49 protein-coding genes and 1 tRNA gene (1 of these 50 only partly in view) are annotated in these 56286 nt (G+C 62.3%); 31 read left to right on the top strand and 19 right to left on the bottom strand.

What is annotated here, in order from left to right; translation table 11 throughout:
* Positions 1-168 precede the first annotated feature (168 nt).
* Positions 169-245, bottom strand: a tRNA-Arg gene (locus HX830_RS29910).
* Between the two features lie 434 nt (positions 246-679).
* Here HX830_RS29910 and gabD point away from each other — a divergent pair.
* From gabD to HX830_RS29925, 3 genes are all read left to right on the top strand, one after another.
* Entirely contained in the window at positions 680-2122 is a 1443-nt protein-coding gene (gene gabD, locus HX830_RS29915; protein WP_100942648.1) for an NADP-dependent succinate-semialdehyde dehydrogenase, read from the top strand.
* A gap of 174 nt (positions 2123-2296) precedes the next feature.
* Positions 2297-3577, top strand: a complete 1281-nt coding sequence (gabT, locus tag HX830_RS29920; protein ID WP_100942647.1) for a 4-aminobutyrate--2-oxoglutarate transaminase — start codon at positions 2297-2299, stop codon at positions 3575-3577.
* Positions 3578-3709: 132 nt separating this feature from the next.
* On the top strand, positions 3710-4921 hold the full coding sequence (locus HX830_RS29925) for an HDOD domain-containing protein (RefSeq protein WP_103496018.1): 1212 nt from the start codon (positions 3710-3712) through the stop codon (positions 4919-4921).
* A gap of 21 nt (positions 4922-4942) precedes the next feature.
* Here HX830_RS29925 and vapC read toward each other — a convergent pair whose 3' ends face one another.
* The 4 genes from vapC to desA all read right to left on the bottom strand — a co-directional run bounded on the left by vapC (position 4943) and on the right by desA (position 7994).
* A complete protein-coding gene (vapC, locus tag HX830_RS29930) occupies positions 4943-5353 on the bottom strand; it encodes a type II toxin-antitoxin system tRNA(fMet)-specific endonuclease VapC (protein WP_152741801.1) in 411 nt (136 codons plus the stop codon).
* A complete protein-coding gene (locus HX830_RS29935) occupies positions 5353-5583 on the bottom strand; it encodes an antitoxin (RefSeq protein ID WP_177104280.1) in 231 nt (76 codons plus the stop codon). The genes vapC and HX830_RS29935 overlap by 1 nt, the downstream gene beginning before the upstream one ends.
* Before the next feature lie 88 nt (positions 5584-5671).
* The gene (locus HX830_RS29940) at positions 5672-6661 is read right to left on the bottom strand and encodes a GGDEF domain-containing protein (protein ID WP_177104282.1); all 990 of its coding nucleotides are present in this window, start codon (positions 6659-6661) and stop codon (positions 5672-5674) included.
* A 148-nt stretch (positions 6662-6809) separates the two neighbouring features.
* Positions 6810-7994 carry a delta-9 fatty acid desaturase DesA gene (desA, locus tag HX830_RS29945; protein WP_177104284.1) on the bottom strand — a complete coding sequence of 395 codons (1185 nt, stop codon included), beginning with the start codon at positions 7992-7994 and terminating at the stop codon, positions 6810-6812.
* Positions 7995-8161: 167 nt separating this feature from the next.
* Between desA and dibA the strand changes: the two genes are divergently transcribed.
* The 6 genes from dibA to HX830_RS29975 all read left to right on the top strand — a co-directional run bounded on the left by dibA (position 8162) and on the right by HX830_RS29975 (position 14567).
* Positions 8162-10081 (top strand): phosphodiesterase DibA, encoded by a 1920-nt coding sequence (gene dibA, locus HX830_RS29950; RefSeq protein WP_177104286.1) that lies wholly within the window; start codon positions 8162-8164, stop codon positions 10079-10081.
* 362 nt (positions 10082-10443) lie between these two features.
* On the top strand, positions 10444-10626 hold the full coding sequence (gene oscA, locus HX830_RS29955; RefSeq protein WP_094469701.1) for a sulfur starvation response protein OscA: 183 nt from the start codon (positions 10444-10446) through the stop codon (positions 10624-10626).
* A gap of 153 nt (positions 10627-10779) precedes the next feature.
* Positions 10780-11790, top strand: a complete 1011-nt coding sequence (locus HX830_RS29960; protein ID WP_177104289.1) for a sulfate ABC transporter substrate-binding protein — start codon at positions 10780-10782, stop codon at positions 11788-11790.
* Positions 11791-11869: 79 nt separating this feature from the next.
* Positions 11870-12688 carry a sulfate ABC transporter permease subunit CysT gene (gene cysT / locus HX830_RS29965; RefSeq protein WP_152741797.1) on the top strand — a complete coding sequence of 273 codons (819 nt, stop codon included), beginning with the start codon at positions 11870-11872 and terminating at the stop codon, positions 12686-12688.
* Between the two features lie 13 nt (positions 12689-12701).
* A complete protein-coding gene (cysW, locus tag HX830_RS29970; protein ID WP_103496012.1) occupies positions 12702-13574 on the top strand; it encodes a sulfate ABC transporter permease subunit CysW in 873 nt (290 codons plus the stop codon).
* A gap of 3 nt (positions 13575-13577) precedes the next feature.
* Positions 13578-14567: a sulfate/molybdate ABC transporter ATP-binding protein gene (locus tag HX830_RS29975; RefSeq protein WP_177104291.1), complete on the top strand. Its 990-nt coding sequence runs from the start codon at positions 13578-13580 to the stop codon at positions 14565-14567.
* Positions 14568-14746: 179 nt separating this feature from the next.
* On the opposite strand, the gene HX830_RS29980 is transcribed toward HX830_RS29975, so the two are convergent.
* Positions 14747-15271, bottom strand: a complete 525-nt coding sequence (locus HX830_RS29980) for an Mpo1 family 2-hydroxy fatty acid dioxygenase (RefSeq protein ID WP_177104293.1) — start codon at positions 15269-15271, stop codon at positions 14747-14749.
* An 86-nt stretch (positions 15272-15357) separates the two neighbouring features.
* Here HX830_RS29980 and HX830_RS29985 point away from each other — a divergent pair, with 86 nt between their 5' ends.
* Positions 15358-16044 carry a Crp/Fnr family transcriptional regulator gene (locus HX830_RS29985; RefSeq protein ID WP_103499032.1) on the top strand — a complete coding sequence of 229 codons (687 nt, stop codon included), beginning with the start codon at positions 15358-15360 and terminating at the stop codon, positions 16042-16044.
* Between the two features lie 7 nt (positions 16045-16051).
* Here HX830_RS29985 and HX830_RS29990 read toward each other — a convergent pair whose 3' ends face one another.
* Positions 16052-17056 (bottom strand): AraC family transcriptional regulator, encoded by a 1005-nt coding sequence (locus HX830_RS29990; protein ID WP_152741794.1) that lies wholly within the window; start codon positions 17054-17056, stop codon positions 16052-16054.
* Between the two features lie 96 nt (positions 17057-17152).
* Here HX830_RS29990 and HX830_RS29995 point away from each other — a divergent pair, with 96 nt between their 5' ends.
* Complete coding sequence (locus tag HX830_RS29995) at positions 17153-18226, top strand: fatty acid desaturase (RefSeq protein WP_177104295.1); 1074 nt, start codon at positions 17153-17155, stop codon at positions 18224-18226.
* A gap of 10 nt (positions 18227-18236) precedes the next feature.
* On the opposite strand, the gene HX830_RS30000 is transcribed toward HX830_RS29995, so the two are convergent.
* Both HX830_RS30000 and HX830_RS30005 read right to left on the bottom strand, forming a co-directional pair.
* Positions 18237-19052, bottom strand: a complete 816-nt coding sequence (locus HX830_RS30000; protein ID WP_152741792.1) for an ABC transporter ATP-binding protein — start codon at positions 19050-19052, stop codon at positions 18237-18239.
* Entirely contained in the window at positions 19049-20647 is a 1599-nt protein-coding gene (locus HX830_RS30005; RefSeq protein ID WP_177104297.1) for an ABC transporter permease, read from the bottom strand. The genes HX830_RS30000 and HX830_RS30005 overlap by 4 nt, the downstream gene beginning before the upstream one ends.
* Before the next feature lie 306 nt (positions 20648-20953).
* Between HX830_RS30005 and HX830_RS30010 the strand changes: the two genes are divergently transcribed.
* Positions 20954-21979: an ABC transporter substrate-binding protein gene (locus HX830_RS30010; protein WP_177104299.1), complete on the top strand. Its 1026-nt coding sequence runs from the start codon at positions 20954-20956 to the stop codon at positions 21977-21979.
* On the opposite strand, the gene HX830_RS30015 is transcribed toward HX830_RS30010, so the two are convergent.
* Positions 21976-22896 (bottom strand): LysR family transcriptional regulator, encoded by a 921-nt coding sequence (locus tag HX830_RS30015; RefSeq protein WP_152741789.1) that lies wholly within the window; start codon positions 22894-22896, stop codon positions 21976-21978. The genes HX830_RS30010 and HX830_RS30015 overlap by 4 nt on opposite strands.
* Before the next feature lie 183 nt (positions 22897-23079).
* Here HX830_RS30015 and HX830_RS30020 point away from each other — a divergent pair, with 183 nt between their 5' ends.
* Complete coding sequence (locus tag HX830_RS30020; protein ID WP_152741788.1) at positions 23080-23985, top strand: TauD/TfdA dioxygenase family protein; 906 nt, start codon at positions 23080-23082, stop codon at positions 23983-23985.
* An 87-nt stretch (positions 23986-24072) separates the two neighbouring features.
* Here the strand turns inward: HX830_RS30020 and HX830_RS30025 are convergent, their stop codons facing one another.
* On the bottom strand, positions 24073-25677 hold the full coding sequence (locus HX830_RS30025) for an alkaline phosphatase family protein (protein WP_152741787.1): 1605 nt from the start codon (positions 25675-25677) through the stop codon (positions 24073-24075).
* Between the two features lie 112 nt (positions 25678-25789).
* Complete coding sequence (locus tag HX830_RS30030) at positions 25790-26737, bottom strand: LysR family transcriptional regulator (protein ID WP_100942629.1); 948 nt, start codon at positions 26735-26737, stop codon at positions 25790-25792.
* Between the two features lie 153 nt (positions 26738-26890).
* On the opposite strand from HX830_RS30030, the gene HX830_RS30035 reads away from it, so the two are divergent.
* The 9 genes from HX830_RS30035 (at position 26891) to HX830_RS30075 (ending at position 35063) form a co-directional block, all read left to right on the top strand.
* On the top strand, positions 26891-29263 hold the full coding sequence (locus HX830_RS30035; protein ID WP_152741786.1) for a TonB-dependent receptor: 2373 nt from the start codon (positions 26891-26893) through the stop codon (positions 29261-29263).
* Positions 29264-29471: 208 nt separating this feature from the next.
* Entirely contained in the window at positions 29472-29795 is a 324-nt protein-coding gene (locus HX830_RS30040; protein ID WP_103499036.1) for a hypothetical protein, read from the top strand.
* Positions 29796-29843: 48 nt separating this feature from the next.
* Positions 29844-30200, top strand: a complete 357-nt coding sequence (locus HX830_RS30045; protein ID WP_177104301.1) for a hypothetical protein — start codon at positions 29844-29846, stop codon at positions 30198-30200.
* A gap of 82 nt (positions 30201-30282) precedes the next feature.
* Positions 30283-31101 (top strand): energy transducer TonB, encoded by an 819-nt coding sequence (locus HX830_RS30050; protein WP_177104303.1) that lies wholly within the window; start codon positions 30283-30285, stop codon positions 31099-31101.
* Between the two features lie 43 nt (positions 31102-31144).
* Positions 31145-31870, top strand: a complete 726-nt coding sequence (locus HX830_RS30055) for a MotA/TolQ/ExbB proton channel family protein (protein WP_152741783.1) — start codon at positions 31145-31147, stop codon at positions 31868-31870.
* Between the two features lies 1 nt (position 31871).
* A complete protein-coding gene (locus HX830_RS30060; RefSeq protein ID WP_100942624.1) occupies positions 31872-32273 on the top strand; it encodes an ExbD/TolR family protein in 402 nt (133 codons plus the stop codon).
* A gap of 312 nt (positions 32274-32585) precedes the next feature.
* Positions 32586-33167 (top strand): alpha/beta hydrolase, encoded by a 582-nt coding sequence (locus tag HX830_RS30065; RefSeq protein ID WP_103499039.1) that lies wholly within the window; start codon positions 32586-32588, stop codon positions 33165-33167.
* Between the two features lie 57 nt (positions 33168-33224).
* A complete protein-coding gene (locus HX830_RS30070) occupies positions 33225-34130 on the top strand; it encodes a sigma 54-interacting transcriptional regulator (RefSeq protein ID WP_177104306.1) in 906 nt (301 codons plus the stop codon).
* 150 nt (positions 34131-34280) lie between these two features.
* Positions 34281-35063, top strand: coding sequence for a MetQ/NlpA family ABC transporter substrate-binding protein (locus HX830_RS30075; protein WP_177104308.1), 783 nt, complete (start codon positions 34281-34283; stop codon positions 35061-35063).
* A 313-nt stretch (positions 35064-35376) separates the two neighbouring features.
* Here HX830_RS30075 and HX830_RS30080 read toward each other — a convergent pair whose 3' ends face one another.
* Positions 35377-36537 (bottom strand): AAA family ATPase, encoded by a 1161-nt coding sequence (locus tag HX830_RS30080; RefSeq protein ID WP_177104310.1) that lies wholly within the window; start codon positions 36535-36537, stop codon positions 35377-35379.
* A gap of 111 nt (positions 36538-36648) precedes the next feature.
* Here HX830_RS30080 and HX830_RS30085 point away from each other — a divergent pair, with 111 nt between their 5' ends.
* Genes HX830_RS30085 through HX830_RS30095 form a run of 3 tightly spaced genes read left to right on the top strand, consistent with a single transcriptional unit; the run spans position 36649 to position 41857 of the window.
* Complete coding sequence (locus HX830_RS30085) at positions 36649-37740, top strand: efflux RND transporter periplasmic adaptor subunit (protein WP_177104312.1); 1092 nt, start codon at positions 36649-36651, stop codon at positions 37738-37740.
* Positions 37737-38807, top strand: a complete 1071-nt coding sequence (locus tag HX830_RS30090) for an efflux RND transporter periplasmic adaptor subunit (protein ID WP_177104313.1) — start codon at positions 37737-37739, stop codon at positions 38805-38807. The genes HX830_RS30085 and HX830_RS30090 overlap by 4 nt, the downstream gene beginning before the upstream one ends.
* The gene (locus tag HX830_RS30095) at positions 38804-41857 is read left to right on the top strand and encodes an efflux RND transporter permease subunit (protein WP_177104315.1); all 3054 of its coding nucleotides are present in this window, start codon (positions 38804-38806) and stop codon (positions 41855-41857) included. Before HX830_RS30090 ends, HX830_RS30095 begins: the two co-directional genes overlap by 4 nt.
* A 192-nt stretch (positions 41858-42049) precedes the next feature.
* Here HX830_RS30095 and mgrA read toward each other — a convergent pair whose 3' ends face one another.
* The 3 genes from mgrA to HX830_RS30110 are packed head-to-tail and all read right to left on the bottom strand — an operon-like array spanning position 42050 to position 46749.
* On the bottom strand, positions 42050-43087 hold the full coding sequence (mgrA, locus tag HX830_RS30100) for an L-glyceraldehyde 3-phosphate reductase (RefSeq protein WP_152741700.1): 1038 nt from the start codon (positions 43085-43087) through the stop codon (positions 42050-42052).
* A gap of 38 nt (positions 43088-43125) precedes the next feature.
* Positions 43126-44454, bottom strand: a complete 1329-nt coding sequence (locus tag HX830_RS30105; RefSeq protein WP_177104318.1) for an LLM class flavin-dependent oxidoreductase — start codon at positions 44452-44454, stop codon at positions 43126-43128.
* A gap of 45 nt (positions 44455-44499) precedes the next feature.
* A complete protein-coding gene (locus tag HX830_RS30110) occupies positions 44500-46749 on the bottom strand; it encodes a TonB-dependent receptor (protein WP_177104320.1) in 2250 nt (749 codons plus the stop codon).
* Between the two features lie 207 nt (positions 46750-46956).
* Between HX830_RS30110 and HX830_RS30115 the strand changes: the two genes are divergently transcribed.
* Entirely contained in the window at positions 46957-48000 is a 1044-nt protein-coding gene (locus HX830_RS30115; RefSeq protein WP_177104322.1) for a LacI family DNA-binding transcriptional regulator, read from the top strand.
* Positions 48001-48002: 2 nt separating this feature from the next.
* Here the strand turns inward: HX830_RS30115 and HX830_RS30120 are convergent, their stop codons facing one another.
* Complete coding sequence (locus tag HX830_RS30120; RefSeq protein ID WP_177104324.1) at positions 48003-48893, bottom strand: LysR family transcriptional regulator; 891 nt, start codon at positions 48891-48893, stop codon at positions 48003-48005.
* Between the two features lie 125 nt (positions 48894-49018).
* Here HX830_RS30120 and HX830_RS30125 point away from each other — a divergent pair, with 125 nt between their 5' ends.
* The 3 genes from HX830_RS30125 to HX830_RS30135 all read left to right on the top strand — a co-directional run bounded on the left by HX830_RS30125 (position 49019) and on the right by HX830_RS30135 (position 51232).
* Positions 49019-49759, top strand: a complete 741-nt coding sequence (locus HX830_RS30125) for an SDR family oxidoreductase (RefSeq protein WP_177104329.1) — start codon at positions 49019-49021, stop codon at positions 49757-49759.
* 75 nt (positions 49760-49834) lie between these two features.
* Positions 49835-50731, top strand: coding sequence for an SDR family oxidoreductase (locus tag HX830_RS30130; protein ID WP_177104331.1), 897 nt, complete (start codon positions 49835-49837; stop codon positions 50729-50731).
* 243 nt (positions 50732-50974) lie between these two features.
* Positions 50975-51232, top strand: a complete 258-nt coding sequence (locus HX830_RS30135; protein WP_103499052.1) for a hypothetical protein — start codon at positions 50975-50977, stop codon at positions 51230-51232.
* A gap of 9 nt (positions 51233-51241) precedes the next feature.
* On the opposite strand, the gene betT is transcribed toward HX830_RS30135, so the two are convergent.
* Both betT and epsC read right to left on the bottom strand, forming a co-directional pair.
* Complete coding sequence (gene betT, locus HX830_RS30140) at positions 51242-53197, bottom strand: choline transporter BetT (RefSeq protein WP_177104488.1); 1956 nt, start codon at positions 53195-53197, stop codon at positions 51242-51244.
* A gap of 390 nt (positions 53198-53587) precedes the next feature.
* On the bottom strand, positions 53588-54517 hold the full coding sequence (gene epsC / locus HX830_RS30145; protein WP_177104333.1) for a serine O-acetyltransferase EpsC: 930 nt from the start codon (positions 54515-54517) through the stop codon (positions 53588-53590).
* Positions 54518-54707: 190 nt separating this feature from the next.
* Here epsC and HX830_RS30150 point away from each other — a divergent pair, with 190 nt between their 5' ends.
* The gene (locus HX830_RS30150) at positions 54708-55700 is read left to right on the top strand and encodes a D-cysteine desulfhydrase (protein ID WP_177104335.1); all 993 of its coding nucleotides are present in this window, start codon (positions 54708-54710) and stop codon (positions 55698-55700) included.
* 206 nt (positions 55701-55906) lie between these two features.
* A protein-coding gene (gene tcyJ, locus HX830_RS30155) for a cystine ABC transporter substrate-binding protein (RefSeq protein WP_177104337.1) crosses the window boundary here: on the top strand, positions 55907-56286 show its beginning. It continues 418 nt past the right edge of the window; only the first 380 of its 798 coding nucleotides appear in the window; the start codon lies at positions 55907-55909; its stop codon lies beyond the right edge, outside the window.

Genomic DNA, 56286 nt, shown 5'->3' on the forward strand with positions numbered 1-56286 from the left:
GCTAGGTTTTCACACAGTCTGTATAGGGCGGTTTTTTGTTGGGCAAAAAATGTGGGTTTTTATAAATGGCACCTGCCGTTACCACTGAATGAGTGGCCTGTTCCGGCCGACCCAGACCCGAAAACAAAAATGCCCCGAATCAACGATTCGGGGCATTTTATTTGCAGATGGTGCACCAGGCGGGATTCGAACCCACGACCCCTGCCTTCGGAGGGCAGTACTCTATCCAGCTGAGCTACTGGTGCTTGTGCGGGCGACATCATACCCATGTCGGCTCGGGGCGTCCATTCAGGTTTTGTCGGGAAATTCTCTTCTTCGGTTTTCCGTGCTCATGGCCCCGGCCCGCCTCGGTTCGAGCCGTCCGTCTGGTAATCGCCGCCTTCGCGATTTCCAGGGACATCACGAAGGCCCTGACTTCACGTTGATCAGAAAAGCCCGGCAAAAGCGCCATTTTCGTTCTTTTTTTCGAACAGACTATTGTCCTTTACCCCCATTGATCCTAGGATTCGTTTGAGATTTCAAACGCTCTTGTCTGGGTGCTGAACCGCACGGCAATCTCATGTGCGCTATTTATGTGCTTCGGCCCGGTGAATGAATTTCCTGACGGCAGCCTCCAAGGCGCCTTTCTACAATCAATAATTCGCTGCGCATCAGCGCGGTGCTGTTAAGGAAAGCCTACATGCAGCTCAAAGACACCCAGTTGTTCCGCCAGCAAGCCTATATCGATGGGGCTTGGGTCGATGCGGACAATGGTCAGACGATCAAGGTCAACAACCCGGCCACGGGCGAAATCCTGGGGACCGTGCCGAAGATGGGCGCCGCCGAAACCCGTCGCGCCATCGAAGCCGCTGACAAGGCCCTGCCGGCCTGGCGTGCCCTGACCGCCAAAGAGCGTGCGAACAAACTGCGTCGCTGGTACGAGTTGATCATCGAGAACCAGGACGACCTGGCCCGCCTGATGACCCTCGAACAAGGCAAGCCATTGGCCGAAGCCAAGGGCGAAATTGTCTACGCCGCTTCCTTCATCGAATGGTTCGCCGAAGAAGCCAAGCGCATCTACGGTGATGTGATTCCCGGCCACCAGCCGGACAAGCGCCTGATCGTGATCAAGCAGCCGATCGGTGTCACCGCCGCCATCACCCCGTGGAACTTCCCGGCCGCGATGATCACCCGTAAAGCCGGCCCGGCCCTGGCCGCCGGTTGCACCATGGTGCTCAAGCCCGCTTCGCAGACCCCGTTCTCGGCCTTCGCCCTGGCCGAACTGGCCCAGCGTGCCGGTATCCCGAAAGGCGTGTTCAGCGTGGTGTCCGGCAGTGCCGGCGATATCGGCAGCGAGCTGACCAGCAACCCGATCGTGCGCAAACTGTCCTTCACCGGCTCGACCGAGATCGGTCGCCAGCTGATGGCCGAATGCGCCAAGGACATCAAGAAGGTTTCCCTGGAACTGGGCGGCAACGCGCCATTTATCGTGTTCGACGACGCGGACCTGGACAAGGCCGTCGAAGGCGCGATCATTTCCAAGTACCGCAACAACGGCCAGACCTGCGTCTGCGCCAACCGCCTGTACATCCAGGATTCGGTCTACGACGCGTTCGCCGAGAAGCTGAAAGTGGCGGTCGCCAAACTCAAGATCGGCAACGGTCTGGACGAAGGCACCACCACCGGCCCGCTGATCGACGAGAAGGCGGTGGCCAAGGTCCAGGAACATATCGCCGATGCCCTGAGCAAAGGCGCGACCCTGCTGGCCGGCGGCAAGTCCATCGAAGGCAACTTCTTCGAGCCGACCATCCTGGTCAACGTCTCCAAGGACGCCGCCGTGGCCAAGGAAGAAACCTTCGGTCCATTGGCGCCGCTGTTCCGTTTCAAGGACGAAGCCGAAGTGATCGCGATGTCCAACGACACCGAGTTCGGCCTGGCTTCCTACTTCTACGCCCGTGACCTGGGCCGTGTGTTCCGTGTGGCCGAGGCCCTGGAATACGGCATGGTCGGGGTCAACACCGGGCTGATCTCCAACGAAGTCGCGCCGTTCGGCGGTATCAAGGCGTCGGGCCTGGGCCGTGAAGGCTCCAAGTACGGCATCGAAGACTACCTGGAAATCAAATATCTCTGCCTGGGCATCTGACCTAAGCAGGTGGTTCAGCGAGAGGGGCACGAGAGCGCTGCTCCTGTCGCGTTTCAAACGACACTTCAGTGTGGCCGGAACGCTGTACCAGTCGATCATCGTATGCTGGTGCAGTGCCTCCCTGCCGCGTCATCCTTGAACCACGCCGCCCGATGAGCGGTGAATGAGGACACCATGAGCAAGACCAACGCATCCCTGATGAAACGCCGCGAAGCCGCTGTACCCCGCGGCGTCGGCCAGATCCATCCGATCTTCGCCGACCACGCGAAGAACGCCACCGTGACCGACGTCGAAGGTCGTGAGTTCATCGACTTCGCCGGCGGTATCGCCGTGCTGAACACCGGTCACCTGCACCCGAAAATCATCGCCGCCGTGACCGAGCAGTTGAACAAGCTGACTCACACCTGCTTCCAGGTCCTGGCCTACGAACCCTACGTAGAGCTGTGCGAAAAAATCAACGCCAAGGTCCCGGGTGATTTCGCCAAGAAAACCCTGCTGGTCACCACCGGTTCCGAAGCCGTGGAAAACGCCGTGAAAATCGCTCGTGCCGCCACTGGCCGCGCCGGCGTGATCGCCTTTACCGGTGCCTACCACGGTCGCACCATGATGACCCTGGGCCTGACCGGTAAAGTCGTGCCTTACTCGGCCGGCATGGGCCTGATGCCTGGTGGCATCTTCCGCGCGCTGTACCCGAACGAACTGCATGGCGTGAGCATCGACGACTCCATCGCCAGCATCGAACGCATCTTCAAGAACGATGCCGAGCCCCGTGATATCGCTGCAATCATCATCGAGCCGGTCCAGGGCGAAGGCGGTTTCTACGTCGCGCCAAAAGAATTCATGAAGCGCCTGCGTGCCCTGTGCGACCAGCACGGCATCCTGCTGATCGCCGACGAAGTGCAAACCGGCGCCGGTCGTACCGGTACCTTCTTCGCCATGGAACAGATGGGCGTTGCCGCCGACCTGACCACCTTCGCCAAATCCATCGCTGGCGGCTTCCCGCTGGCCGGTGTCTGCGGCAAGGCCGAATACATGGACGCCATCGCTCCCGGCGGCCTGGGCGGCACCTACGCCGGTAGCCCGATTGCTTGCGCCGCGGCCCTGGCCGTGATGGAAGTGTTCGAGGAAGAGCACCTGCTGGATCGCTGCAAAGCGGTCGGCGAGCGCCTGGTGACCGGTCTGAAAGCGATTCAGGCCAAGTACCCGGTGATCGGTGAAGTGCGTGCCCTGGGCGCGATGATCGCGGTCGAGCTGTTCGAAGGCGGCGACAGCCACAAGCCGAACGCAGCGGCTGTAGCCCAGGTCGTGGCCAAGGCCCGTGACAAGGGTCTGATCCTGCTGTCCTGCGGTACCTACGGCAACGTATTGCGTGTACTGGTTCCACTGACCTCGCCGGACGAGCAGTTGGACAAAGGCCTGGCAATCATCGAAGAGTGCTTCGCCGAACTCGCCTGAGTTGTGACGCGATAGACAAAAAGACCCGCTCCGGCGGGTTTTTTTGTTTTATGAGATCGCAAGAGTGGCTTTTGGCTGTATCTGCCTGTGCGTATTGACTAATGTGTCAGGATTGCTCTCGGAGAGTGCTTGATGACCGCTGTGGATCTACCCGCTGTACCCCGTGTGTTGATTGCCGAGGCGGAGCCTTGGTCACGGGACCTGCTCAAGCAGGTGCTGTTGAACGTGCGCTGTGATGCTCGACTGGAAATCTGTGCCGACGGTCACCACGCGCTCGAGTTGCTCAGCGAACGGGCGTTCGACCTGGTGATCGCCGACTGGGAGTTGCCGGGTGTCGATGGCCTGAGCCTGCTGCGCGGTCTGCGCCAGAAAAAGCGCACGCCACTACTGCCGTTCATTCTGGTGGGCTCGCGCAATGACGTGGCCAGCGTGCGGGAAATCCTGCCGCTGCAACCGACGGCCTACCTGACCAAACCCCTGAATATGGAAAGCCTGACCCAGCGCCTGCAGGATCTGCTGCTGGACGCCGGGCAGGCGGTCTCGTGCGAAATTCCGGCCCTGGCGCCGGGCATGACCGTGGCGAAGTTTCTCGAGCGCCGCCGCGAGGAGTCGGACGGCGCGCCGTTGATGGCCGACGTGCAGGTGGCGGTCAATCGCAGCCTCAATCCCGGTGGCCTCGACTTGAAGGTGTTGGAGCAGGAAATTCGCACCGACCCACAAATCACTGCGGTGCTGATCGCCGCCGCCAACAGTGCGGCCCAGCATCACGGCAGCGGGGTGCAGACCCTGGCCCAGGCATTGCAGCGGCTTGGCGCGGCGCAGAGCATGAACCTGATCCTCGGCCTGACCCTCAAGCGCAGCGCCCGGCTCAGTGATGCGGCCCTGGGCGACTACGCCGAACGCTACTGGAATCTGTCGCTGCACACGGCCGAATACGGCCACTCCCTGGCGCGTTTGCTCGATCTGGATCACGAGCGTTGTTACTGCGCGGGTTTGTTGCATCGCCTGGGTGACCTGGCTTTGCTGCGTTGTCTGCAGGAATGGTTGAGCGCCGGTGGTGAGCTGGATGATGAACTGATCGGTGAATCGCTCTATGCCTTTGGGGCTGCCTTCGGTTCGGCGCTGCGCACGCGCTGGCGCCTGCCGCTGGAGCTGCGGGAGCTGATTGCGGCGGTCTACCAGCTCGGTGGCGGGGTTTACTCGCGCGAGGCCCTGGTGATGAGCCTGGCGGCGCAGATGGCACGGCTGACGCCCCACGAGGGCGTCGAAGAAATCGCCAAGAGCCGCACGGCGCGTTTGCTCAAGGTCGGCTTGCCGGAGCTGATGCGTTTGCGCAAGAACTGACGCAGAAGCGACCGGCCTCAGTCAGCCTTCAATCCAGTTTTCGACTTGCAGGCCCGGCACTCTGTCGAACTCACGCAGGTTGTTACTGACCAGAATCCAACCGTTGCTGCGTGCGTGCGCGGCCAGCCACAAGTCATTATTACCAATGACACGCCCGCAGGCCTGCAATTGGGCCCTGATCTGGCCGTAGTGCTCACCGGTGCCTTCTTCGAGAGGAACCACTTGGATCAATGATTCCAGTTGATGCAAAACGGCCAATGAGCGCTCTTTTGCCTGGCTTTTTTCAGCGCCGAAGCGCAGTTCGCCTAATGTGATGACTGACATTGCTAGCTCGGAGGCGCGGTGGCGCGCAAAGCGTTCCCTGACTTCGGGTGGGTTGTGTTTGGCGATGTAGATGCAGATGTTGGTGTCCAGCAGATAACGCACCGACATCAGAAATCCTCGCGTTCTTGTGCAGGGCTGTCCTCGCGGCCTTCGGCCATGAAGCTTTCCGGTAGGCTGGCCAGGGCATCGAAAATCGCGGTGGCGCTTAACGGCAGCGCTCGGAGCACGATCTCATCGCCGCGGCGGAATATCTCTACACTGTCCACATCAAGACGAAACTCTTTGGGCAAGCGGACGGCTTGGCTGTTGCCGGATTGAAATACACGGGCAAAGGTCATTTTTTGAACTCCTAAAAGGATATACGCAATGTATATACGTTTTTAGGGTTGGTCAAATATCAACCAGAGCCGTTGATCGGACGGGCCTTCAAGCCAATACGATCTGGTTCTTGCCCTGGCGCTTGGCCTGGTACATGGCGCTGTCCGCCCGGGCGAACAGCGGGTCGAGGGTTTCGTCCTGGGGCGTCAGGCTGGTCAGGCCCTGGCTGACGGTGACGCCGAAGCTCTTGCCGTCGTGGTTGAAGCTCAGGCGCTGGATCTCCCGTTGCAAGCGCTCGGCGATCTGCTGGGCCATCTCCGGTGCGCAGCCGGGCAGCAGCGCGGCGAACTCCTCACCGCCAATGCGTCCGAACAGATCACCTATCCGCAGCGCCCCGCGCCCGGTCTCGGCGATCCGTTGCAAGACCACGTCGCCTTCGGGATGACCGTAGGTGTCGTTGATCTGCTTGAAGTCATCGATGTCCAGCAGCAGGAACGCCAGGGGCGAATCCTGCAGGCGGGCTTCCTCGAAGGCGCGATGGGCACTGTCGAAGAAGTGCCGGCGGTTGCTGCTACCGGTCAGCACATCGGTGGTGGCCAGGCGCTGCAATTCGTCTTCCAGGGCTTTCTTCTCGGTGATGTCCTCGGCGATACCGACCACGATCACTCGCTGCCCCGGCTCGGCGTGACGACTGATAAAGCACTTGTCGCTGAGCCAACGGATCTGCCCGTCGGCGCTGATGATGCGGTACTCGCGGTCTTCCACCGCACCCTTTTCCAGTACCTGGGCCAGGCTGCGTTCGGCGTAGTCGAGATCGTCGGGGTAGATGCTGTTGCGCCATTCGCTGTAGTCGGCCAGCAGCAGGCCGGCCGAGCGGCCAAAGATCCGTTCGTAGGCGGGGCTGACGTAGAGCATCTGCTGGCTGTTCCAGTCCAGGGCCCAGAGCACCGCATTGACGCTGACCAGCAACGAGCTGAAGAGTTGTTCGCGTTCGCCCAGGCGCGCGACTTCGGCCTGGGCGTGCATCAGGGCCAACAGGGTTTCAGCGGCTTTTGGCCACTGTGGGAGGGAAGGCGGTTTTGAGTTCTTGTTGACCATCGGCACTCATCTCACAGGGCGTGCCGACCGTTATGGCGGCACGGCCACGCTTCGGCCCGCCGGGATGGCGACGTGCTTTTGAGATAGGGCCAGGGCCGCTAAGTTCCGTTCGGCGCGCCCTGGGGGGAGGGCGCGCCGATCAACGGTGTCAGGCGACCGAGGGACGTAGCGAGTAGGTTTTCAGTTGGTCGGCAAAGTCGCGCAACGACTGGATGCCGCTGGCTTCGGCTTCGTGGACCCAATCCTTGATCGCGGCGAGCATGTCATGGCCATTTGAGCTGGTCTTGACCCAGATCTGTTGCAGGGCCAGGCGTTTCTCGTAAATTACCTTGAGTGCCTGGCTGTGGGCGAGCATGGTTTCGATGCGCACCTGATGGTTTTCGCTGAGCAGGCTGGTTTCCCGCGACAGCAAGCGCTTGGCGCGGTGGAACTGGTGGCGGACCGAATGATCGGCCTTGGCCAGCTCCTGCTGCACCAGCGGTGCAATCACCAGCTTGCGATACTGGGCCATGATCTGGAAGCGGTTGTTGAGGATCGCCATGGCGGTGTCCATGTCCAGGTGACCCTTGCCTTCGACCCGGTGGGCGATGGGGGCGACCCGCTGTACCTTGGCCAGGCCCAGGAAGCTGAAGACCTTGATCCAGGCCCAGCCCAGGTCGAATTCCCACTTCTTGACCGACAGCTTGGCCGAGTTGGGGTAGGTATGGTGGTTGTTGTGCAGCTCTTCGCCGCCGATCAGGATGCCCCAGGGCACCAGGTTGGTGGCGGCATCACGGCATTCGAAGTTGCGGTAGCCGATCGCATGGCCCAGGCCGTTGATCACGCCGGCGGCCCAGAACGGAATCCACATCATCTGGATGGCCCAGACGGTGATGCCGATGGCGCCGAACAGCAGCAGGTCGATCACCGCCATGATGGCGATGCCGAGCAGCTTGTAGCGCGAGTAGAGGTTGTTCTCGAGCCAGTCGTCCGGGCAGTTCTTGCCGTAGATACGCAAAGTCTCGGGATTGCTGGCCTCGGCCCGGTACAATTCGGCACCGGTACGCAGGACCGTGGACAGGCCGAGGATCACCGGACTGTGGGGATCGTCGACGGTTTCACATTTTGCGTGATGTTTACGGTGGATAGCCGTCCACTCGCGAGTATTCTGTGCCGTGGTCAGCCACAGCCAGAAACGGAAGAAGTGTTTCAGGCCAGCATTGAGCTCCAGGGAGCGGTGGGCCGAATAGCGGTGCAGATAGACCGTGACGCCGACAATGGTCACGTGGGTCATCAACAGGGTGACCGCCACTGTTTGCCAGGCTGACAGGTCAAGAAAACCGTTGTACCACATAGGCTGTATGGCCCTCGAAAAAGTAAAGAACAGCCCGTGCATTATCACCGAGCCCACAGAGAAAACCAGTCGCTGTTTCAGATAAGAGTGGCGGGATGTTTCTTACTCTATAATTCCGGCCAGTTTGTAGGGCAATTTGGCGTTTCTAGAGGGAATTAGCACCGTTTATGTCGATTTCAACTCGTAATGCTCTGAGGTCAGGCCTGTTGTACCTGTTGCTGTCGGTCCTCTGGATCCAGCTCAGCCAACGCCTGTTGAGCAGCTTTTTCGATGACCCTGAACAGTTGCTGCAGTGGCAGATCGTTCGCGGATACCTGTGGGTGAGTGTCAGCGCCGTGCTGATTTTCCTGATTCATGCCCGTTACCAGCGTTTCGGCCAGGCCACCCCGGACTTGAAGCCCGGGTCCGAGGATCGCGAGCGCTTGCGACAGGCGGCCGCGGTGTTCGATTGCACCCGCGAGGGCGTGCTGGTCACCGACAAGGACGGCTTGATCGTCCACGTCAACCGCGCCTTTGTCGCCATTACCGGTTATCAGGAAGCCGAGGTGCTGGGAGAGCGGCCGAACCTGTTCAAGTCCGGTCGGCATTCGGCGGAGTTTTACCAGAAGGTCTATCAGACGCTGGACGCCACCGGCGAGTGGAGCGGCGAGATCTGGAACCGGCGCAAGAGCGGCGAAATCTACCCGCAATGGCAGACGATCCGCGCGATTCGCGACGATTTTGGCCAGCTCAGCCAGTATGTCGCGGTGTTTTCCGATATCAGTGCGATCAAGGACTCGCAGCACGAGTTGGCGCAACTGGCCAACTACGATCCCCTGACCGGCCTGCCCAATCGCCTGCTGTTCACCGACCGCGCCTCCCAGGCACTGGCCTCGGCGCAGGTGCACAAGCGCGGTTGTGCCTTGCTGCTGATCGACCTGGATCACTTCAAGATCATCAACGACAGCCTCGGCCACAATGTTGGCGACCAATTGCTCAAGGCGGTGGGCGATCGCTTGCAGCACCTGTTCGGCAGCGGGATCAGCCTGGCCCGCCTGGGCGGTGACGAGTTCGCCGTGCTGGCGGAGAACTGCCCGCAGGTGGTGCAGGCGGCGGCCCTGGCGCAGCGGGTGATCGAGGGTTTGAAGGAGCCGTTCCAGCTCGACGGGCATCAATTGTTCATCAGCGCCAGCATCGGTATCAGCCTGTTCCCCAGCGATTCGCTGAATGCCGAGCAATTGCTGCGCAATGCCGACTCGGCCTTGTTCAAGGCCAAGAGCGCGGGGCGCGAAGGTTATGCGTTGTATACCGAAGAACTGACCGCCCACGCCCAGCATCGGGTGGAAATGGCCGGTGAGTTGCGCCGGGCGCTGGAGCAGGACGAGTTGCGGGTCTATTACCAGCCGGTGCATGACCTGAGCAACAGCCGGCTGATCGGGGTCGAGGCCCTGGTGCGCTGGGAGCATCCGCAGCGTGGGCTGGTGTCGCCTGGCGAATTCATTCCGATTGCCGAGCGCACCGGGCTGATCGCCGAGATCGATGCCTGGGTCATGGAGCAGTCCTGTCGGCAGATGTGCCAGTGGTTGCAGGAGGGTGTGGAGCTGTCGTTTATCGCGGTGAACGTCTCCAGTCGTCTGTTTGCCCGTCGCGAGTTGTACCAGCAGGTGGCGAAGGTGCTGGATGACACCGGGCTGGACCCGGCGCTGCTGGAGCTGGAAGTGACCGAAAGCGCGGTGATGGACGACCCCGAGGTGGCGTTGGAACAACTGCATCGCTTGCGCGAGTTGGGCGTGAGCCTGGCGATCGATGATTTCGGCACCGGGTATTCCTCGCTGCTGCGGCTCAAGCGGCTGCCGGTGCAGAAACTCAAGATCGACCAGGGTTTTGTCGCCGGTTTGCCTTGGGACGAAGACGATGCGGCGATTGTCCGGGTGGTCATCGCCCTGGCGCAAAGCATGGGCATGCAGGTCCAGGCCGAGGGCATCGAGCAGGCCGATCAGGCGCGTTTCCTGCTCGATCAGTCCTGCGACCTGGGGCAGGGCTACTGGTTCGGACGGCCGATGCCGGCGGATCAGCTCGACTGGCAGCGTGCGCCGGTGATTGCCTGACGGTTTGAGCCCTACGGCGTCTGTCCGGCCGTCATCGCCAGCAAGCCGGCTCCTACAGGGGATTTGTGCGATGCCCCAATCCTTTGTTCGGCACGGGTTCGTGTCGCACCGCAATCCCGTGTTTGGCACAGGGTTTGTGCGGTACGGGAATCCTGTATTTGACACGATCTCCTGTAGGAGCCGGCTTGCCGGCGATCCGACGCGCAGCGGCGGCCATCCCCGCGCATTTCTCCTGATGAAATTTTGGTTATATTAAAATTCTTAAATAGTATTTTTAAGAATAACTTCCCCTGTCTAAGATTGCCCTCACGCCACAAGCAGTGCCCCACTGCCGGGGCAACTCTCATTTCAGGAGCACGACCATGAGCGCATCTCTGCGTAGCGTTGACGGCCAGGACGAAGCAACCATTCTGCGTGAGATCCAGAGCGCCTTGCGCGATCTGCGTTTCGGTGCCGTCGAGATCACGGTCCACAACGCACAAGTGGTCCAGATCGAGCGCAAGGAAAAATTCCGTCTGCAAAACCCGGGCACCAAACCCAGCTGAACCCCGCGTCTTCCTCTGTTCAAGCAGAGGCCCGACTGGATAACCGGAGGGCGTCATCTCCCCCCCAGTCAAAAACAGAGCGTTCGAGCCCGAATGCGGGCCGCAAGCGCCATAAGAAAAAGCCAATACACCAAAATTTTCGGGAGCTTCACCATGTCGTCGATTCGCCGTTACGCCCTGGCTGCGCTCGCCAGTGCCGTGTTTGCCGGTTCCGCCGTTGCCAAGGATTACGAGCTGCTCAACGTGTCCTACGACCCGACCCGTGAGCTGTACCAGGACTACAACGCCGAATTCACCAGCTTCTGGAAGCAGGCCCACCCCGGCGACAACGTGAAGATCCAGCAATCCCATGGCGGTTCGGGCAAGCAAGGCCGTGCCGTGATCGACGGCCTGCGCGCCGACGTGGTGACCCTGGCCCTGGCCGGCGACATCGACGAAATCGCCAAGCTCGGCAAGACCCTGCCCGAGGACTGGCAAAAACGCCTGCCGGACGCCAGCACCCCCTACACCTCGACCATCGTTTTCCTGGTGCGCAAGGGCAACCCCAAAGGCATCAAGGACTGGGGCGACCTGGTCAAGAAAGACGTCTCGGTGATCACCCCGAACCCGAAAACCAGCGGCGGTGCGCGCTGGAACTTCCTCGCCGCCTGGGCCTACGGCCTGAAAGCCGGCGGCAGCGAAGCCAAGGCCCAGGAATACGTGAAAGAGCTGTTCAAGCACGTGCCGGTCCTCGACACCGGCGCTCGCGGCTCGACCATCACCTTCGTCAACAACGGTCAGGGCGACGTGCTGCTGGCCTGGGAAAACGAAGCCTTCCTGGCCCTGAAGGAAGACGGCGGCGCCGACAAGTTCGATATCGTCGTGCCGTCCCTGTCGATCCTCGCCGAGCCACCCGTGGCCGTGGTCGACAAGAACGCCGAGAAAAAGGGCAACACCGAGATCGCCACCGCCTACCTCAAGCACCTGTACAGCCCGGCTGGCCAGGAGATCGCGGCGAAGAACTTCTATCGTCCACGTGACGAGAAGATCGCCGCCAAATACGCACAGCAGTTCCCGAAACTGGACCTGGTGACTATCGACAAAGACTTCGGCGGCTGGAAAACTGCCCAACCGAAGTTCTTCAATGACGGTGGCGTGTTCGACCAGATCTACACGGCGCAATAAACCGTGAATTAAGCAGCCAGCACAGAGCCCGCATTCACCTGCGGGCTTTGCGTGTCAGTTCCGTTAACCAAGGACTTTTATGTCACGTCGTATCTCCCCCGTCATACCCGGCTTCGGGCTGACGCTGGGCTACACCTTGGTGTACCTCAGCCTGATTGTGCTCATCCCCCTGGCGGCGATGTTCGTGCATGCCGCCCAACTCACCTGGGATCAGTTCTGGGCGATCATCTCGGCACCGCGGGTTGTTGCAGCGCTGAAGCTGAGTTTCGGTACCGCGCTGTACGCCGCGATCATCAACGGCATCATCGGTACGCTGCTGGCCTGGGTGCTGGTGCGCTATACCTTCCCCGGCCGCAAGATCATCGATGCGATGATCGACCTGCCGTTTGCCTTGCCCACCGCCGTGGCCGGTATCGCGCTGACCGCGCTATACACGCCGGCAGGCCTGGTGGGGCAGTTTGCCGCCGACCTCGGTTTCAAGATCGCCTACACCCCCTTGGGCATCACCCTGGCGCTGACCTTCGTCACGCTGCCGTTCGTGGTGCGTACCGTGCAGCCGGTGCTGGCCGATATCCCCCGGGAGATCGAAGAAGCCGCCGCCTGCCTGGGGGCCAAGCCCTTGCAAGTGTTCCGCTACATCCTGGTGCCGGCGTTGCTGCCCGCCTGGCTGACCGGTTTTGCCCTGGCCTTTGCCCGTGGTGTCGGTGAGTACGGCTCGGTGATTTTCATCGCCGGCAACATGCCGATGAAAACCGAGATCCTGCCGCTGCTGATCATGGTCAAGCTCGACCAGTACGACTACACCGGCGCCACCGCCATCGGCGTGATGATGCTGGTGGTTTCCTTTGTCCTGCTGCTGCTGATCAACTTGCTGCAGCGGCGCATCGAACACCCATAAGGAGGCGCGGAACATGTCCCAATCGTCTATTTCCGCCGCGTCCTCGGCCAACGCCGCCCGTCGTGGCAGTGCTGTGTCGCGGCGTATCCTGATCAGCCTTGGCTGGCTGGTGTTCTTCCTGTTTCTGCTGCTGCCGCTGTTTATCGTGGTGTCCCAGGGCTTGAAGAATGGCCTCGGCGCGTTCTTCAGCGCGATCCTTGAGCCCGATGCACTGTCGGCGTTGAAGCTCACGGTGATCGCCGTGGTGATTTCGGTGCCACTCAACGTGGTGTTCGGTGTCAGCGCCGCCTGGTGCGTGAGCAAGTACTCGTTCCGTGGCAAAAGCATCCTGGTGACGCTGATCGACCTGCCGTTCTCGGTCTCGCCGGTGATCGCCGGTCTGGTCTATGTATTGATGTTCGGCGCCCAGGGCTTCTTTGGCCCATGGCTGGCGGATCACGATATCCAGATTGTCTTTGCTCTTCCGGGCATCGTCCTGGCGACCATCTTCGTCACCGTGCCGTTCGTCGCCCGTGAGCTGATCCCGCTGATGCAGGAGCAGGGCACCCAGGAAGAAGAGGCCGCGCGCCTGCTGGGCGCCAACGGCTGGCAGATGTTCTGGCATGTCACCGTGCCGAACATCAAGTGGGGCCTGATCTACGGCGTGGTGCTCTGTACCGCCCGGGCCATGGGCGAGTTCGGTGCGGTGTCGGTGGTCTCCGGGCACATTCGCGGGGTGACCAATACCCTGCCGCTGCACGTCGAGATCCTCTACAACGAATACAACCACGTGGCCGCGTTCGCCGTGGCGAGCCTGTTGCTGATCCTGGCGCTCTTCATCCTGCTGCTCAAGCAGTGGAGCGAAAACCGAATCAACCGCCTGCGCGCCGCTGCGGCGGAGGAATAAGTCATGTCGATCGAAGTCCGTAATGTCAGCAAGAACTTCAACGCCTTCAAGGCCCTGGACCGCATCAACCTGGATATCCACAGCGGTGAGCTGGTGGCGCTGCTCGGCCCGTCCGGTTGCGGCAAGACCACCCTGTTGCGGATCATCGCCGGGCTGGAAACCCCGGACGAAGGCAGCATCGTGTTCCACGGCGAAGACGTCTCCGGCCATGATGTGCGGGATCGCAACGTCGGTTTCGTATTCCAGCACTACGCGCTGTTCCGTCATATGACGGTGTTCGACAACGTCGCCTTCGGCCTGCGTATGAAGCCGAAGAACCAGCGTCCGAATGAAAGCCAGATCGCGGTCAAGGTTCATGAGTTGCTGAATATGGTGCAGCTCGACTGGCTGTCCGACCGTTACCCGGAGCAGTTGTCCGGTGGCCAGCGCCAGCGGATCGCCCTGGCTCGGGCCTTGGCGGTGGAGCCCAAGGTGCTGCTGCTGGATGAGCCTTTCGGCGCGCTGGATGCCAAGGTCCGCAAGGAACTGCGGCGCTGGTTGGCGCGGCTGCACGAAGACATCAACCTGACCTCGGTGTTCGTGACCCACGACCAGGAAGAAGCGATGGAAGTCGCCGACCGTATCGTGGTGATGAACAAGGGTGTGATCGAGCAGATCGGCTCACCGGGCGAGGTGTATGAGAATCCGGCCAGCGATTTCGTTTATCACTTCCTCGGTGATTCCAACCGCCTGCACCTGGGGGACGACCAGCATGTGCTGTTCCGGCCCCATGAAGTGTCGCTGTCGCGCCATGAACTGGAGGATCACCATGCGGCCGAGGTACGTGATATCCGTCCGCTGGGCGCGACGACCCGGGTGACCTTGAAGGTTGAAGGGCAGAGCGAACTGATCGAAGCCGAAGTGGTGAAGGATCACGACAGCCTGATCGGCTTGACGAGGGGGGAGACCTTGTTCTTCAAGCCCAAGGTCTGGCAGAAGCAGGCCAGTCTCTAAGGGCACGGCGGACCCCGTAGGGCTTGGCTTGCCAGATAAGGTTTATGGCAGTCTTGAGGGCCCTTTCGCGGGCAAGCTCCGCTCCCACAGTATCGAGCCGTACCTGAAACCTGTGTACGACCGAGAACTTGTGGGAGCGGAGCTTGCCCGCGAAGAGGCCTTTACAGGCGCCGGCTATTTCAAACGGCCGTCCGCTTCTCCCGCAACCGCACCGCCCCCACCCGCGCCTCGATCTCATGCTTGAGCTCCTGGCGCAGCCCGAGCAAAAACAACAGCTCCGCCACCACGAACAACGGCCCGACGATCAGCCCGCTGAGATCGTCGACAAACGCCGGCTTGCGCCCTTCGTAGTAATGCCCGACAAACTGGATCGCCCAGCCGATCACGAACAGGCCGATTCCGCTCGCCAACCACACCAGCGTGGCCTGCGCCGCAAGGATTTGGCCCACCCAAACGGATAGGCCGAGCAGCACCGTCATCAGCAGTCCGAGGGCCAGTTCCAGGCGCAGATAAAACACCGCCGAGACCACCGCCAGAAGCACTGCGGGACTGATTCCGAGCCCGGCCACCGGCCATTGCGGCCGTGACAGCAACACCGCCACGGCGACCACGATCAGGGGAATGCCGATGAAGTGGCTGGCGATATTGCGCGGGTCACGGTGATAGTCCGCGTATTGACTGAGATGCTCGACGAGGTTTTTCATTGTTATTCCTCCTGTAGGGTGATGGGATCATGCCCTGCGTGAAATTTTTACTCTGTCAGCTACACGACAATTGTCTCGGAGTTCTCATGGATGTATCTGCCTGGCGCTCGCGCCTGCTGACCGGACACTGGTTCAACCATCTGCCCGCTCACTTGCAGGATAGCCTGCTCGCCGCCGCCAAGGGCCGACGCCTGACGCCTGGCCAGCGCCTGTTCCAGCGCGGCGATCCGCCGTGCGGGCTGTACGCGGTGCTGGAGGGGTCGGTCAGGGTCGGTGCCGTCAGCGAGAAGGGCAAGGAAGCCTTGCTCGGGGTGATGGAGCTGCCTTACTGGTTCGGCGAGATTTCCCTGTTCGATGGCCTGCCGCGGACCCACGACGCTTATGCCGTTGGACATACCATCCTGTTGCAGGTGCCCCAGGACGTGTTGCTCAAGTTGCTCGACGAACACCCGGAATACTGGCGGCAGTTCGCCCTGCTGATGAGTCAGAAACTGCGCCTGACCTTTATCGGCCTGGAACAGTTGAGCCTGATGCCGGCACCGGCGCGCCTGGCGCATCGGCTGTTATTGATTGCCGAAGGCTATGGGGAATTGAACCGTTCACGGCAATTGCTCGAGGTGTCCCAGGAGCAGTTGGCGGCGATGTTGTCGCTGTCGCGCCAGACCACCAACCAGATCCTCCAGGATTTCCAGCAGCAGGGGATTCTGCGCACCAGCTATGGCGGGATCGAGATCCTCGATCTGGAAGGGCTGCGGGCTACGGCCAGCGCCTGAGTCGCTCTTAGCGCAGCCCGTCGCGAAACTGCCCCGGGGTGATCCCGGTCCAGCGCTTGAACGCCCGGCTGAAGCTGCTGGTGTCGGCAAAGCCGAGCAGGTAGCTGACTTCGCTTAGCGAACACTGCGGGTCACGCAGGTGCAGCAGCGCCAGGTTCTCCCGACACTCGTTGAGCAAGGTGTCGTAGCGCGCGCCTTCATCGGCCAGGTGCCGTTGCAGGCTGCGCAGGCTCAGGTGCAGCGTCTGGGCGATGCGTTCCGCCGACGGTTCGCCTTCCGGCAACTGGGCCTCGATGGCCTCACGCACGCGGCGCTCCCAGGTCAAGGGCTTTAATTGCGCCAGGGTCCGGTTGAGTACCGTCTCGTTGTGCTCGGCCAGTTCCGGGTTGGCGTCGTCCAGGTGACTGTCGAAATCGCTGCAGGCGAACTCCAGCCGGTCCTCCTCGGCGGCGAAGAACACCGGCGCGCGGAATACCGTGTGCCAGGGCGTCGGATCGGCCGGCTCCGGGCGTCGCAGATACACCGCCAACGGTGCGTAGTCGCGGCCCAGGCGGTTGCGGCAGGTGCGCACATAGATTGAAACGAAGGCATCAATGGCTTCGGGTGCCGGTGCCGGGCTGTCCTTGGGTACCCGCAGGCGAAAGCGGTAGCGTTCGCCTTCGCGGCTGAGTTCCAGTCCCAGGGCATCGCTGACCACCTGGTGATACCGCACGATCCGCTCGAACACCTCGCGCAGGCTGCCGCTGGCCACCAGTGCGTAGCCGAGGGCGTGGAAGGTGGTCGGGCTGACAAAGCGCGAGACCCGCAAGCCGATGGCCGGGTCGCCGCTACTGGCCACGGCCAACTCCCACAGGCGGGTGGTGGCCGACAGCGGGTAGCGGGCGTTGGGGTCGTCCATCAATTGCGGGTCGAGTCCGGCTTGGTGGCACAGGGCGGCGCTGTCGAGGCCCAGGGCGTCGAGCTGCTTGCGCAGGGCGCGGGTCCAGCTGGAGAGCGAGGTTGGTTCAGGCATGTTGGCGTATCCGGTCAACGGGTTGGCGTTCGCGGCTACGACCTCTGATGCTGCAACGGCGCAGGATACGAACATCAATAACCAGAGGATGGAATCATGGATGGTGTTTGCGCAAGTCCCGAACGCATGAATGCTCAACAACGATCCGCCTATATTCGTGAAAAGGTCATGGCCCGCGGCGTCGAGTTGCGCCGGCGTTACCCGCTGTTGAACCATCAGGACGCCCTGGGCGCGGGCATTCTGGCGTTTGCCCTGGCCGGCATGATCGGTTCGGCGGTGCTTTATGTGGACGGTTATCTGGCCGGATGGGCGTGTTTGTTGCTGAATGCTTTTTTTGCCTCGCTGACCCACGAGCTGGAGCACGACCTGATCCACAGCATGTATTTCCGCAAGCAGCGGGTGCCGCACAACCTGATGCTGGCGCTGGTCTGGCTGGCCCGGCCGAGCACCATCAACCCCTGGATTCGGCGCCATCTGCACCTCAATCATCACAAGGTTTCCGGCACCGAGGCTGACATGGAAGAGCGCGCCATCACCAATGGCGAGCCGTGGGGGTTTGCCCGCCTGCTGATGGTCGGCGACAACGTCATGTCTTCGCTGATCCGCATGCTGCGGGCCAAGACCTGGACCCACAAGTTCAGCATCCTCAAGCGCACACTGAGGGTCTATGCGCCACTGGCGTTGCTGCACTGGGGCGCGTGGTACGTGTTTCTCGGGTTCCACGCGGCCAACGGGATCGCCGGTCTGCTGGGCAGCTCCATCGCCTGGTCGGCCCATACCCTGGCGGTGATGCAGGTGATCGATATCGCGGTGGTGGTGATCATCGGGCCGAATGTACTGCGGACCTTCTGCCTGCATTTCGTCAGTTCGAACATGCACTACTACGGGGATCTCGAGGCGGGCAACGTGATCCAGCAGACCCAGGTGCTCAATCCCTGGTGGTTGTGGCCGTTGCAGGCGTTCTGCTTCAACTTCGGCAGCACCCACGGGATTCATCATTTCGTGGTCAAGGAACCGTTCTATATCCGCCAGATGACCGCCCCGGTGGCACACAGGGTGATGGCCGAGATGGGTGTGCGTTTCAATGATTTCGGGACCTTCGGACGGGCCAACCGGTTTGTCCGGCCAGAGCGCCAAAGCCCGCAGGAAGTGAGCTCGGCGCAAGGCTGAGGGGCTCCTCTCAGCAGGCAATAAACGTCAAGGGCAGGTCGCGAATCTGCTCGGGAACCGGCGTCTGGTAATGGCCGTCGCTGGTCAGCTCGTGGAGCAGTTCCTCGCGCAACTGGTGAAAGTCGAAGCTGCTGCGTTGGCGCGGATGGGGCAGGGCGATCTCGACCACCTGCTTGATCCGCCCGGGACGCGGCTCCATCACCACCACCCGGTCGGCGAGGAAAATCGCTTCTTCGACATCATGGGTGACCAGCAGTGTGGTGATCCTGGCGCGGGCGCGAATGGCCAGGAGTTCGTCCTGCATCTGTTGGCGGGTCAATGCGTCGAGGGCGCCGAAGGGCTCGTCCAGCAACAGGATGCGTGGACTCGCCACCAGCCCACGGGCAATCGCCACGCGCTGGGCCATGCCACCGGACAGCTGGTGCGGGTAGGCGCGAGTGAAATCTCCCAGGCCCACCAACTGGATGAAGTCATTGATACGCTGCTGACGCTCAGCCTTGCTCAGCGGTTCGTTGACCAGGCCCAGGCCGATATTTTCCTCGACCGTCAGCCAGGGAAATAGCCGGTGTTCCTGGAACACGATGCCGCGCTCGCTGCCGATGCCGTCGACCGCCTTGCCATCGACCCGGATCTCACCACGAAAGGCTGTGTCCAGGCCGACCAGCAGGCGCAGCAAGGTGGATTTGCCACAACCGCTGGAACCGACAATGGCGACGAACTCACCCTCGGCGATATCCAGGCTGAACTCATGAATGGCTTCCAGCTCGATGCCGTCGACATCGAAGGATTTGCCGACCTGGTTGAAGCTGACAATCGGAGCGTTCATGCGTGTCTCCAGCGGGTGGCGCGGGTTTCGAGGTGTTGGCCGAGCAGGTTGATCAGCGCGCCGGTAAGGCCCACCACAAGCATGCCGCTCATGATCACGTCCATGCGCAGCAACTGCTGGGCGCCGATCATCAGCGCGCCGATGCCGCCGTTGGACGGCATGAAATATTCGGCGCCGAGGGTGCCGAGCCAGGCATAGATCAGGCTCAGGCGCAGCCCGGCAAAAATCCCCGGCGCGGCACCGGGTAGCACCAGCTTGCGCAGCCGCTGCCAGAGACTCAGGCGCAGCACTTGCGCGGCCTCGGTCAACTGCGGCGAGAGGTTGGCGACACTGCGTTGGGTGGCGATAAACAGTGGGAAGAAGGCGGCGAGGGCGACGAACACGGACTTGGCCAGCTCGCCCAGGCCGAACCAGGCAGTGATCAGCGGTACCCAGGCGAAAATCGCGATCTGGCGCAGGGCCGACAGGCTCGGGCCGAGCAGCCGTTCGCCGGTTTTCGACAGCCCCAGCAACAGCCCGAGGCCAAAGCCCAGCGAGCCGCCGAGGAGCAGCCCGGCGAGGGTCCGTTGCAAGCTCAGGCCCAGGCTGGTGGGCAGGCTGCCGTCGAGTGTCCCGCGCCAGGTGCTGTGCAGCACCGCCAGTGGGCTGGCCAGGATATTCCCGTCGACCCACTGCTGGTCGCTCGCCACTTGCCAGAGCACCAGCAGTATCAGCGGCAGCAGCCAGGGTTGCAGGCGTTGCCAGCCGTGATAGCGCGGGCCGCGGGGGATCTGCGCCGTGGCCGGGTGCGGCCAGTGCACCAGGCGTCGGTCGAGCAGGCCGATGCCACGGTCCATCAGCACGCCGAGCACACCGATGACCAGGATGCAGACGAAGACGATATCGAGCATGAACAGTTGCCGGGCATAGACCATCAGGTAGCCGATGCCTTCGCTGGAGGCCAACAGTTCCACGGCCAGCAGCGAGGTCCAGCCGGCGGCCAGCGCCAGGCGCAGGCCAGCCATGAACGCCGGCAGGGCAGCGGGCAGGATCAGCCGTCGGATCAACAGATACGGTGGCAGCCGCAAGACCGCCGCGGCTTCGCGCAGCCTGGGTTGCGCATCACGCACGCCGACCAGGGTGTGCAGGGTCACCGGCACCACGATGGCCTTGATCAGCACCACCAGCTTGAGCACTTCGCCGATGCCGAAAAACACCATGAACAGCGGAATCCAGGCCAGGGTCGGGATTTGTGCGAGGGCACTGAAGGTGGGAAATACCCAGCGTTCTGCACGTCGACTGAAACCCAGCGTGGCACCGAGCAGGGCGCCGATGCCGACGCCCGCCAGCAAACCCCGGAACAGCCGTTGCAGACTTATCCACAGATGCCCCCACAGTTCGCCGCCGGCCAGTTCCACGGTGCTTTGCCCGACCAGCGAAGGCGGCGGCAGGATCTGCTCGCTCATCCAGTGTTGCCGGCTGGCAACCCACCACAGGGCGGCCAGCGCCAGTGGCAACAGCCAGGGCAGCAGACGCGGACTCAGGCTGGGCCAGCCACGGCGCTGCCCGGACGGCGGCAGCGCCAGCGGCAGGCTGAGGAGCGAAACACGGGCCATGGCAGACCTCCATTGTCGGTTTTCCGGGCAATGCACGGCACTGAATTGAATATGCTTGTTCGGTCTATAAAAAATCTTATCGATTCTATTGGGAGATAAGAGAAGCCATTTAAGGCTTGTGCAGGGCACGCATCCAATGCATTTGAAGAATATTTTCGATGCGTTTTATGCATGCCGCTCCAGGACCCTTGTTTCAGCGCTTATATTCCTTAAAGTTACTAAAATGTGAATTATCAGTATTTTATTGTTATGCATGGCTATGCCTACCTTCAGCGACTCGAAGCCCGTTGCCAAGGAGCACCACCCATGAAAACCCTGTTCAAAGGCAGCCTTGCCCGCCTGTTCGCCACCACCGCTCTAGCGGGCGTCCTGGGCGCCCTGTCGCTGTTGGCCACGGCGGCCGAGGTCAAGGAAATCCGCATCGCCGTGCCCGACCTGAGCGCCGGCACCGAGCACAGCGGCGGCGGTGTGGTGGATGTGCTGCGCAGCCGGCAGATCTTCGAAAAGGCCTTTGCCGACCAAGGCATCAAGGTGCAGTGGAGTTTCTTCAAGGGCGCAGGGCCAGTGATCAATGAAGCCTTCGCCAACGGCCAGGTGGATTTCGCCTACCTGGGGGACCTGGCGGCGATCATCGGCAAATCGAACGGGCTGGATACCCGGCTGTTGAGCGCGACGGCACGCGGGGTCAAGCAATACCTCGGCGTGGTGCCCGGCTCGGGGATCAAGACCCTGCAGGACCTCAAGGGCAAACGGGTGGCGGTGTTCCGTGGCACCGCCAGCCAGCTGTCCTTCGATGCCGCACTGGCCAGCCAGGGCTTGAGCGAGAAGGACTTCAAGGTGATCAACCTGGATTTCAGCGCGGCGGTAGCGGCGTTGGCGGCCAAGCAGATCGACGCCTCCTGGGGCAGCTCGAACCTGACGGCGTTGCAGGCCAAGGGGCTGGCTGAGTTGCCGGTGAGCACCAGGGATCTGGGCGGTGCCGGGAGTATCCAGAGCGTGCTGGTGGGTTCCGGCGCCTTTGTCGATGCGCATCCGGACGTGGTCGACAAGCTGCTCAAGGCCCAGCAGCAAGCGGTGGAGTGGCTGACCCAGGATGGCAACAAGGACGCCTATGTGCAGTTGGTGTCGGGGCTGGCAAGTTATCCACAGGTGATTTTGCAGCAGGACCTGAAGGACGAGAAACTCAGCGAGATTTTCCCTTCGCAACTGGACCCGGTGTTCCTTGGTAAATTGCAGGGCTCGGTGGACCTGGCGTCCCAGCAGAAGCTGATTCGCAAGCCGTTCAAGGTGACGGATTGGGTGGCGCCGAATCTGGCGGCGGCGGGGATCTAGACCGCAACCCTGTCCTCCTGGGTATCCACTGCCACCAACGTCTCGATCATCGCCCGCGCCGCCGGTGACAGCCGGAACCCGGTGCGGCTGACGATCCCGCAGCGGGCGTTCATGCTCTCGATGTTCTGCGGCAGGTTGCGCCAGTGCAGCAGCACCAGCGAGCCCTGTTCCACGTCCTCGATAAACGCCTCCTGGGTGCCGACGCCAATCGCATTGGACTGCCGGACGATCTTCACCAGCGCCGGAAAATGCTCGGTCTCGATATTCGGCGAAAAATCCGTGCGCCCGCTGAGGTTCGCCAGCAGCTTGCGGATGCCCGGCGGAATCAGCGTGGTCGCCAGCGGATAGTCGAACATATCGTTGGTCGACAGGCTTTCCTTGGCCAGCAACGGATGCCCCGGCCGGCAGAAAAACACCCCGCGCTTGGGCGTCAGCGCCTGGGTCTGGAAGTTCGGATCGGCCTCGAAATGGCGGATGTCGGCGATAAAGAATTCGATTTCCTCGCGACTCAGGCTGCGGCTGAGCTTTTCCCAGTTATCCACATGGAATTTGGTCCTTACTTTCGGGTGGGCATTGATAAACCGCGCCACCGCCTCCGGTACCAGTTTCACCGCCGGCGCCGGGCCGCAGCCGAAGCGCAGCTCACCGGCATCGAGCTTGGTCATCTGGGTCACTTCGGCACTCAGCAGCGCCGCGCCCTGGACCAGGGTCAAGGCATGTTGCAGCACCACCTGGCCTTCTGGCGTCGGGCGCAAATCCTTGTTGCCACGGTCCACCAGCACGCAGCCGAACTCCTGTTCCAGCCCCTGGATACTGCGGCTGAAGGCCGGTTGGGTGATACCCATGGCGTCCGCCGCGCGGACAAAACTGCGGTGTTCATTGAGGGCGATGAAGTAGCGCAGTTGGCGAAGATCCATATGCTTTCCTGGCATCCGAAAAATAGCTCGAAGGCATTTGCGACGAGCGAGGCTTGAGGTTTTAAATGCAAGCTCTTATTCCGTCAACGAAGCATGCGTATATCTATTAGATCTAAATTGAATATATATAGAGCGTTGTTTCGCGACGGCTCAAACCGTAAGCAGTCCGACGAGGGTTCACCCATGAGCAATGCCGCACTTGCTGTAAAACCCGTTGTGCACACGCTGGATATTCATCCGGTGGCCGGTCGTATTGGCGCCGAGATCCGTGGCATCGAGCTTTCCGGCGAGCTGGAGGCCGGCGTGATCGAGGCGATCCAGCAGGCGCTGGTGCAGTACAAGGTGGTTTTCTTCCGGGGCCAGAGCCATCTCGATGACCAGAGCCAGGAGGCTTTTTCTCATCTGCTCGGCGAGCCGGTGGCGCACCCGACGGTGCCGGTGCGTGACGGTACGCGTTATCTGTTGGAGCTGGACGGTGCACAGGGCCAGCGGGCCAATTCCTGGCACACCGACGTGACCTTCGTCGACGCCTATCCGAAAGCCTCGATCCTGCGTTCGGTGCTGGCGCCGGCCTCCGGCGGCGACACGGTGTGGGCGAATACGGCAGCGGCATACGAGGAGCTGGCGCCGGAGTTGCGCGAGCTGGCGGACAAGCTCTGGGCGGTGCACAGCAACGAATACGACTACGCCGGTTCGCGGCCGAATGTCTCGGCGGAGAAGCTGGAGCGTTACCGCCAGATCTTCACTTCGACGGTATACGAGACCGAGCATCCGGTGGTGCGGGTGCATCCCATCAGCGGTGAGAAGAGTCTGTTGCTGGGGCACTTCGTCAAACGTATCAAGGACTATTCGCTGGCGGACTCGGCGCATTTGTTCAACCTGTTGCAGAGCCATGTGACGCGTTTGGAAAACACCGTGCGCTGGCGCTGGCAGAGCGGCGATGTGGCGATCTGGGATAACCGTTCGACCCAGCATTACGCAGTGGACGATTACGGCACCCAGGAGCGCATCGTGCGGCGGGTGACGCTCAAGGGCGAAGTGCCGGTGGGCGTGCATGGGCAGCGGAGCCAGACGATCAAGGGGGCTTGAGTTTGCGGTGACGGGTGAGGTCATGTGGTGAGCGGGCAAGCCCGCTCGCCACATTGAGATCACACTTGGCTGGCGGCCCTCAAGGTTTCACCACACCCCGATCTGCACCACCTTCTCCGCCTCCGGCTCGCCATAACGAAAGCGCTGCCCGCGCAGATCGATTTCCTGATGGCTGATGGTGGTCCGGCGTTTCAACCCGCGCAGCCACTCGAACAGATACCCCAAGTGCTCTTCACGCACCGCCGCCAAGTCCGGATCGGCCCCCAGGTCACGCAGTTCCTGCGGGTCGTTTTCCAGGTCGAACAACTGCGGCCGAAATCCGTCATACGCCAGGTACTTCCAGCGCTCGCTACGGACCATGGTCATCCGGCAACGATCGATCGATTGCGCCAGCCGCTCCCGGGCCGGGGCCTGGAAGGCATAGTCGTATTCGGCGATGGCATAGCGGCGCCAGTCCGGTTGCGCCCCGTGCAGCAGCGGCACCAGCGACCGTCCCTCCAACCGATGTTCCGCCGACGGCAGACCCAGTGCTTCGAGAAACGTCGGCAGCGCATCGATGGTTTCCACCAGGCGTTCATCCACCGTACCCCGGGTACTATCCGCCGCCGCCCGCGGGTCGCGCACGATCAATGGCACGCCGACCGCCTGCTCCAGCAGGAACTCCTTTTCGCCGAGAAAATGATCGCCGAGAAAATCCCCGTGATCGCTGGTGAACACGATCAGTGTGTCGTCCCAGTGGCCGCTGCTTTCGAGCACGTCGAACAGTCGCCCGAGCTGGTCGTCGACCTGCTTGATCAGGCCCATATAGGTCGGGACCACATTCAGCCGCACCTCGTCCCTGGAGAAATTCAGGCTTTCCTCATGCTGGCGGAAGGCGCCGTAGACCGGGTGATCACTAGCCGCGCCCGGTGCCGGACGGACCGCCGGCAGCACCTGCTCGCGTCTGTACAACGCGTGGTACGGCGCGGGGGCGATATAGGGCCAATGCGGTTTGATATACGACAGGTGCAGGCACCATGGCTGCTCGCCCTGTTCGCTGATGAAGTCGATGGCGCGGTCGGTGGTGTAGACCGTTTCCGAGTGTTGTTCCGCTACTCGCGCCGGCAAATGGGCGTGGCGCATTTGCCAGCCGCTGAGGATCTCGCCGTTTTCGCCTTCGGCGGCGTTGGCCCAGTCATGCCAGGGGTTTGTGCCGTTATAGCCGAGGTCGCGCAGGTAATGGGTGTAGGGCGCCGACTCGCGTTTATCGGCGAACAGCGGGTCATCGGGGTAGATGCCGTCGTGGCGTGAGTAGGCTTCAAAACCGACTTCGTTGAAGGGCTCGGCCTGAAGGCTGCCGGGGTCGATGGCCAGTCGCTGCAGGGCGTCGAGATTGGGCGTGGCGTGGGTCTTGCCGACCAGGGCGGTGCGGATGCCGTGGGGCCGCAGGTAGTCGCCGATGGTCAGTTCTTCCAGCGGTAGCGGCACGGCGTTCCAGGCCACTTGATGGCTGCTGACGTAACGCCCGGTATAGGCCGACATCCGCGACGGCCCGCAGATGGTGCCCTGGGTGTAGGCGCGGCTGAAGCGCACGCCGGCGGCGGCCAGGCGGTCGATATTCGGCGTGTGCAGATGGGGGTGGCCGTAGCAGGACAGATAATCGCGACGCAGTTGGTCGCACATGATGTAAAGCACGTTGCGCACGTGGGGCATGGAGGTTCACCGCAGCGGAGGACAAGTGAGGGATTTCGCGTTTTGGCGCGATTTTCGGCAAGCGCATTTGGCGACTGTTTTCTATGCACAGTGTGCATGGGGTGAGTCTCGCTCAGACAGCCATTTGCTCCAGGCTGCACACCTCACCCACCTCCAGCGCATCCTCGCTCTTGATCTGCTCGATCATCGCCTCGGCCAGCGGCGACAACCGATACCCGGCCCGGCTGACAATCCCATACCGCGTATACAACTCCTCCAGATCCTCCGCCAACCCCTCGATCTTCAGCCTTACCAACCCGCCACGGGCGTACTCCCAGGCATCGCTGTTCTCACCGCAGATACCAATGGCATCCGATCTCAACACCACCCCCAACAGGCTGAACGCACTTTCACACTCCACCTGCGGAGTGAAATCCGGGCGACCGCTGAGGTCGACGATCACCTTGCGCAAGTTCGGCGGACGAATCGTCGAGGCCAGGGGATAACTCAGCAATTGCCCGGCCGTCACGCTCTCCTGAGCCGCCAGCGGATGCCCGGCCCGGCAGCAGAAATACCACTTGCGTGGCCGCAGGCGCTGGGTCAGGTAATCCGGGTTGGCCTCGAAGCTGCGGGTGTCGGCGACGAAAAATTCGAACTCATCGTTCAACAGCCGTTTGCTCAGGCTCTGCCAGTCATCCACCTGGAACTGCACCCGGGCTTTCGGATAGCGCCCGATGAAGTGGCCGATGGCCCGTGGGATCAACCCCGAGGCCGGCGCCGGCCCGCAGCCGAAGCGCACCTCGCCGGCCTCCAGGCCGTTGAACTGGCTGATTTCATTGGCCAGTTGCTGGGCGCCGCTGACCAGTCGGCGAGCATGTTCGAGCAACACCTGGCCCTGTTTGGTCGGCGCCAGGTCCTTGCGTCCGCGATCCACCAACTGACACCCGGCGCTGTGTTCCAGAGCCTGGATGCTGCGGCTGAACGCTGACTGCGAGAGGTTCACCGCCGTGGCCGCGGCGACAAAACTGCGCTGCTCGGCGAGGGCGATGAAGTGACGGAGTTGACGCAGGTCGATATGCATTTTTCACATGGAAAATATCGGGGAAATGCATTGGCTATGCATTACGTCGATTCCTTATAAAGGCAATCTCTTATGCAGTAAATATCTGTAAAAACATAAATAAATAACTTTAAAGAATATACCGGATGTGTATTTTTTGACCAGGAGCCGCCCATGAATTCGTTCAATTTTGCCTTGCATCACCCTTCGCGGCGGCTCAAGCGCTTGCCCCTGGCCCTGTTGCTGGCGGGGAGTGCCAGTTGGTCTCTGGGCCAGGCCGCCGAGAGCGAAGCACCGCCGGACCCGGCACCCGTGGCCAGTACCAGCAAGCCCAAGGCCGACAGCGGGCAGTTGGAAACCGTGACCGTCACCGCCCGGCGCCGGGAAGAAAGCTCCCAGAGCGTGCCCGTGCCCATCAGCGTGATCGGTGGCCAGGCCCTGGAAAGCCAGCGGGTCTATCGCATCCAGGATCTGCAGCAACTGGTGCCCAGCGTCAACGTCGCCTACATGCATGCGCGCCAGTCCAGCGTGTCGATTCGCGGCTTGGGCAACAATCCGGCCAGCGATGGCCTGGAGGGCAGCGTCGGGCTGTATATCGACAACGTCTACCTGAGTCGTCCGGGCATGGCCGTATTCGACCTGATGGATATCGAGCAACTGGAAGTGTTGCGCGGTCCCCAGGGCACGCTGTTCGGCAAGAACACCACTGCCGGGGTGATCAATATCAATACCCGGGCGCCGAGTTTCACGCCCGAGCGCAGCATTGAAAGTTCGGTGGGCGAGGATGGTTATTTCCAGACCAAGGGCACGATTTCCGGCCCGATCACCGATCAGTTGGCCGGGCGCCTGTCGGCCTATCGCACCAGCAGCGATGGCGATATCAAGAACGAATACAACGGCCATGAGCTGGACGGCGGCTCGCGGGACGGCTTTCGCGGACAGCTGCTGTTCAAGCCCAACGAAAACTTCAGCCTGCGCTGGATCGGCGACTACAACGAAGAAGACTCCAGCGCCGGGACCCGCGTGCTCTACAGCACCGGCCCGACCATCAATGGCGTGAACCTTTACCAGGCGCGGGCTGCCGCGGCCGGGGCGACCCTCGCCGATGGTCGGAATCGGGAAGTGAATCTCGACGGTCAGCAACACGTCGGGGTGTTCCAGGGCGGCACTTCCCTGGAGGCCAACTGGACCCTGCCCAACGATTTCACCCTGACGTCCATCAGCGCCTATCGCTGGTGGAACTTCACTCCGCGCAACGACGACGGGCTCAACGTCCCGGCCGCCTACAACTCCGGGGTCTCGGTGGAGGATACCCAGTGGTCCCAGGAGGTGCGCCTGGCCTCGCCCACGGGTGGGTTCTTCGACTATGTGCTGGGGGCGTACTACTTCGGCTCGAAGCTGGATAACCAGAGCTTCAGCTACTACGGCCCCAAGGCGGATATCTGGAACGGCACCCCCACGGGCGCGTTGAACAACGTCACCAGCATCGGCAACGGGCATATCGACACCGACAGTTTCGCGCTCTTCGCCCAGGGCACCTGGCACCTGACTGAGCGCCTCGACTTCACCGCCGGCCTGCGCGGCAGCTACGAGGAAAAAAGTGCCTGGGTGACCCGCGATGCACCGGTTGGCGGTGCAGCCGTGACCGGTGCCGCCGCCACGGCCCGAGCCGGCCGTGCCGGTGCCTATGACTCCGGTAACCTGAGCCTGTACAGCATCAGCCCGTCGGGCCTGCTGAACCTGAGCTATCGCTTCACCGACGACCTGTTGGGTTATGCGACCCTGTCCCACGGTGAAAAATCCGGTGGTGTCAGCCTTGCGGTGGGGACGGCCCCAACGGCCGGTGCCGGCTCGCTGCTGGTGGGCAGCGAGCGCGCCAACAACGCCGAACTGGGTTTCAAGAGCACCCTGTGGGACAAGCGCCTGCAGCTCAACGCCAACCTGTTCTGGACCCAGGTCAACGGATACCAGACCAACGCCTATGACTACGACACCCGTGTGCAATACCTGACCAACGCCGGTTCCGTGCGCTCGCGCGGGCTGGAAGTGGAGAGCACGCTGATTCCCCTGCGCGGCCTGACCCTCAATCTCAACGGCTCCTATAACGATGTGCGTTACATGTCCTACAAGGATGCGCCGTGCGCGCCCGAGGTCGCCTTGCAACCCGGGGCGCCGGCTTCCTGCGACCTTACCGGGCACCAGGTGGCGGGGGCGTCGAAGTGGATTGCCAACGCCAATGGCGAATACAAATGGAACCTGGATAACGGTTGGGAAGAATACGTCACCGGCAGCTACGCCTTCCGCTCCAAGGCCGCCGGTACGGTCGAGGACTCCGCCTATGGGCAGATTCCCAGCTATGCGGTGGTCAACCTGTCCACCGGCTTGCGCGGCGATTTCAAGCAGGGTCAATGGGATGTGTCGTTGTGGTTGAAGAACGCCTTCGACAAGACCTACTACACCACCCTCTGGACCGGCGGCAATGGCGGCTATGAAGGACTGCTCGGCACGCCGCGGACCCTCGGGGTGACCGGGCGCTATGACTTCTGAGTCCATTCAGTGAAGAGTTGGTTATATACAACTCATCCGCCAAACAAGTTATTCACCATGCTCATGGTTCATATAGCCAATCGATTGATAAATAACCGGTGGTGCAATTGGACAGACGTTACAAGTCCAACCATGCTGGGTGTCGTGAGTTTCAGGAGAACCTCACCTTCAGTGGAAGAGTGTATTAACGACATAAGGAGAACGCATCATGTCGAGCATCAATGGAACTTATGTAAACGCCAACTCTGACGCCAGACTGGTCGTGACCGACGGTAACGACTCGAACGGTTCCTTCAGCGGGCAGATCACCCAGGCCGGTGTGAACTACAACGTGACCGGCCACTACCACTTCCAGAACAGCACCGGCCAGCCCACGATCATTGCCTTTACTGGCTACAATGATGGTCACGGCTATGTCACCTTCGCCGCCTTCTCCCCCGACCACAACTACGGGCGACTGAGAGCAAGCGGTTCACGCAGCACCTTTGACGGCCAAGTGGTCGGTCTGGGTGGCGAGTTCGTCAAACAGTAATAAAGGCAACACACTATACTGCCAGGCCAACGAACGGGTGAGTGGCGGATGCTGCTCATCCGCTCGAAGTACTGGCGGTATGTTTTGTCGTCTGTGTTAATTATTAAATACGCCATTTTATTGTTTGTACTTCCCTCTTTCTTACATCCGAATCCTTCTTTCTGTTTCTTTGTCATCCGCGCGGTTGCCCGTGTGGTGATCGCCGCCGCGTGTTTGAAATCGCTCATCAAGTGGCGGTTTCGGGCCTTGAAGGCATGCCTTGAGCGAATATTTTCAATGCCTGAAAAGCATGGCTTTCCGGGCGATTGGCTGGAGCCCTTGAAACACGCGGCCTTGAGCGGGGCACTGAAAATCAATATTCATTTTTGTTCTATGTATAATTTTAAATATTGCTTTAAGGCCTAAGCAGCCTCCGTGGATCATCGGCACCTCGACGCCGCCAAGCGCGCCTCGACGATTTTTTGCTGAAGACCGCAGGAGTTATTCAATGGGCAATGTCCAGACCGCTGCCAGTGCACATGAGGTGCGCAGGCACCCGGCACCGGGTGGCGAGTTGGTTGACCTCGGCCGGCCCCATCGCGCGCCGCTGGGGCCGTTGCGTCTGCAGAAAGTGCCCAAGGGCATCCTCAGCCGACGCGAGGCGATCTTGCTCGGTGTGTTCGCGCTGGTGCTGCATGGCGCGGTGATCTACTGGCTGAGCCAGAAGGAAACCCCGGTGCTGCCGGTGGTGCCGCCGGAAATCCCACCGATGACCATCGAGTTCTCCCAACCGGCTCCGCCCGTGGTTGAACCGCCGCCTCCACCCCCTCCGCCTCCGCCGCCCCCACCGGTGGTCGAGCCGCCGCCGCCAGTGGTCGATGAGCTGGCGGTCAAACCGCCGCCGCCCAAGCCGGTGCCCAAGCCCAAGGTCAAGCCGGTTCCCAAGCCTGAGCCGAAACCTGCGCCCAAGCCGGTCGAGCAACCGCCCGCGCCGCCAGAGCCAGCGGCTCCGGCAGCGCCACCGGCGCCGCCGACGCCGGCACCGGTGACCCCGGCTTCGGCCAGCGCCGCGTACCTGAAGAACCCGGCGCCGGAATATCCGCAGCTGGCTCAGCGTCGCGGTTGGGAAGGCACGGTCTTGTTGCGGGTGCAGGTCCTGGCCAGCGGCAAACCGGGCGAGATCCAGATTCAGAAAACCAGTGGTCGCCAGCAACTCGACGACGCCGCGCTGGCAGCGGTCAAGCGTTGGAGCTTTGTCCCGGCCAAGCAGGGCGATGTCGCCCAGGTCGGCTGGGTCAGCGTACCCATCGACTTCAAGATCCACTGATCGGCACCCAACGCGCTAAACGCTTCCACAGAGGGAACACATCATGACGTTACTGGCATCTCCACTCCAATCCATCGAAAGCGCGGTGATCTGGCTGCTGGTGGTTTTCTCCGTCGCCACCTGGGGCCTGGCCCTGCTCAAGGGCGTGCAGTTCGGCCGCCTCAAGGCCCAGGATCGCAAGTTCCACAAACAGTTCTGGGCCGCTTCCAGCCTCGACTCGGCCGCCGAGCTCAGCGAAACCCAACCGGGCGCCGCCGCTCGCGTGGCCCAGGCCGGTTATGCCGCGATCCAGGTCGGCGATGCGTCCCACGCGGCGGATCTGAGCCAGGCGATCAATCATCAGGACCGTCTCGAACGTGCCCTGCGCCAACAGATCGTGCGGGAACGACGCTCCCTGGAAACCGGCCTGGCGGTAGTCGCCAGTATCGGCAGCACCTCGCCGTTCATTGGTCTGTTCGGCACCGTGTGGGGGATCATGGAAGCCTTGAAAGGCATCAGCGCCGCCGGGTCCGCGAGCCTGGAAACCGTTGCCGGGCCGATCGGTGCCGCGCTGGTGGCCACCGGTGTCGGGATCGCCGTCGCGGTGCCGGCGGTGCTGGTTTACAACTATTTCCTGCGTCGCCTGAAGCTCACCGCCGCCGACCTCGATGACTTCGCCCATGACTTCTACAGCCTGGCGCAGAAGAGTTCGTTCCGCGTGCTGATCCACCCGACGGCGAACAAAACCGCCGCCCAGGGCGGTGCGCAGAAAGTGAAGGAGGCGTCCTGATATGGCCTTCTCGACCCAGGACAGCGATGAGGTATTGAGCGAGATCAACGTCACGCCGCTGGTGGACGTGATGTTGGTGCTGCTGGTGGTGTTTATCGTCACCGCGCCGCTGCTGACCAATGCGATTCCGATCAACCTGCCGAAGACCGAAGCCGTGGCGCCGGTGGAGCAGAAGGACCCGCTGGTGGTGAGCATTGATGGCAGCGGCAAGCTGTTCCTCAACAAGGATGAAATCAAGCCCGAGCTGCTGGAGTTCAACCTCCAGGCGGCCAAGGCCAAGGATCCGGACCTGCGGGTGCAATTGCAGGCCGACAACGGCGTGAACTACGGCGAAGTGGCGCGGGCCATGGCCTCCATCGAGCGGGCCGGGATCACCAAACTGTCGGTGATTACCGCGCGCTGAACGCAACAGATCCTCGAGTTTCTTGGGCCGTCTCCTTGGCAGGGTGCGGCCCTTTTTTATTTCCACGGAGCAACTGGCAAATGCAGAACCTGTGGGAGCTGGCTTGCTGGCGATGAGGCCAGTGAGTCTTGCATCGCCTGATCGGCCGCCATCGCCAGCAAGCCGGCTCCTACAGGGGGGTTGTCAGTCGGGAGTGACTCGCGGGCTTTATATTTCTTTATCATCTTAATAAATAGCTTCTTATTCCTTAACGAATATAACTCTCCTCCCTATACTCGATCGGGAACGCAAACGCTGGAGGAGGTGTACCCCATGCGCAACGAGTCGATTCGTTATCTGATCGTGCCGGGCTGGCAAGGATCGCCAGAAGATCATTGGCAAACCCACTGGCAGAACAGCCTGCCCAACAGTGCGCGGGTGGAGCAGGCCGACTGGCTGACGCCGCGCCGCGAAGACTGGGTCGCGGCCCTGGCCGAAGCCATTGCCGCGGACGATACGCCGGTGATCTTGATTGCCCACAGCCTGGGTTGCATCACCGTTGCCCACTGGGCGCAAACAGCGCCGTTGCACCTGCTGCGCCAGGTCCGTGGTGCATTGCTGGTGGCCCCGGCCGATGTCGAGCGTCCCGCCTGCGCCCCGGCCTTGCGTAACTTTGCGCCGATTCCGAGCGACCTGCTGCCGTTTCCGAGCCAGATCGTCGCCTCCGACAACGACGCGGCCGTCAGCGCCCCGCGGACCCTGGAACTGGCCCGCGACTGGGGCGCGCAAGCGAGCATCCTCAGCGGTGCCGGGCATATCAATGTGAAGTCCGGTCACCAGCGTTGGGAGCAGGGTTTTGCCTATCTGTACCGCCTGCAGACCCGAATGGAACAGCATTCCCTGCGTCGCGCCTGAATTCTTTCTTTTGCTTGAACGCCCACTGCCATTGGTGGTTTGGGGCGGGAGCCTGCCATGAGCCTGCATGAAACCTTCGGTCAGCCGCTGCTGACCTTTCCCGATTCGGAAAAAAGCCCACTGAGCATTCGCGCCAAGGCGCTGGTGTTCGTCGACCCGCGTTCGCGGCAACTGCGTGAAGAACTCGAAACCCTGGCGCCCAAGTCGGTGCCGGTATTGATCCGTGGCGAGACCGGGACCGGCAAGGAGTTGCTCGCCCGGCATATCCACCGCGCCAGCGACCGCCCCGGGTTGTTTGTTTCGGTGAACTGCGGCGCCATCAGCCCGACCTACGCCGATGCCGAACTGTTCGGTTATGCGGCGGGGGCCTACAGCGGTTCGGCCAGCAGTCGCGCCGGCTGGTTCGGCTCGGCCAATGGCGGCACCTTGTACCTGGACGAGATTGGCGACCTGCCGTTGCCGATCCAGGTGAAGTTGCTCGCCGCCCTGGAAAATCATGAAGTCACCCGGGTCGGCGCGCCGCAGCCGAGTCCGGTGGATGTACGCCTGGTGGCGGCCACCAGCATCGACCTGGCCCAGGCGGTGGCGGTCGGTAAATTCCATGAGCGCCTGTATCACTACCTCAGCGAAGGCCGGCTGGAGTTGCCGGCATTGCGCGAGCGGGTCGGCGATATCCTGCCCCTGGCCGAGTATTTTCTCGGTATCTACAGTCAGCGCCTGAGCCTGCCGGTGCCACTGGTCAGCGAAAGTGCCCAGCGTGCTCTGGAGCGTCACAGCTGGCCGGGCAATACCCGCGAGCTGGAGAATGTCATTCACTTTGCCTTGCTGGTCAGCAGTGGCGACGAGATTCTGCCGGAGCACTTGAACCTGCCGGCACCCCTGGCCTTGATCGAGCAATTTATCGGTAGCAGTTCCCCTGAGGAACTGGTGGCACTCAAGCGCCTGCTGGATAGTGCTGTATGAACAAAATGGAATATGAAGATGAATAAAAGATATTGTTCTGGAATAAAAAATATCGGTATCTTCTGCCCCACGCCAGCGATATCACTATACTGGCACCTCTCTCTCAAGGCTGTCGTCGATGACGACCGTGATCTTCGATAAGGACACTGCATGAAAAAGGTTCTGTTGTTTACCGCATTGGCGGCCGCTCTGGCGGCAGGTCTGGCCCAGGCCGGCGAGAAACTGGTCGTGGCGGCAACGCCGGTCCCCCATGCCGAGATCCTCGAGCTGATCAAGCCGACCCTGGCCAAAGAAGGCGTGGACCTGGAAATCAAGGTCTTCACCGACTACGTACAACCGAACACCCAGGTGGCCGAGAAACACCTGGACGCCAACTACTTCCAGACCAAGCCGTACCTGGATGGCTTCAATAAAGGCAAGGGCACCAACCTGGTCACTGTGATTGGCGTGCACGTCGAGCCTTTCGGTGGTTACTCGAAGAAAGTCAAAAGCCTGGCTGAGCTGAAAGACGGCGCCACCGTGGCTATCCCGAACGAAGGCAGCAACAGCGGCCGTGCCCTGCTGCTCCTGCAGAAATCCGGCCTGATCACCCTGAAAGACCCGACCAACGCCCTGTCGACGCCCAAAGACATCGTCAAGAACGACAAGCACCTGAAGTTCAAGGAACTGGAATCGGCCCTGCTGCCACGGGTTCTGGACCAGGTCGACCTGGACATGATCAACACCAACTACGCGCTGGAAGCGGGCCTGAACCCGGCTAAAGACGCACTGGTGATCGAAGGTGCCGATTCGCCTTACGTGAATTTCCTGGTAGCTCGTCCGGACAACAAGGACAGCGACGCGATCCAGAAACTGGCCAAGGCCCTGACCAGCCCGGAAGTGAAAGCATTCATCGCCGAGAAGTACAAAGGCGCGGTATTGCCGGCGTTCTGATTCGCGAAGAACCCCTTCCAAGGTTTGAACGCCGACGAGCAACCAGCGTCGGCGTTTTTTATTGCCCGCTCGGTTGTTTTCTCACTGCTCGGCGCAATGCCATCAATAGCTTCACGATGTCTTGTGGATCGAGCTTTTCCGGCGCTTTTGCCTGAACCATATAGTCTTCCTTGTTATGGGCTGGCCATTGAGCGGGCCATGTTCGTCCGTGCTTGGAGCGCCCATTGGGTAAAAAGATCCGTATTGCGGTGCAAAGGAAAGTAGCCGCCCGCTGACTATCCGGCAAATCCGTCGGGCGGGTTTTAACCCAGGGTCAGTCCGGCCAGTTCCAGGCCGGCTCATCGAGCCTGTCCTGGCCGACAACCCCGGTCTGTCCGAGGATTTTTTCCAGGACGATGGCGTTGCACGCCGGGTCCTGCTGCAACGCCGCTATCAGGCGGCTGGCATGGGACACCACCCACAGCTGGCAGTGCTCCGAAGCCTGTACGATCAGGCGCGCCAAGGCCGGCAGCAGGTCCGGGTGCAGGCTGGTTTCCGGTTCGTTCAGCACCATCAGGGTCGGTGGCCGGGGCGTCAGCAACGCCGCCACCAGCAGCAGATAACGCAAGGTCCCGTCCGACAGCTCGGCAGCCGACAGCGGTCGCAGCAACCCTTCCTGATAGAACTCGATGGCAAAGCGCGCACCCTGCAACGGCGCGATCTTCAGCCGTGAGCCAGGAAAGGCATCGCTGATGGCCGCGTGCAGGGCTTCGGCGTCGCCGACTTCGATAATGGTCCGCAACGCCGCCGCCAGGTCGCGACCGTCGTGATGCAGCACCGGCGTGCGTGTACCCAACTGGGGCTGGCGTACAGGCGCGTCGGCATCGCTGCGAAAGTGATCGTAAAAACGCCAGCCGCGAATGCTCTCACGCAGTAACAGTACTTCCGGCGAACCGCGCAGATTGCCGACCTGATCGAACAGGCTGTCGAAGCTCGGCGTGTGTTGCGCCAGCACCTCCCAGCCACGCCCTTCGCGGGCCTTGACCATGGGCCCGGAACGTCCCACCAGCAGGCTGGCCGGGCGATACAGGGGACCGGCCCAGATGCATTCGCGCTTGATCTCCGGGTCCAGGGAAAAATACGAACTGCTCGGCTCCGGCAAGCCGAGGGAAATGGCGTAGCTGAAGTCCTCACCGGCAAACCCCAGGCGCAGGCGCTTCGCCCCCTTGCGGACCTGGCCTTCAATGGCCACTTCACCGTTGCGCATGCGCCGGCTGATGGTTTCCGGCCCCGCCCATAAGGTCGAATCCAGCCCGCCTTCACGCGCCAGTGCGTTGACCACCCCGCCCTGGGCGGTTTCCGCCAGCAGGCGCAGGGCGCGATAGAGGTTGGATTTGCCGCTGCCATTGGGCCCGGTGATCAGGTTCAGTCGACCCAGCGGCACCACCAGTTGGTTGATCGAGCGGTAGTTGGCGACCGCCAGGGTCTTGAGCATGAAAAGCGTCCTGCGGGGTGAGTTGAGTTGTTGGTGTGCAGTGAGGGAACCCTGTTCTACGCTAACAGTCGTAACCGCACTGGCGAAACTGTATTACGCAAAGGAGCGTGCATGAAGGGGCATCGAACACAGTGGATGGTCGCCCTCGGCCTGGCAGCGCTCTTGAGTGGATGCGGTCATGACAAACCGCCGCAGCCCGAGCGGCCGCGGGTCTTCGTCGAGCAGGTGCAACGCAAGGATTTCGGCGCCGCCGTGACCCTGACCGGCGATGTCCAGGCCCGGGTCCAGACCGACCTGTCGTTCCGTGTCGGTGGCAAGATCATCCAGCGCTCTGTCGACGTCGGCGCGCGGATCTCCGCCAAACAGGTGCTCGCCAAGCTCGACCCCAAGGACCTGCAAACCCATGTCGACACCGCCCAGGCCGAGGTCAATGCCCAGCAGGCGCGGGTGCAACAGACCAGCGCGGCTTTCGTCCGCCAGCAGAAGCTCCTGCCCAAGGGGTATACCAGTCGCAGCGAATACGACTCGGCCCAGGCCGCCTTGCTGAGCAGCAAGAGCGCGCTCACGGCGGCCCAGGCACAGTTGGCCAATGCCCGTGAACAGCTGAGTTACACCTCGCTGATCGCCGAGGCGCCCGGGGTGATCACCGCCCGCCAGGCCGAGGTCGGGCAGGTGGTGCAGGCGACCATGCCGATCTTCAGCCTGGCCCGTGACGGGGCGCGCGACGCGGTGTTCAACGTCTACGAATCGCTGCTGGTGGAGCCGCCCGGCGACCAGAGCATTACCGTGACCCTGCTCGACAACCCGAGTATCCAGGCCACCGGCAAGGTCCGTGAAGTGACCCCGGCGGTCTCGGCCCAGAGCGGCACCGTGCAGGTCAAGGTCGCCCTCGGCGCGCTGCCGGCCGGCATGGACCTGGGCTCGGTGGTCAGCGCCACCGTCACCGCTCCTGGCAAAGCCAGTATCGAGCTGCCCTGGTCGGCCCTGACCAAGGACATCAGCGAGCCGGCCGTGTGGCTGGTGGACGATAGTGGGAAGGTCAGCCTGCACCGGGTCAAGGTCGGACGCTACCTGACCGGCCATGTGATCATCAGCGACGGCCTCCAGGGCGCTGAAAAGGTGGTGATCGCCGGAGGGCAGTTGCTCCATCCGGACATGCTGGTGGAGATCGCCGCGCAACCGGCCAAGGGAGCCCAGCCATGAAGCGCCTGTCGCTGGTGTTGCTGAGTGGCGCCTTGCTGGTCGCCTGCTCGAAACAGGAGCCTGCCCCCGAACCGGTACGCCCGGTGCTGTTCGTCGAGGTCACGCCGGCCCTCGAACAGAGCCTCGGGCGTTTCGCCGGGAGCATCCAGGCGCGTTATGAAAGCACCCTGGGGTTCCGCGTCTCGGGACGCATTGCCCGGCGTTATGTGGATGTCGGCAGCGAGGTGGCCCAGGGCGCCTTGCTCGCCAGCCTCGATCCCACCGATCAACAGAACCAGTTGCGCGCCGCCGAAGGCGACCTGGCGCGGGTCCAGGCGCAGTGGATCAACGCCCAGGCCAATGCCCGACGCCAGCAGGAGCTGTTCGACCGTGGCGTCGGCGCCCAGGCGCAACTGGACGTTGCCCAGACTGACCTGAAAACCACCGGAGCTTCCCTGGAGCAGGCCAAGGCCTCGGTCAGCCAAGCCCGCGACCAGCTCGGCTACAGCGAACTGCACAGCGACCACGCGGCGGTGGTCACCGCCTGGAAAGCCGAGGCCGGCCAGGTGGTCAGCGCCGGCCAGCAGGTGGTGACCCTGGCGCGTCCCGACATCAAGGAAGCGGTCATCGATCTGCCGGCCGCCTTGGCTGATCAGCTGAGCGAGGGCGTCGAGTTCCTTGTCGCCAGCCAACTTGATCCTTCCGTCAACACCACCGCCCGACTGCGAGAAATCGAGCCCCAGGCCGACAGCGCCACCCGCACCCAACGTGCCCGGCTGACCCTGGCCGAGACCCCGGCGGCATTTCGCCTGGGCAGCTCCATCAGCGTCACCCTCAGCTCGGCCATTGCGCCACGGACCCGCCTGCCCCTTTCGGCCCTGCTGGAAAGCGAGGGCCAGACCCGGGTCTGGATCATCGACCCGCAGAGCCAGACAGTCGCATTGCGTGAGGTCCGGGTGCTCAGTCGCGATGCCGACGGCGTGCTGCTGGCTTCCGGCGTCAAACCCGGCGAACGGGTGGTGAGTGCCGGAGTGAACAGCCTGAAACCGGGGCAGAAAGTCAAAGTCGCTGAGGAAAAAGCCCAATGAAAGGGTCCTTCAACCTGTCCGAGTGGGCCCTCAAACACCAGTCGTTCGTCTGGTACCTGATGTTCGTCGCGCTGTTGATGGGGGTGTTTTCCTATATCAACCTGGGGCGCGAGGAAGATCCGTCCTTCACCATCAAGACCATGATCATCCAGACCAAATGGCCCGGCGCCACGGTGGATGACACCCTGGAACAGGTCACCGACCGCATCGAGAAAAAACTCGAAGAACTCGACTCCCTGGACTATGTGAAGAGTTACACCCGGCCGGGCGAGTCGACGGTGTTCGTGTTTCTGCGTGACACCACCAGCGGCAAGGACATCCCGGAGATCTGGTACCAGGTACGCAAGAAGATCGACGATATCCGCGGTGACTTCCCCCAGGGTATCCAGGGGCCGGGGTTCAACGACGAGTTCGGCGATGTATTCGGTTCGGTCTACGCCTTCACCAGCGACGGCCTGAGCATGCGTCAGCTGCGCGACTACGTGGAACAGGTGCGGGCGCAGATCCGCGATGTGCCGGGGCTGGGCAAGATCCAGATGATCGGCGCGCAGGACGAAGTCCTCTACCTGAACTTCTCCACCCGCAAGCTGGCCGCCCTGGGCATCGACCAGCGCCAGGTGGTGCAGAGCCTGCAATCGCAGAACGCGGTGACCCCGGCCGGGGTGATCGAGGCCGGGCCGGAGCGGATTTCGGTGCGGGCTTCCGGGCAATACGCCTCGGAGAAAGACCTGGAGGCGGTCAACCTCAAGCTCAATGATCGTTTCTACCGACTGGCCGATATCGCCGAGATCAGCCGCGGTTATGTCGACCCGCCGACCCCGCTGTTTCGCTACAACGGCCAGACCGCCATCGGCCTGGCCATCGCCATGAAGAAGGGCGGCAATATCCAGGACTTCGGCAAGAGCCTGCACGCGCGCATGGACAGCCTGACCGCCGAACTGCCGGTGGGCGTCGGCGTGCACAAGGTCTCCGACCAGGCCGAGGTGGTGGAGAAGGCCGTCGGCGGTTTCACCAGCGCCTTGTTCGAGGCAGTGATCATCGTCTTGGTGGTGAGTTTTATCGCCCTCGGTATGCGTGCCGGGCTGGTGGTGGCCTGTTCGATCCCGCTGGTGCTGGCTATGGTCTTCGTATTTATGGAATACAGCGGCATCACCATGCAGCGGATCTCCCTCGGCGCCTTGATCATCGCCCTCGGCCTGCTGGTGGACGATGCGATGATCACCGTGGAAATGATGGTCACGCGGCTGGAGAAGGGCGACACCAAGCAGCAGGCGGCCACGTTCGCCTACACCTCGACGGCCTTTCCGATGCTCACCGGCACCCTGGTCACCGTGGCGGGCTTCGTGCCCATCGGCCTCAATGCCAGCTCCGCCGGGGAATACACCTTTACCCTGTTCGCGGTGATTGCCGTGGCGATGCTGGTGTCGTGGGTGGTCGCGGTGCTGTTCGCGCCGGTGATCGCCGTGCATATCCTCAGTGAGAACGTGAAGGTCCATGGTGGCGAACCGGGACGTGTTGCCCGGGTCTTCAACGCCGGTTTGCTCTGGTCGATGCGCAATCGCTGGTGGGCCATTGGCCTGACGGTGCTGGTGTTTGCTTTGTCGGTGTTCTGCATGCGTTTTGTGCAGAACCAGTTCTTTCCGTCCTCGGACCGTCCGGAAATCCTTGTCGACCTCAACCTGCCGCAAAACGCCTCGATCAACGAAACGCGCAAGGCGGTGGACCGGCTTGAGGCGAGCCTCAAGGACGACCCGGATATCCTGCGCTGGAGCAGCTATATCGGCGAGGGCGCGGTCCGTTTCTACTTGCCCCTCGACCAGCAATTGCAGAACCCCTACTACGCGCAGTTGATCATTGTCAGCAAAGGCCTGGAGCAGCGTGCCGCGTTGATCGAGCGGCTGAACAAGCGCCTGCGCGAGGATTTCGTCGGCATCGGCAGCTTTGTCCAGACCCTGGAAATGGGCCCGCCGGTGGGGCGGCCGTTGCAGTACCGGGTCAGTGGCAAGGACATCGACCAGGTGCGCAAGCATGCTATCGAACTGGCGACCATCCTCGACAAGAACCCCAATGTCGGCGAAACCATCTACGACTGGAACGAGCCGGGCAAGGTGCTGCGCATCGATATCGCCCAGGACAAGGCGCGGCAGTTCGGTTTGTCATCCGAGGATGTGGCGAGGCTGATGAACAGCATTGTCAGCGGTTCGCCGGTGACCCAGGTCAAGGACGATATCTACCTGATCAACGTGGTCGGGCGGGCGGTGGACAGTGAGCGGGGCACGCCGGAAACCTTGCAGAACCTGCAGATCGTCACGCCCAACGGGGTGTCGATTCCGTTGCTGGCGTTCGCCACCGTGCGTTATGAACTGGAGCAGCCGCTGGTCTGGCGCCGTGATCGCTTGCCGACCATCACCCTCAAGGCCGGGGTGCGTGGCAACTTGCAGCCGACCGATCTGGTCAAGCAGTTGAAGCCCGATATCGACCAGTTCGCCACCGGCTTGCCACCGGGTTACAAGGTGGTCACCGGCGGTACGGTGGAGGAGAGCGGCAAGGCCCAGGGGCCGATTGCCAAGGTGGTACCACTGATGCTGTTCCTGATGGCGACCTTCCTGATGATCCAGTTGCACAGTGTGCAGAAGATGTTCCTGGTGGCCAGTGTCGCGCCGCTGGGGCTGATCGGCGTGGTCCTGGCGCTGGTGCCGACGGGCACACCGATGGGCTTTGTGGCGATCCTCGGGATTCTCGCGCTGATCGGCATCATCATCCGCAACTCGGTGATCCTGGTGACCCAGATCAACGAGTACGAGAGTAATGGTTATGCGCCGTGGGATGCGGTGGTGGAGGCGACGGAGCATCGACGCCGGCCGATCTTGCTGACGGCGGCGGCGGCGAGCCTGGGGATGATCCCGATTGCCCGGGAAGTGTTCTGGGGCCCGATGGCCTACGCGATGATCGGTGGGATCGTGGTGGCGACGGTGCTGACGCTGATGTTCCTGCCGGCGCTGTATGTGGCGTGGTACAGGATTCGGGAGCCGGAGCAGGAGGTCCGGTAGAAAGGTTTTTTCGGGTATGCCCCGATATCCCTGTAGGAGCCGGCTTGCTGGCGATAAGGCCAGTGGGCCTTGCATCGCCTGACCGGACGCCATCGCCAGCAAGCCGGCCCCCACAGGTTTTACGCCGTACTCAAGATTTGAGTACGACTCGAACATTGTGGGAGCGGAGCTTGCCCGCGAAGGGGCCAGTGATCACTCCGCCGTCGACGGTTTCTCCCACAAATTGATCCCGCCTTCCTGGGCAAAGCGATCGATCTCCGCCAGTTCTTCCTGGGTGAAACTCAGGTTCTTCAGCGCACCGACGTTCTCGATGATCTGCTCCGGCCGGCTGGCGCCGATCAGGGCCGAGGTCACCCGTGGATCGCGCAAGGTCCAGGCCAAGGCCAATTGCGCCAGGCTCTGGCCACGACGCTGGGCGATCTCGTTCAACGCCCGCACGTGGGCGATATTCGCCTCGGACAAGTGCGAGGCCTGCAACGAACCACCGCCCGGACGGTTGACCCGCGCATCCTTCGGCACGCCATTGAGGTATTTATCGGTCAGCAGACCTTGCGCCAATGGGGTAAAGGCAATCACCCCGGTACCCAGCTCGTCGACGGTGTCCAGCAGGTCCTTTTCCACCCAGCGATTGAGCAGGTTATAGGCCGGTTGGTGAATCAGCAGCGGGACTTTCCATTCTTTCAGCAGCGCGGCGATCTCGCGGGTTTTCACCCCGGAATACGACGAGATGCCGATATACAGCGCCTTGCCCTGCTGCACGGCGGTAGCCAGTGCGCTGGCGGTTTCTTCCAGCGGGGTGTCCGGGTCGAAGCGGTGCGAATAGAAGATATCCACATAGTCCAGGCCCAGGCGTTGCAGGCTCTGGTCTAGGCTGGCGAGTACGTATTTGCGCGAGCCGCCACCCTGGCCGTAAGGGCCGGGCCACATGTCCCAGCCGGCTTTGCTGGAGATGATCAGCTCGTCGCGGTACTGCTTGAAGTCTTCGCGCAGCAGGCGGCCGAAGTTGATCTCGGCGCTGCCGTAGGGCGGGCCGTAGTTGTTCGCCAGGTCGAAGTGGTTGATGCCCAGGTCGAAGGCGGTGCGCAACAGGGCGCGCTGGGTGTCGATCGGCGTGCTGTCGCCGAAGTTGTGCCACAGGCCCAGGGACAGCGCCGGCAGCACCAGCCCGCTGCGTCCGACGCGGCGGTAGGGAATGGAGTCGTAGCGGTTTTCGGCAGCTTGGTAAGTCATCGAATCCTCTCTCGTTTGGCAGTCAATACAAGTTGTCGCTATAAAAATCGGTTGGCCGGCCGCGCCAGCCCCAGGTGCTCGCGCAGCGTCTTGCCTTGGTACTCTGTTCTGAACAGCCCGCGGCGTTGCAGTTCCGGAACGACGCCAGCGGCAAAGTCTTCCAGCCCGTCCGGCAGATGCGGCACCAGCACGTTGAAGCCGTCCGCCGCCCCGTGTTCGAACCAGGCCTGCAGCTCGTCGGCAATCTGCGTCGGCGTGCCGATCAGGCTGTAGTGCCCACGTCCGCCAGCGATGCGCCGTCCCAGTTGCGCCAGCGTCAGGTTTTCCGCGCCGGCCAGTTCGGTCAACAGTTGCTGACGGCTTTGCTGGCCGCTTTCGGTCAACGGCAGCTCCGGCAGTGGCCCGTCCAGCGGGTATCCAGACAGATCGAAGTTGCCCAGCATACGCCCAAGTAGCGCGACGCCAACTTCGGGTTCGACCCATTGCTGAAACGATTCATATTTTTCCTGGGCCTCGGCCTCGCTCTGGCCGACCACGACAAAGACCCCCGGCATGATTTTCAGTGAGTCGGTCGAACGTCCGAACTTTGCCAGGCGGCCTTTGAGATCGGCATAAAACGCCTGGGCCTTGCTCAACGACGTCTGCGCGGTGAACACCACTTCGGCGGTTTGCGCCGCCAGATCACGGCCGAGCTCCGAGGCGCCGGCCTGGACGATCACCGGCTGGCCCTGGGGCGAGCGGGCGACGTTCAGCGGGCCCTTGACCTTGAAGTGTTCGCCGCTGTGATTCAACACATGCAACCGGGCCGGGTCGTAGTACTGGCCGCTGGATTTGTCGCGGGTAAAGGCGTCGTCTTCCCAGCTGTCCCACAGCCCTGTGACCACCTGGTGAAATTCCCGCGCCCGGCTGTAGCGTTCGGCGTGGCCGATATGTTCGGCGCGCCCGAAGTTCAGGGCCTCGGCGGCGTTGTCCGAGGTCACCAGGTTCCAGCCGGCGCGCCCGCCGGACAGATGATCCAGCGAAGCGAACTTGCGGGCCACATGGTACGGCTCGTTGTAGCTGGTGGTGGCGGTGGCGATCAGGCCGATGTGATCGGTCACCGCGCTTAACGCCGACAGCAAGGTCAGCGGTTCGAAGTGTTCCGAGCGGGCCATGCGGCTGGCGATTTCGGCGCTGGGCGCGGCGACGCTGTCAGCGACGAACAGGGCATCGAACTTCGCCGCCTCGGCGACGCGGGCCAGGTGTTTGTAGTGGGCGAAATCCAGCCCGGCATTGGCCGGCACATCCGGGTGGCGCCAGGCTGCGACGTGGTGCCCGGTGGCCATCAGGAAGGCGCCGAGTTTCAGCTGGCGCGGGGTGTGGGTCATGACAGAGTCCTTGGCGATCTATTGAGGGTTGGTGCACGCAACGGCTCAAAAATCCTTGCGCAACTGGATGCCGAAGTAGCGCTGGTCATCCCGTGGCACGGCGCGGTAGATGTAGTTGCCGCCGCTGGCCAGCAAGGGTGAATAGGATTTGTCGGCGAGGTTTTTCCCCAGCAGAGCGACCCGCCAGCCCTGGCTGTAATCGGCCAGGGCAATGCTTGCGTTCCAGATCCCATAGGCGCCTTGCACGGTGTCGGGGTTCTGGCTGATGTCGTACTGCACCTGGCTCTGCCAACTGAAGTCGGTACCCAGTTCGACATCCAGGCCGTTATCCAGCGGAATGCTGTAGTCGGCGCGCACGTAGCTCTTCCAGTCCGGGCTGAACGGCAGCGGCTTGCCGTTGACGTTGCAGCTGGCCGCCGCCCCCGGCGGGCAGGAGAATTCGTCGATCCGCGCCTTGGTGTAGGCCAGTGCACCGGAGAACTTGAGGTTACGGGTGGCCTGCAAGGCGTAATCGGCTTCCACGCCTTCGGTGCTGACGCTGCCGGCGTTGATCAGGCGCGTCACCACTTGCCCGGCGACGGTGTCGAAGAAGTTCGCCTGGTAGTTGCTGTAGTCGCTGTGGAACACCGCCAGGTTGGTGGTCAGGCGATTGTTCCAGCTGGTGGCCTTGATCCCGGCTTCCCAGGTGTTGGAGGTTTCCGGTTTCAGCGCGTCGGTGTCCCGTGGCTGCATATTGAAGAACACGTTGTAGGCCGGGCCTTTGTAGCCGCGCGAATAGGTCAGGTAGGTGGTCACCGCATCGCTCAGGTCGTACTGCACGCCGAGACGCCCGGACCAACCGTCTTCGGCCACCGAACCGCTGCTGCTGGTGGCGGGCTGGATGCCGCTGACGGTGGTGGCGGAGGTGGAGACCCGACGATGGTCGTAGGACAGGTCGTCGTGGGTCCAGCGCAGGCCGGCGATGCCGCGAAATGCCGAAGTGAAGTTGAGGGTGGTTTCGCCGAACGCCGAGTAGCTGTCGCTGGTGGTGCCGTAGTGGGCGACGCCGCGATTGACGCTGCCGGGCGCGGTCAGGGTGCGTTGATAGGTTTCTTCGTCCTTGCCATGCAGGTAGAACAGGCCGCCGACGTATTCCAGGAATTGGCCCTTGGGCGAGGCCAGGCGCAGTTCCTGGGAGTATTGGTTGAAGTCCAGCGCGCCCTGGTCGGCGGTGCCGGGGAAGGCGGCCGTGATGGTGCTCAGGCGATCGGCGTCCTGGTACTGGTGGTTGCTCCAGCCGCGCCAGGCGGTGATCGAGGTCAGGGTGTAGTCGCCCAGGTTCCAGTCCAACTGGCCGGACAGGCCCTTGTTGATATCGTCGACCTCGGTGCGGGTATCGGTGTTGATATCGCGGTTGTCGCTGGAGGCCCGGACCGGGTTCAACGCATTGGCGAAGGCCGGGGTCAGGGACTTGCTGACCACGCCGTTGGGCGCGTTGTCGTGGGACTCCATGTAGTCGGCGGCGAAGGTGAATTTCACGTCTTCGTTGGGGGTGAACTCCAGCTTGCCGCGTACGCCCTTGTGGTTGTAGCCGTTGACTTCCTGGCCGTTGGCCTTGTTCTCGACGTTGCCGTCATAGCTGCCGAACAGGGTGGTCAGCGAGCCTTTCAGGGTCTCGGGGATCAGGCTGCCGCCGATGCCGAAACGGGTGCGGCTTTCGTTGCCGCTGTAGTACGACTGGTCGATATAGCCGTGGGTCTCGGCGGTCGGGGCCTTGGTGACGATGTTCAGCACGCCGGCCGAGGCATTCTTGCCGAACAGCGTGCCTTGCGGGCCGCGCAGCACTTCGATGCGGTCGAGGTCGAGCAGGTCGAGGGTGGCTTGGCCTGGACGGCTGTAGACCACGCCGTCGATCACTGTGGCCACGGTGGGCTCGACCCCCGGCGAGGTGGAAATGGTGCCCACGCCACGGATGAACAGCGAGGTGTCCTTGTTCGAGGCGCCGGTGCGGAAGTTCAGCGTCGGCACTTGCTGGACGATGCTGGCGACGCCGTTGCGACTGTCGCGCTCCAGCTGTTCGCCCTCAACCACCGAGACCGCCACCGGGACTTTCTGCAACGATTCCTCGCGCCGCGTGGCGGTGACGGTGACGGGCTTCAGTGTCGGCTCCTGGTCGCTGCCGGTGTCGGCGGCAAACACCGCGGATGACGGCAGGGCGGCGAGCCCGGCGAGCAGCCAGCCCAGGTGTGGACGACGTGGTGTGGTGGCGCGAATCGACTGCGCCAGTGTGCGTTGAACCCCAAGTGTGTTGTGCATGTGTTGCCCGCTCGAAAAATGGCCCTGAACCGCTGTCGCTCTGCGTCGACGGCGCCTGAAATTTGTCTTGGGGCATTCGCTCGAGCGAGTAGCAGACAAAGCACTTTGTTAGCGCTAACATCACCAGTATCGGAAAGGTCGGCATAGACCGTCCAATACTGAAAAATTACTTTTATATTCCTTTTGGTTTTTTAGAAGGGCCGCACTTTGACTGCTGACAAATCGCCAGGCCGCAAACGTCGGGGCGCCGGACGCGTCACCCTGAGCACGGTGGCCCAGGAGGCCGGGGTCTCGGCGATCACCGTGTCGCGGTATTTCAACAACCCGGAGCAGGTCTCGCCCGAGCGTCGTGAGCGGATCGCGGCGGTGGTCGCGGCCCTCGGTTATGTACCGAATCTGGTGGCCGGCGGCCTGGCCTCGGCGCGGGGGCGGATCGTGGCGATGGTGATCCCGAATATCTCCGGGCCGATTTTCGCCAATACCATTCAGGGTTTCAGCGACACCCTCAGTCGGCATGGCTATCAGTTGCTGCTGGCGTCGAGCTACTTCTCGGCGGAGCAGGAGGAGAGTGCGGTCCGCGCCTTTCTCGGCTGGTCACCGGCGGCCCTGGTGCTGACCAGTCATTTCCATAGTGCGGGCACGGAAAAAATGCTCGCCGAGGCGGATATCCCGGTGATCGAGACCTGGGATTACCAGCCGCAGCGCGAACCGATGCAGATCGGTTTTTCCCACCATGAGGTCGGCGTGACCGCTGCGCGTTACCTGCATCGCAAGGGTTATCGACGGATCGCCTTTGTGCAGAACAGCGCCCCGGGGGACTTCAGCGCCCTGGAGCGTCGAGACGGTTATGCAGCGACCGTTCGGGAGCTGGGGCTGGAGCCCTGGGTGTTTGCCCCGGATGCTGACCTCGCACCGTTCGAGGCCGGCAAGCAGGCGATGCAGGCGCTGATGAGTGGCGCGTCGAAACCGGATGCGATCATCTTCGCCAATGACAACCTGGCCGCCGGTGGCCTGCTGGCCGGGCCGCGGGCGGGGTTGAAGATCCCCGAGGACTGCGCGGTACTGGGCTTCGGTGACTATCCGTTTGCCGAAATGCTCCTGCCGAGCCTGAGCACCATCAAACCGCCGGCCCTGGAGATCGGCGTGCTGGCGGCGACCCGAGTGTTGGAGAGCCTCGGGGTGTTGCCGGTGGACGAGGTGCAACGCTTGAACCTGCTGACCTGCCAGTTGATCGAGCGGGAAAGTGCCTGACTTCAAACGGCCTTGGCGAAAACCTCGCTGATCCAGTCGACGAATACCCGCACCCTTGGCGACATATGCCGGTTCTGTGGGTAGAGCACCGACACCGGCATGGGCGGTGGCGGATGGTTCGGCAGGACTTCCTTGAGCAGACCCTGGCCGATCTGCTCCGCCACCCGGTAATGCGGCACCTGGATCAGCCCCAGCCCGGAAACCGCCGAAGCGGCATAGATCTCGGCGCCGAACACCGATACTCGGCCCGCCAGCGGGACTTCCTGCAACTCACCCGCTTCGGTGAATTCGAACGGGAACAATTTGCCGGTGGTCCTGGAAACGTAGTTCACGCCCTGGTGCCGGCTCAGGTCCGCGAGGTTTTGCGGTTCACCGTATTTGCGCAGGTAGGCCGGGCTGGCGCAGGTCACCTGGCGCAGGTTGGCAACGCGCCGGCCGACCAGCGAGGAGTCGCCGAGATTGCCCGAACGCAGCACGCAGTCCACGCCCTCGCTGATCAGGTCGATAAAGTGGCTGGCCTCGCTCATCGAGATCTCGATATCCGGGTAGCGCTCGAGAAACGCTGGCAGCGCCGGGACCACGAAGTACCTGGCCAGCGTTCCCTGCAAGTCCACCCGCAAACGCCCCTTGGGCGCCACCGAACGGAAGGCCAGTTCGGCTTCTTCCAGCTCCGCCAGCAACTGCACGCAGCGGCGGTAATAAGCCTCGCCATCCAGGGTCGGGCGGACCCGGCGGGTACTACGTTCCAGCAGCCGGGTACCGAGCCAGGCCTCGAACTGATTCAGGGTGTGGGTCAGGGTCGCGCGGGGCAGGTTCAGGTCTTCGGCGGCCAGGGTGAAGCTGCTGCGCTCGTAGATCCGTACAAAAACCTTCATGGCCTTGACCTGGTCCATGGGCGCTCCGTTGCAGTTGATTGTTGGTGATTATTGAACAGTCAAGCCAACTATCGAGCATTTATCACCCTGGGTAAACATGTGAAATTGGCTCCACACCCAATCACTACCCCAGGAGATTCGACATGACTACCCAGACTCAGAAAGTTGCCATCGTCACCGGCGCCTCACGCGGCATCGGTGCCGTCATCGCCCGCAAGCTGGCTTCGGAAGGTTTTGCCGTTGCCATCAACTACGCCAGCAGCGCCACCGAAGCCTCGGCGCTGGCGGTGGAACTGCGTCAGGCCGGTCACCAGGCCATAGCGATCCGGGCTGATGTCGCCAGCTCTGTCGATGTCGCCCGGATGTTCGACGAGACCGAGCAGCAACTGGGCAAGGTCGATGTGCTGATCAACAACGCCGGCATCCTCAAGGTCATGCCCCTGGCCCAGCACAGCGATGATCTGTTCGAACAGACTTTCGCCATCAACACCCGTGGCACCTTCAACACCCTGCGCGAAGCCGCGACGCGGATGAATGACGGTGGCCGTATCGTCAACTTCTCCAGCAGCACCGTGGCCCTGAACATGCCAGGTTATGCGGTGTATATCGCCAGCAAGGCGGCGGTGGAGTCCTTCACCCACGTGTTCTCCAAGGAACTACGCGGTCGCCAGATCACCGTCAACGCGGTGGCCCCCGGCCCGGTGGCGACTGAGTTGTTCCTCCACGGCAAGAGCGAAGAGCAGATCCAGACCTTCGCCAAGATGCCGCCGCTGGAGCGTCTCGGTCAGCCGGAAGATATCGCCAATGTGGTGTCCTTCCTGGTCAGCCCGGCTGCTGGCTGGGTCAACGGCCAGATTCTGCGGGCCAACGGTGGCCTGGTCTGATCAGCGCATCACCCTTTGAATGATCGCCCGGTTCGCGGGCGGTCTTGCTCCCCTGCGAATCCAAGGTGAACCCCCATGAAATCCGTGATCCTGATTACCGGCGCTTCCAGCGGCTTCGGTGCCCTGACCGCCCGCGCCCTGGCCGATGCCGGCCACACCGTCTACGCCAGCATGCGCGAAACCCTCGGTCGTAACGCGCCGCAGGTGGCTGAGGTGCAACGTTATGCCACTGAGCACGCCGTGGACTTGCGCAGTGTCGAGCTGGACGTGGCGTCCAGCGAGTCGGTCGAGGCCGGCGTGGCCCGGATCGTCGCCGACTGTGGGCGGTTGGATGTGGTTATCCACAACGCCGGGCATATGTCCTTTGGGCCTACCGAAGCCTTTACCCCGGAACAATTCGCCCAGCTCTACGACATCAATGTACTGAGCACCCAGCGGGTCAACCGCGCAGCCTTGCCGCAACTGCGCAAGCAGGGTAAAGGTCTGGTGGTGTGGGTGTCCTCCAGCAGTGCTCGCGGTGGTACCCCGCCGTTCCTGGCGCCGTATTTCGCGGCCAAGGCGGCCATGGATTCCCTGGCGGTGTCCTATGCCAGCGAGCTGGTGCGCTGGGGCGTGGAAACCTCGATCGTGGTGCCGGGGGCGTTTACCAAGGGCACCAACCACTTCGTACATTCCGGTTCGCCCGCCGATCAGGCGCGTGTGCTTGAGTACACCGAAGGGCCTTACGCCGGAGTGGCGGAGCAGGCGCTACAAGGTCTGGCGGCACTGGAGCCGGTGGATGCGGATGTGGGTGAGGTGGCCCGGGCGATTGTCGAGATCGTCGATATGCCCCACGGCAGTCGTCCGTTCCGCTGCCATATCGATCCGTCCCAGGATGGCGCCGAAGTGGTCAATGCCATGGCCGATCGGGTGCGCGCGGAGATGTTTCGGCGGATCGGGTTGGAGGATCTGTTGCGGGTCAGTGGCCAGTGAGGGTGTAGGTTTCGATCTACAGTGTTAATAAGGGATGAGCGTAAGCGCCAGTACTGGCCATGCAAGCCTGGAATTCCCACCTGTAGGCGCCGGCTTGCTGGCGATAGCGGTCGATTGGGCGATGCAAGGCTCACTGGCCTCATCGCCAGCAAGCCGGCTCCTACAGGTTTGTATTCACCCTGCACTGGGGCTTGCCCGCGAAGACGGCATAACTGACAACACAGCACCTCGGAGGATCCCCCCATGCACACCGCCATCATCCTCGCCATCGGCCTGATCCTGCTCGGCTGCACGCTGTTCTTCGGTCAGCGCCTGGGCATCAGCCGGCAGATCCTCGGCGCCGGCTTTCTCGGTATGTGGCTGCTGGCGACCATCGTCAACGGCGCCATCGGCGTGATCACCGCCCACCAGAGCCTCCTTTCGGAGTTGATGATCGGGCTGGCGGTGTTCGGCCTGCCGGCCATCGCCATGGCCTTGTTCATGGTGCTGGACCAGACCTGATCCCAGGCTTCAACGGACCAGATGCAGGAACTGCATATGCCGTTCGTACTGGTCGAGGATGTCGTTGATGATCTGCTCCTTGCTGTAGCCCATCAGGTCATAGTCCTGGCTGCCTTCGCGCAGGTGCACTTCGGCGCGGTAGTAGCGGCGGTTGCGCAGTTCCTTGGGGCCCATGCCGCCACGGGCGAAGGACGGCGTGAAGTAGCCGCGCATCTGCACCTGGTAGATGAACGGATGCTGGTCGTCATGGCCGATTTCCAGGCTGACGCTGTCATTCGCCGGGTCCGGCTGCGTGACCACGTTCAGGCCCTTCTCGACAAAAACCGCACTGACTTCCTCGATGGCCGGACGCACCGTCTGGTCGAGGAAGCGATACACCTCGTCCCGCGACGGAAAGTGCACCGCCTGGCTCAGGCGTTGGCGCCAGCCGCTGCGTCGTGAGCTGGACAGCGGCGCGAGGGAGTGCAATTGGGCGATCTGCTTCTGCGACTCCAGGTAGAACGCCTTGTGCAATCCCCACATCATCAACAGCAGGATCAGCGAGAACGGCAGCGAGGTCAGCACCACCGCCGACTTCAGTGCATCGATGCTGCCGGAGAACAGCAGCGCACTGGTGATCAGCGCGGTCATCGCGCCCCAGAACACCCGCAGCCATTTCGGCCCGTCTTCGTCGGCGCTGCCGCCACGGGCGGACAAGGTCGAGAGCACCACGGTGCCGGAGTCGGCCGAGGTGACGAAGAACACGAAACTGATAAACACCGTGATCGCAATCACGGTCCTGCTCCAGGGATAGGTTTCCAGCAGCAGGTACAGGGTCCGCGACGGGTCGTCGATGGCCGACTGGCCGAGGGCGCTCATGCCGTGGTTGAGCACCTGGTCGATGGCGCTGTTGCCGAAGATCGACATCCACGCCAGGGTGAAACCCAGCGGAATCAACAGCACGCCGAAGACGAATTCGCGAATGGTCCGGCCGCGGGAAATCCGCGCGATAAACAGGCCCACGAACGGCGACCAGGCAATCCACCAGGCCCAGTAGAACACCGTCCAGCCACCCAGCCAGTCACTCGGTTTGTCATAGGCGTAGAGATCGAAACTCTTGGTCGGCAGCGCCCCGAGGTAGTCGCCGACGTTCTGGATCAGGGTGTTGAGCAGGTGCTGGGTGGGCCCGGCGAACAGCACGAACAGCAGCAGCGCGCAGGCCAGCAGCATGTTGATGTCGGACATCACCCGCACGCCCTTGTCGACACCGGCGACCGCGACGGCGATGGCCGCGCCCATCATCAGGGTGATCAGCCCGACCTGGATCCACTGGGTATGGGGCACGTGGAACAGGTAGTCCAGGCCCGAGTTCAGGTGCAACACGCCAAAGCCCATGTCGGCGCCGAGGCCGAACACCGTGGCGATAATGCCGAAGCCATCCACGGCATAACCGATGGGCCCGTTGATGCGTTTGCCGATCAGCGGGTAGAGCGCCGAGCGCAGGGCCAGCGGCAGGTTATGCCGGTAGGCGAAATAGGCCAGGGCCATGCCGACGAAGGCGAACACGCCCCAGCCGTGCAGGCCCCAGTGCAGAAACAGGATCTGCATGGCCTGGCGCGCGGCGGCCTGGGTCCCGGCCTCGCCCTGGGGCGGTTGCAGCAGGTGGGTCAGGGGTTCGGAGACGCAGAAGAAGAACAGCGTGATGCTGATCCCGGCGGCGAACAGCATTCCGGCCCAGGACAGATAACTGAACTCGGGTTCGTCGTGGTCGGCACCGAGCTTGATCTTGCCGTAGCCGGACAAGGCGGTGACCACCACGAAGACCAGGTACAGGGTCATCGCCAGCATGTAGTACCAGCCGACCGTATTGGCCGCCCAGTTCTGCGCCGCCAGCAGCCATTGGCCGGCCGCTTCGGGCAGGGACATGACCACCAAACCGAACAGCAGGATAAAGCTCGCGGCGAAGTAGAACACTGGCGGGTTCATGCGGATCAGGCCGCTGGTGGGGAGTGGGGAAGTGCTCATGAAACGGGCACCTCAATGATATGAAACGTGGCTGGACATCTCGGACTCAGCAAAGGCAAGCCTCCTGTTGTGAGCGGGCAGCGAACCGCCGGTTTAACTTGAACGAACGGTCAAGTTAAACACGGATAGGGCGTTCAGGACTAATCGCAGGGCTAGGTGGTGCTTTTCTTACGTGGGCTTTAGGCGGGATGTATGACGCTTGTTATGAGGAAATCGTTCGGGCCTCTTCGCTGGCAAGCCAAGCTCCTACAGGTTTGTTGTCGTACGCGAAATCTAGGTACGACGCAAAACCTGTAGGAGCTTGGCTTGCCAGCGAAGGCGGCCTGACAGGCGATAAAGTTGTGCCTGGACTCAGCGCTGCGTCCCTTCCTCATGCTGCTGCAGATTCGCCTGGGTCAGGTTGCAGCCCGCCGGCACGCTGCGGGTCAGCCAGACATTGCCGCCGATGGTGGCGCCGCGGCCGATGGTGATCCGCCCGAGGATGGTCGCCCCGGCATAGATCACCACGTCGTCCTCGACAATCGGGTGACGCGGATGACCCTTCTGCAACTGCCCGTCCTCGTCCGCCGGGAAGCGCTTGGCGCCCAGGGTCACCGCCTGGTAGATGCGTACCCGTTCGCCGATGATCGCGGTTTCGCCGATCACCACGCCCGTCCCATGGTCGATAAAGAAACTGCCGCCGATCTGCGCCCCGGGATGAATGTCGATGCCGGTGGCCGAGTGGGCAATCTCCGAGCTGATCCGCGCCAGCAACGGCAACCCGGCGCGGTACAGGTGATGGGCCAGGCGATGGTGGATCACCGCGAGAATCCCCGGGTAGCACAGCAACACTTCGTCGACGCTGCGCGCCGCCGGGTCGCCGTGGTAGGCCGCGAGGACATCGGTGTCGAGCAACCGGCGCAGCTCCGGCAGGGCCATGGCGAAGTCCTGGATCAGTTGCACGGCTTTGCTCTGGACCTCGGCGTCCGACTCGCCGCCATGTCGCGCCACGTAACGCAACTCCAGGCGGGCCTGGGCCAGCAAGGCATTGAGGGCGGCATCAAGGGTATGGCCGACGTAGAAGTCCTCGCTTTCCTCACGCAGGTCCACCGGCCCCAGGCGCATGGGAAACAGCGCGCCGCAGAGCGATTCGAGAATCTCGGCCATGGCCTGGCGCGACGGCAGCTCGCGGCCGCCCTGTTCATCGCTGACCCGGCCATTACGGCTGCGCCACTCATCCCGGGCGCTACGCAACTGGCCGACGATGGCCTGTAGTTGCCAATGGCTGGAACGCTCGCTCACGATCAAATCTCCGATGGGACGACCGGCCCATCGGGTCGCCTTAATGACTTCCACTTTACGGCACCGACACAAACGGTAATTAAGAACGAATGGTGCTTTCCTCAGAACTTTCCGACATAAGCGAATGACAGTTGCCTGGGGAAAAGCCGCTGCCTATAGTCCAGGCATCTCCTACAGCCAGCTCGGACCCATGATCAAACAACAGCTTGCCCGTTTTAACCGCCTGGAACTCCTGGCCCAGGCCACTCCCCTGGAAAAGCTCGAACGCCTGTCGGCGTGGGTGGGCCGCGATATCTACATCAAGCGCGATGACCTGACGCCCCTGGCCCTGGGCGGCAACAAGCTGCGCAAGCTGGAATACCTGGGGGCCGATGCCCTGGCGGTCGGCGCCGACACGCTGATCACCGCCGGCGCCATCCAATCCAACCATGTGCGCCAGACCGCGGCCCTGGCGGCCCGCCTTGGGTTGGGCTGCGTGGCCTTGCTGGAAAACCCCATCGGTACCGAGGATGCGAACTACCTGGGCAATGGCAATCGCCTGTTGCTCGACCTGTTCGACGCCCGGGTCGAGCTGGTGGACAACCTGGACAATGCCGACGAGCAGTTGCAGGCCCTGGCCGAGCGCCTGCGCAGCAACGGCAAGAAGCCGTATCTGGTGCCGATCGGTGGCTCCAATGCATTGGGCGCGCTGGGTTATGTGCGGGCCGGCTTCGAGCTGGCGGCGCAGATCGAAGACAGCGGACTGGAATTTGCCGCGGTGGTGCTGGCCTCCGGCAGTGCCGGGACCCACAGCGGCCTGGGCCTGGCCTTGAGCGAAGCGTTGCCGGGGTTGCCGGTGGTCGGCGTGACGGTGTCCCGTAGCGACGAGGCGCAGCGGCCGAAGGTGCAGGGTTTGGCTGAACGTACGGCCGAGTTGCTCGGTGTACCGCTGCCGGCCAGTTTCAAGGTCGAGTTGTGGGACGAGTATTTCGCTCCCCGTTATGGCGAGCCGAACGCCGGGACCCTGGCGGCGGTCAAGCTGTTGGCCAGCCAGGAAGGCATCCTGCTCGACCCGGTCTACACCGGCAAGGCCATGGCCGGGCTGCTCGACGGCATCGGCCTCCAGCGTTTCGAGGACGGTCCGATCATCTTCCTGCACACCGGCGGGGCGCCCGCGTTGTTCGCCTACAGCACTGTGCTGTAGCCCGACACCAATTGTGGCATCAATAGGTAATAAAATAGAATATACAAATAGTTTTTTATTATTTTATAGAATATTAAGTGCTCGCTATAGTCGCGGCGCAGGCGATTTGGCGCGAGACGCCGGCGCCGCTTTAAGGCAGGATTGACGCTGCTCTCCAGAGCGTCAGTTTCGCGTTCCCTCCCATAAGAAAACACACGGGGCTCGTCATGAATATTTCCGCATTTCGCAAGCGTCTGCTGGTCGGCAGCCTGGGGTTGGTACTCGGTGCCGGACTGCTCGGCCAGGCCTTTGCCGGTGAGCAACTGGACAACATCAAGAAGGCCGGCGTTATCAACGTTGGCCTGGAAGGCACCTACCCGCCGTTCAGCTTTATCGGTGCCGACGGCAAGCTGGCCGGCTTTGAGGTCGAGTTCTCCGAAGCCCTGGCGAAAAAACTGGGGGTGAAGGTCAAGCTGCAACCGACCAAGTGGGACGGCATTCTCGCCGCCCTGGAGTCCAAGCGCCTGGACGCGGTGATCAACCAGGTGACCATCTCCGAAGAGCGCAAGAAGAAGTATGACTTCTCCGAGCCTTATACCGTTTCCGG

Source organism: Pseudomonas gingeri (assembly GCF_013385425.1).
In the GTDB taxonomy this organism is placed as follows: Bacteria; Pseudomonadota; Gammaproteobacteria; order Pseudomonadales; family Pseudomonadaceae; genus Aquipseudomonas; species Aquipseudomonas gingeri_D.

Excerpts from the sequence above, each read along its gene's own strand:
- HX830_RS30080 (WP_177104310.1), bottom strand. The coding sequence starts at position 36,537 with ATGCTCAAGACCCTGGCGGTCGCCAACTACCGCTCGATCAACCAACTG.
- HX830_RS29995 (WP_177104295.1), top strand. The coding sequence starts at position 17,153 with ATGGATGGTGTTTGCGCAAGTCCCGAACGCATGAATGCTCAACAACGA.
- gabT (WP_100942647.1), top strand. The coding sequence starts at position 2,297 with ATGAGCAAGACCAACGCATCCCTGATGAAACGCCGCGAAGCCGCTGTA.
- desA (WP_177104284.1), bottom strand. The coding sequence starts at position 7,994 with ATGTGGTACAACGGTTTTCTTGACCTGTCAGCCTGGCAAACAGTGGCG.
- HX830_RS30025 (WP_152741787.1), bottom strand. The coding sequence starts at position 25,677 with ATGCCCCACGTGCGCAACGTGCTTTACATCATGTGCGACCAACTGCGT.
- HX830_RS30105 (WP_177104318.1), bottom strand. The coding sequence starts at position 44,454 with ATGACCCACACCCCGCGCCAGCTGAAACTCGGCGCCTTCCTGATGGCC.
- HX830_RS30055 (WP_152741783.1), top strand. The coding sequence starts at position 31,145 with ATGACGTTACTGGCATCTCCACTCCAATCCATCGAAAGCGCGGTGATC.
- HX830_RS30090 (WP_177104313.1), top strand. The coding sequence starts at position 37,737 with ATGAAGCGCCTGTCGCTGGTGTTGCTGAGTGGCGCCTTGCTGGTCGCC.
- HX830_RS30120 (WP_177104324.1), bottom strand. The coding sequence starts at position 48,893 with ATGGACCAGGTCAAGGCCATGAAGGTTTTTGTACGGATCTACGAGCGC.
- HX830_RS30005 (WP_177104297.1), bottom strand. The coding sequence starts at position 20,647 with ATGGCCCGTGTTTCGCTCCTCAGCCTGCCGCTGGCGCTGCCGCCGTCC.
- HX830_RS30050 (WP_177104303.1), top strand. The coding sequence starts at position 30,283 with ATGGGCAATGTCCAGACCGCTGCCAGTGCACATGAGGTGCGCAGGCAC.
- cysW (WP_103496012.1), top strand. The coding sequence starts at position 12,702 with ATGTCCCAATCGTCTATTTCCGCCGCGTCCTCGGCCAACGCCGCCCGT.
- HX830_RS30135 (WP_103499052.1), top strand. The coding sequence starts at position 50,975 with ATGCACACCGCCATCATCCTCGCCATCGGCCTGATCCTGCTCGGCTGC.
- HX830_RS29925 (WP_103496018.1), top strand. The coding sequence starts at position 3,710 with ATGACCGCTGTGGATCTACCCGCTGTACCCCGTGTGTTGATTGCCGAG.
- vapC (WP_152741801.1), bottom strand. The coding sequence starts at position 5,353 with ATGTCGGTGCGTTATCTGCTGGACACCAACATCTGCATCTACATCGCC.
- cysT (WP_152741797.1), top strand. The coding sequence starts at position 11,870 with ATGTCACGTCGTATCTCCCCCGTCATACCCGGCTTCGGGCTGACGCTG.
- HX830_RS29940 (WP_177104282.1), bottom strand. The coding sequence starts at position 6,661 with ATGGTCAACAAGAACTCAAAACCGCCTTCCCTCCCACAGTGGCCAAAA.
- HX830_RS30130 (WP_177104331.1), top strand. The coding sequence starts at position 49,835 with ATGAAATCCGTGATCCTGATTACCGGCGCTTCCAGCGGCTTCGGTGCC.
- HX830_RS30150 (WP_177104335.1), top strand. The coding sequence starts at position 54,708 with ATGATCAAACAACAGCTTGCCCGTTTTAACCGCCTGGAACTCCTGGCC.
- HX830_RS30045 (WP_177104301.1), top strand. The coding sequence starts at position 29,844 with ATGCTGCTCATCCGCTCGAAGTACTGGCGGTATGTTTTGTCGTCTGTG.
- HX830_RS29935 (WP_177104280.1), bottom strand. The coding sequence starts at position 5,583 with ATGACCTTTGCCCGTGTATTTCAATCCGGCAACAGCCAAGCCGTCCGC.
- betT (WP_177104488.1), bottom strand. The coding sequence starts at position 53,197 with ATGAACCCGCCAGTGTTCTACTTCGCCGCGAGCTTTATCCTGCTGTTC.
- HX830_RS30095 (WP_177104315.1), top strand. The coding sequence starts at position 38,804 with ATGAAAGGGTCCTTCAACCTGTCCGAGTGGGCCCTCAAACACCAGTCG.
- HX830_RS29985 (WP_103499032.1), top strand. The coding sequence starts at position 15,358 with ATGGATGTATCTGCCTGGCGCTCGCGCCTGCTGACCGGACACTGGTTC.
- HX830_RS30110 (WP_177104320.1), bottom strand. The coding sequence starts at position 46,749 with ATGCACAACACACTTGGGGTTCAACGCACACTGGCGCAGTCGATTCGC.
- HX830_RS30015 (WP_152741789.1), bottom strand. The coding sequence starts at position 22,896 with ATGGATCTTCGCCAACTGCGCTACTTCATCGCCCTCAATGAACACCGC.
- HX830_RS29990 (WP_152741794.1), bottom strand. The coding sequence starts at position 17,056 with ATGCCTGAACCAACCTCGCTCTCCAGCTGGACCCGCGCCCTGCGCAAG.
- HX830_RS30035 (WP_152741786.1), top strand. The coding sequence starts at position 26,891 with ATGAATTCGTTCAATTTTGCCTTGCATCACCCTTCGCGGCGGCTCAAG.
- HX830_RS30040 (WP_103499036.1), top strand. The coding sequence starts at position 29,472 with ATGTCGAGCATCAATGGAACTTATGTAAACGCCAACTCTGACGCCAGA.
- HX830_RS30020 (WP_152741788.1), top strand. The coding sequence starts at position 23,080 with ATGAGCAATGCCGCACTTGCTGTAAAACCCGTTGTGCACACGCTGGAT.
- HX830_RS30070 (WP_177104306.1), top strand. The coding sequence starts at position 33,225 with ATGAGCCTGCATGAAACCTTCGGTCAGCCGCTGCTGACCTTTCCCGAT.
- HX830_RS29975 (WP_177104291.1), top strand. The coding sequence starts at position 13,578 with ATGTCGATCGAAGTCCGTAATGTCAGCAAGAACTTCAACGCCTTCAAG.
- HX830_RS30060 (WP_100942624.1), top strand. The coding sequence starts at position 31,872 with ATGGCCTTCTCGACCCAGGACAGCGATGAGGTATTGAGCGAGATCAAC.
- HX830_RS30085 (WP_177104312.1), top strand. The coding sequence starts at position 36,649 with ATGAAGGGGCATCGAACACAGTGGATGGTCGCCCTCGGCCTGGCAGCG.
- HX830_RS30125 (WP_177104329.1), top strand. The coding sequence starts at position 49,019 with ATGACTACCCAGACTCAGAAAGTTGCCATCGTCACCGGCGCCTCACGC.
- HX830_RS30000 (WP_152741792.1), bottom strand. The coding sequence starts at position 19,052 with ATGAACGCTCCGATTGTCAGCTTCAACCAGGTCGGCAAATCCTTCGAT.
- HX830_RS30010 (WP_177104299.1), top strand. The coding sequence starts at position 20,954 with ATGAAAACCCTGTTCAAAGGCAGCCTTGCCCGCCTGTTCGCCACCACC.
- gabD (WP_100942648.1), top strand. The coding sequence starts at position 680 with ATGCAGCTCAAAGACACCCAGTTGTTCCGCCAGCAAGCCTATATCGAT.
- HX830_RS30075 (WP_177104308.1), top strand. The coding sequence starts at position 34,281 with ATGAAAAAGGTTCTGTTGTTTACCGCATTGGCGGCCGCTCTGGCGGCA.
- mgrA (WP_152741700.1), bottom strand. The coding sequence starts at position 43,087 with ATGACTTACCAAGCTGCCGAAAACCGCTACGACTCCATTCCCTACCGC.
- HX830_RS29960 (WP_177104289.1), top strand. The coding sequence starts at position 10,780 with ATGTCGTCGATTCGCCGTTACGCCCTGGCTGCGCTCGCCAGTGCCGTG.
- HX830_RS30065 (WP_103499039.1), top strand. The coding sequence starts at position 32,586 with ATGCGCAACGAGTCGATTCGTTATCTGATCGTGCCGGGCTGGCAAGGA.
- HX830_RS30030 (WP_100942629.1), bottom strand. The coding sequence starts at position 26,737 with ATGCATATCGACCTGCGTCAACTCCGTCACTTCATCGCCCTCGCCGAG.
- dibA (WP_177104286.1), top strand. The coding sequence starts at position 8,162 with ATGTCGATTTCAACTCGTAATGCTCTGAGGTCAGGCCTGTTGTACCTG.
- oscA (WP_094469701.1), top strand. The coding sequence starts at position 10,444 with ATGAGCGCATCTCTGCGTAGCGTTGACGGCCAGGACGAAGCAACCATT.
- HX830_RS29980 (WP_177104293.1), bottom strand. The coding sequence starts at position 15,271 with ATGAAAAACCTCGTCGAGCATCTCAGTCAATACGCGGACTATCACCGT.